Source organism: Pseudomonas sp. RC3H12, assembly GCF_018596375.1.
Lineage (GTDB): Bacteria > Pseudomonadota > Gammaproteobacteria > Pseudomonadales > Pseudomonadaceae > Aquipseudomonas.
The window spans coordinates 281885-339555 of record NZ_CP075595.1 but is presented as its reverse complement, the minus strand read 5'-3'; the positions used below and the strand labels follow the sequence as shown (position 1 = coordinate 339555).

Genomic DNA, 57671 nt, shown 5'->3' with positions numbered 1-57671 from the left:
TCAGCCAAATAGCTGATGGCACAAGTCCCTGCTGGCCGCCAGCAGGATCGGCAGGAAACGCTGCTCCAGTTCCCCGCGGCTGACGCGGCCGACATGGGTACTGACATTCAGCGCCGCCAGCACTTGACCCGACGCGTCATAGATCGGCACGGCAATCGAACGCAAGCCTTGCTCCAGTTCCTGATCCACCACGCACCAGCCCTGCTCACGCACCTGCTGGATACACGCGAACAACGAGGCCGGGTCATGCAGGGTACGGCTGGTACGGGCCTTGAGGTCGGCGCGTTCCAGGTATTCGTGCAGGCTGGCATCGTCCAGTGCCGCCAGCAGGATACGGCCCATCGAAGTGCAATAGGCCGGCAAACGCCCACCGACCGAGAGGTCCACCGAGATCAGCCGTTCGACCGTGGCGGAGCGCGCAATATAAAGGATGTCATCGCCTTCCAATGTGGCCATGTTGGCCGCTTCGTGGAGCTGGTCGCTGATGCGATCCAGGTAAGGCTGGGCCGACACCGCCAATGGTGTGGATGACAGGTAGGCATGACCAAGGGTCAACACTTTGGGCAACAGCGAATAGGTACGCCCGTCAGTGGTCGCGTAACCCAGCTTCATCAGGGTATGCAGGCAGCGCCGCACCGCGGCCCGCGGAATCTCCGTTCTATGGCTGATCTGGGCGATGGTCAGGTGGCGCTTGCGCTCCTGGAAGGCCTGGATCACCGCCAGGCCACGGGCCAGGGAAGTCATGAAGTCAGGGTCACCGGTGAATGCCTGGATACGCTTGGCAGCCGACGCCACGATCGGGGGTGCCAGGGTGGGGCTGGTACTGCGTGCGGGCTCGTTGGCTGACTGGCCGCTGGTTTCTTCGCTCATGGACATGCCTCAAAAAAATCGCTACCTCGTGCGATTATCGAACGAACGGCCGATAATCGCAATTGACCGCTGACACTTTTACTTATACCTTTCCCCTGCCACATGTGGCTTCTTTGGAGAGACTGGTCAGGTACCCACCGTAGAAGTCCCAGGCAACGGCCTCGCCCCTCAGCGAGGCCGTTTTCATTTCTGACAGTAGACGGCGAACTTGCTTGGCACATCGGCTTGAACCTTTTGAATGCCGGCACGACAAAGGTTTTATAGACTGCACAATAAACTTCAGGTCTATTGTCAGTTGCAGGTAAAGAACGATAGCCTTCAACCGGGCGATTGCTATAATTGCCGGTGTTGATTGCAAGCACCGTTTAACGGATCCAATCGACGCACTTTCGTTGCCTTGCGACTGCCAGCCCCTGTCTTTACAGTGGCTTGCCGTGCGCTGCACAGCAGCTTGCCAACTCATGCATTGCCTTTTCGGTGCAATGAATTGTTCGGCTTGCCGACATATCCGCATTCTGCGTGTGTATTTAAAGGCTGACGCCCCACTTCAACCTATTCAGGTATTACTGTGACGAAAGAAGAACTGCGCGCGGAACTCGAGCGCCAGGCTGAACGTTACAAGGATGTTTACGGTGGTGAAGTCACCACGTATGCCGCACAACCCGACCCGGAACGCAAACCCTGGCGTAAGCGTGCCAGCGTTCTCGACCAGGCGTTCGCCCAGGAAATCGAGAAGATCGAAAAGGAGCTGCGCAGCGACGACAATTGAAGCCGATCAGTGCCAATGCGCCATCACCCAGGAAGGGTTTGCGGCGAAGCATGCCGGCGAAAACCTATGATATGAAATGGAATCACACAAATTTCATACAGTCGTTTTAATTGCGCAAGACCAGTAAAAATTACCTCAAACAGCTGATTTTTCTGAATTTTATCGATTTTTAACGGCGTTTTTTTGCGATTACCCGGCACGTGGGTGCTCGTGCCATGCCGGCATTCTCCTGCCATCGGTCAGCGGCAGGTGCATCGATTGCCATGGTTTTCTGGCATAATCCGCCCCCCCTAAGACCGCCAGACAACCTTCATGATCGATTTATTCAGCGGACTGGATGCCTGGGTTATCGTGAGCTTGACGCTCGCTCTGACCTTCGTGCTCGCCTTCGAGTTCATCAATGGCTTTCATGACACCGCCAACGCGGTAGCCACCGTCATCTATACCAAGGCCATGCCACCGCACCTCGCCGTGTTCTTCTCTGGCGTGTTCAACTTCCTCGGCGTTCTGCTCGGTGGTGTCGGGGTGGCCTATGCCATCGTCCACCTGCTGCCGGTCGAACTGCTGATCAATGTGAACACCGGCCACGGCCTGGCCATGGTCTTCTCGTTGCTGGCCGCCGCCATCACCTGGAACCTGGGCACCTGGTACTTCGGCATTCCGGCCTCCAGCTCGCACACCCTGATCGGCTCGATCCTCGGCGTCGGCCTGGCCAACGCCCTGCTCAGCGACATTCCGCTGGGTGACGGCGTCAACTGGCAGAAGGCCATCGATATCGCCATGTCCCTGGTGCTCTCGCCAATGGCCGGCTTTGCTGTCGCAGCCCTGGTGCTGATTGGCCTGAAATGGTGGCGCCCGCTGTCGAAGATGCACAAGACCCCTGACCAGCGCCGCAAGCTCGACGACAAGAAGCACCCGCCGTTCTGGAACCGCCTGGTGCTGGTGATCTCGGCCATGGGCGTGAGCTTCGTGCACGGCTCCAACGATGGCCAGAAAGGCATCGGCCTGATCATGCTGGTACTGATCGGTATCGTGCCGGCCAAGTTCGTCCTCGACCTGAACAGCACCACCTACCAGATCGAGCGTACCCGTGATGCCACCTTGCACCTGAGCCAGTTCTACCAGCGCAACGCCGCCACCCTGGGCGAGTTCCTGGCACTGGGCAAGGCGCAGGCCAGTGACCTGCCGGAGCAGTTCAGCTGCAATCCGCAGCAGACCGAGCCGACCATCGCCGCGCTGCAATCGTCGCTCGCCGGTGTGACCGACTATCGCGCCCTGAGCGCCGAGAAGCGCGTCGAAGTGCGCCGCTACCTGCTGTGCCTGGACGACACGGCGAAGAAGGTCGGCAAGCTGCCAGGCCTGGAGCCTCGCGAAAAGGCTGACCTGGATAAACTGCGCAAGGACCTGACCGCCACCACCGAATACGCCCCGTTCTGGGTGATCGTCGCTGTCGCCCTGGCCTTGGGCCTGGGCACCATGGTCGGCTGGAAACGCGTGGTGCTGACCGTTGGCGAGAAGATCGGCAAGCAGGGCATGACCTATGCCCAGGGCATGTCGGCCCAGATCACCGCGGCCTGCGCCATCGGCATGGCCAACGTGTTCAGCCTGCCGGTGTCCACCACCCACGTGCTGTCGTCTGGTGTCGCCGGTACCATGGTCGCCAACAAGAGCGGCCTGCAGGGCGGCACCGTGAAGACCATCCTGCTGGCCTGGGTACTCACCCTGCCGGCGTCGATGGGCCTGGCGGCCGGCCTGTTCTGGCTGGCCACCAAGGCCATTAGCTGAGTGCTGATGCAGTACTGAAAAAGGCGCCCCTTGCAGGGCGCCTTTTTCGTGGGAGCGGCGGTACGCCGATGCGATTTGTCCCGCGATAGGCCCATTGAGGTTTAACGTTTCTTCCCACCCAACAGCGACCCCATCAACCCACGCACCAACTGGCGCCCCAGCTGATTGGCCGCCTGGCGCACCGCCGACTTGATCGCCTGCCCCGCCGCGCTCTGCAAGAACTCGCCGGCCTTGTCGGCGAAGCTGTCTTCCTCGGCCTTGGCCTGGGGTACTGGCTCCACAGGCTCACCCTTGCGCTGCGTGAGCATTTCATAGGCCGATTCACGATCGATCGGTTTGTCATAACGCCCCGCCAGCGGTGACGCCGCGATCAGCGCACTGCGCTCAGCCGCGCTCAAGGGTCCGATCCGCGACTGTGGCGGCGCGATCAACACCCGCTGAACCATGGCTGGCGTGCCCTTCTCCTCCAGGGTGCCAACCAAGGCTTCGCCGATACCGAGCTCAGTGAGCACCGCCAGGCTGTCGAACGCCGGGTTCGGCCGGAAACCATCAGCCACGGCACGCAATGATTTCTGCTCCTTGGCGGTGAAGGCGCGCAGGCCATGCTGGATACGCAACCCCAACTGAGCCAACACCGCATCCGGCAGATCTCCCGGCGACTGGGTGACGAAGTACACCCCCACGCCCTTGGAGCGGATCAGCCGCACCACCTGCTCCAGGCGGTCCTGCAACGCTTTGGGCGTACCATTGAACAGCAGATGCGCCTCATCGAAGAACAGCGCAAGCACGGGCTTGTCGGCATCGCCGCGCTCCGGCAATTGCTCGAACAGTTCAGCCAGCAACCACAACAGGAACGTCGCATAGACCTTGGGAGCGTCATGCACCAGACGGCTGGCATCGAGCAGGTGGATGCGGCCGCGCCCGTCGCCCTCCGGGCGCAGCAGATCTTCGAGCTGCAGCGCCGGTTCGCCGAACAATGCCTCGGCCCCTTGTTGCTCCAGGGTCGCCAGCCGGCGCAAGAGCGCCTGTGTGGAAGCGCTGGTCATCAACGCGCTGTCCTCGCCCAGCAATTGTGGGTTGTCCTTGAGGTGCGCTAGCAGGGCCTTGAGGTCCTTCAGGTCGAGCAGCAGCAAGCCCTCCCGGTCGGCCACCTTGAACGCCGCATACAAGGCAGCCTGCTGGCTGTCGGTGAGCTCCAGCAGGTTGCCCAGCAACAGCGGCCCCATTTCACTCATCGTGGTGCGCAGGGGGTGCCCCGATTGCCCCGCGACATCCCACAGGCTCACCGGGTAGCCCCGGGGCGTGTGATTCAGCCACGGCATGCCAGCGATCCGCTCGGCGACCTTGCCCTGCGGCGCGCCCGCCGTACCGAGGCCACACAGGTCGCCCTTGACATCCGCGGCGAATACCGCCACCCCGGCGTCACTGAACAGCTCGGCGAGGTGCTGCAGGGTCACCGTCTTGCCGGTGCCCGTGGCTCCGGCCACCAGGCCATGCCGGTTGGCCAGGCGCATGGCCTGGGATACCGGCTGACCATCCGGCCCCGCTCCTACAACCATTCGTAAGGAATCTGACATCTTCTTTCATCCCCTGCTCAAGTTCTGCCGCGTGACAGCCGATATTTCAAAATGATTCTTACCAGAAAGACAGTAACAACCCGAAAAGGACCCACGGGACTTGTTGCACTGTTTTCCAGCCGTGCTTTGTGCGAACGACCCGATAAAAACCTTAGCGGACACGATCACGTTATGAACAAAAGCCTTCGTTTCAGCCACAAGATTCTTCTGGCGGCATCACTGATCGTGATACTCGCCTTCAGCCTGTTCACCCTGTACAACGACTATCTCCAGCGTAACGCCATTCGCGAAGACCTGGAGAACTACCTGGCCGAGATGGGCGAGTCCACCTCCACCAACATCCGCAACCTATTCGAAGGGCGCATCAAACTGGTCGACAACGTCGCCCAGAACCTCGCCCAGTTCCCACAGAACACCGGCACCCTGCTGGGCCAGAGCGCGCTCACCTCAAGCTTCCTGACAATCTACCTGGGCCAGCCCGACGGCACCTTCACCGTGCGCCCCGACACCAAGATGCCTGACGGCTACGATCCGCGCGTGCGCCCGTGGTACAAGGACGGCCTGAACGCCAGCGGCCCGATCCTCACCGAGCCCTACATCGACATGGCCACCAACAAGATGGTCATCTCGATCATCAGCACCGCGTCGCGCTCGGTTGGCGTGGTCGGCGGCGACCTGGCCCTCGACGGCCTGGTGGAGATCATCAACTCGCTGAACTTCGGCGGCATGGGCTATGCCTTCCTGGTCAACGACCAGGGCAAGATCCTGGTGCACCCGGACAAGAACCTGGTGATGAAATCGCTGACAGACCTGTTCCCGCAGAACACCCCTCGCCTGTCCCGCGACCTGACCGAAGTCACCCTCAATGGCGAAACCCGCCTGCTGACCTTCACCCCGGTCAAAGGCCTGCCATCGGCCAACTGGTACATCGGCCTGTCGGTGGACAAGGACAAGGCATTTTCGATGCTCAGCACCTTCCGCACCTCGGCAGTGATTGCCACAGTGGTGGCGGTGGTGATCATCATCGCCCTGCTCGGGCTGTTGATCCGCGTGCTGATGCAGCCACTGCACACCATGACCCGCGCCATGTCGAACATCGCCGAAGGCGAAGGCGACCTGACCCGCCGCCTGGAAATTCACAACCACGACGAATTCGGCATTCTCGGCACCGCTTTCAACCGCTTCGTCGAACGCATCCACGGTTCGATCCGCGAGGTGTCATCGGCCACCGAGCAGGTCAACGAAGTGGCGCTGCGCGTGATCAGCGCCTCGAACTCGTCGATGGCCAACTCCGACGAGCAGTCCAATCGCACCAACAGCGTCGCCGCCGCCATCAACCAGCTCGGTGCCGCCGCCCAGGAGATCGCCGGCAATGCCGCCCAGGCCTCGCAGCATGCCAGCTCCGCGCGGCTGCTGGCCGAGGAAGGCCAGCAGGTGGTGCAGCGCAACATCGATGCGATGAACCGCCTTTCGGACCTGATCGTCACCTCCAGCGAGCATATCGAGACGCTCAACAACAAGACCGTGAACATCGGCCAGATCCTCGAGGTGATCACCAGCATTTCCCAGCAGACCAACCTGCTCGCCCTCAATGCCGCCATCGAGGCGGCACGCGCCGGTGAGGCCGGCCGGGGCTTCGCCGTGGTCGCCGACGAGGTACGCAATCTGGCGCACCGCACCCAGGAGTCGGCGCAACAGGTGCAGACCATGATCGAAGAGCTGCAGGTTGGCGCTCGCGAGTCGGTCGACACCATGGGCCAGAGCCAGCGTCACAGCCAGGACAGCATGGACATCGCCAACCAGGCCGGCGAGCGCCTGGGCAGCGTCACCCAGCGTATCGGCGAGATCGACGGCATGAACCAGTCGGTGGCCACCGCCACCGAAGAGCAGACCGCCGTGGTCGACTCGATCAACATGGATATCAACGAGATCAACATGCTCAACCAGGAAGGCGTCGAGAACCTGCAGGCCACCCTGCGCGCCTGTTCGGACCTGGAACAGCAGGCCGGTCGCCTCAAGCACTTGGTCGGCAGCTTCCGCATCTGACCCTGCGCCCGCTCCCACTTTTGCAGTGGGAGCGGGCCGCGCCAAACCTCGATCGAACAAACTATCCTTCAAGTAGGTCAACCCTAAGGCGCGTCATCGTCGGCCCAGTGCCGCCTGGTGACACACCCGAGGACGATCCCGGAGGGATGCTGATCGTGCACATCGCCGACATCACCATGTTCTACGCCCCGGCCAGCGGCGGGGTAAGAACCTATCTTGATGCCAAACACCACCGCCTCGACGCCATGTCCGGCGTTCGCCACAGCCTGTTGATTCCCGGCGCCAGCGCCAGCCAGACCAATGGCGTCTACCATGTTCCCGCGCCGCCCCTGCCCTTCGGCAACGGCTACCGTTTCCCGGTGCGCCTGGCCCCTTGGTGCAAGGAGCTGCGTCGTCTGCAACCCGACCTTATCGAAGTCGGCGACCCCTACCTCACCGCCTGGGCGGCCCTGGAAGCGCGGCGCAAGCTCGATGTCCCGGTGATCGGCTTCTATCACTCCGACCTGCCGCTGCTGGTGAGCAACCGCATGGGCAATTGGTTCACCCCCAATGTCGAGGCCTATGTCAGCAAGCTCTACGGACATTTCGACCGGGTACTCGCGCCCAGCCAGGTGATGGCCGACAAGCTGCGCAGGCTGGGGGTCGAGAATGTGCATGTGCAACGCTTGGGGGTGGACCTGATGCAATTTCACCCTGACAAGCGCGACCCCGGCCTGCGTCGCGAACTGGGCATCGCCGATACCAGTCGACTACTGGTGTTTGCCGGCCGTGGCTCGCGGGAAAAGAACCTGCCGGTACTGCTCGACTGCATGCAGGCACTCGGACAGCCCTATCACCTGCTTTTGGTGGGCTCGAACATGCCGATCGGGGTGCCAGACAATGTCAGCGTGATCGACCACTTCTGCCCCCCCGATGAAGTCGCTCGGCTACTGGCCAGCGCCGACCTGCTGGTGCATGCCGGCGACCAGGAAACCTTCGGCCTGGTCATTCTCGAGGCCATGGCCAGTGCCACGCCCGTGGTGGCCGTGCACGCTGGCGCCTTCGGCGAAATCGTCAACGAACAGTGCGGCCACCTGTGCCCACCTAACGACGGCCGCGCCATGGCCGCCGCCGTGCGCGAAGTCTTCGACCACGGCGTGCGCCAGCTTGGCAGCCAGGCGCGTCGCCACGTGGAACGCCATTACAGCTGGGACAACGTGGTCAGTGGCCTGCTCCAGCATTATCAGGCGGTGCTGGGCCACCCGCTACCGGTGCGCGCCCATGGCTGAGCCCGCCTCCACCCGACGCAGCCTGATGCTGGTGCTGCACGACGTGGCGCCGGAAACCTGGCCGGACTACCAGCCCTTCGTCCAGGCGATCGATGACTTGGGGGACGTGCCCATGACCTGGCTGGTGGTGCCGGATTTCCACCACCGCAATCCGCTCACGCATTCGCCCACCTTCTGTCGCCTGCTAGACCGACGCCTGGCCCGTGGCGACGAACTGGCCCTGCACGGCTACTACCATGCCGACGACGGTCCGGCGCCTCGCGGGCCGCGCGAATATTTCATGCGCCGGATCTACACCCACGAAGGTGAGTTCCACGGCCTGGAACAGGCCAGCGCACTTCAGCGCCTGCAAGCCGGGCTGGCGTTGTTCGGGCAACAAGGCTGGCCAGTGGCGGGGTTCGTCGCCCCCGCCTGGCTGATGAGCGAAGGCACGCGCCAGGCGCTGCGCCAGCTGCCGCTGCGCTACACCAGCACCCCAAGGCACCTGTACCGGTTGCCGGACTTCACCGCCTTTGATGCCCCGGGGCTGGTATGGAGTGCGCGCAGCGCCTGGAGACGAGGGTTGTCCAAGGTCGTCAGTGACTGGCAGTGCCGGCGCTGGCGCGAGGCCGACACTCTGCGCCTGGGCCTGCATCCGGTGGACATGCGCCACGCCAGCTCACGCAATTACTGGCTCGAGACCTTGCACCAATTGCTGGCGCAGGGACGTGAGCCACTGACCAAGTCGGCCTGGTTGGAGCGCCAGGCCGCGCCATGAGTCGCCTGGGCTGGCTAGGCCTGGCATTGCTGCTGGCAGTGTCAGTGCCCGCCCTGCTGGGCGGCCGCGATTTGCTCCCACGCCTGCAATCCTTCGCCCCCGGCCTGATGGCGCTGCTGCTGGGCATGATCTTGCTGTGCTGGACGCTCAATGCCCTGCGCCTGCGCCTGCTGCTCGGCGAACAGGGCGCCCGGGTGGGCCGGCTCCGCAGCCTGGGAGTAGTCATGGCCACCGAGTTCGCCATCTGTACCACTCCTGGCGGTACGGGAGGCCCACTGACGCTGATGACCCTTCTGAAACGCGAGCGTATCGCGCCTTCGCTTAGCGGCGCGGTGTTCGCCATGGACCAGTTGAGCGACCTGCTGTTCTTCTTCTGCGCCATGCTGGCGATAGCCGCGTACGCCCTGTTCCACAGGCTCGGCCACAGCCAAACGCAAATGTTGATGGGCAGCGCGTTGCTCTTGTGCACCGCGCTGGCGGGGATCGTCCTGCTGCTGCGTTATCGACGCGGGGTGATGCGCGGCAATGGCCGGCTGTTGCGGCGCCTGGGCATGTCAGCGGCACGGCGGCGACGCTGGGCACGCAAAGTGCTGCGTTTCATCCATGCCCTGGGCGATACCTGGCGCATGCCACGGTGCACACTGGCTGCGGTGTTCTGCCTGACCTGCGCGCACTGGTGCCTGCGCTATAGCGTGCTGTACCTGGTATTGCGCGGATTGGGCGTGGAGCTGGCATGGATTCCGAGCTTCCTGGTGCAGATGCTGTCGCTCAGCGCGGGGCAGTTCAGCCTGCTGCCGGGCGGCGCCGGCGCGGCGGAGCTGACTTCGGCGACCTTGCTGTCACCGCTGGTGGGCAGTTCGACGGCAGCCGCGGCCATTCTGATCTGGCGCGCGGTTACCTACTATTTCTATCTGTTGGCGGGGGGGCCGGTGTTTCTATATCTGCTGGCGCGGCCATTGCTGGATCGTCGGCGCCGACAGACGGGTTGAGCCGCCCCCAGAGTTCGACAGCACCAGGGAACTCAGTGCCGTCTTCGTCGCTCAGGGCCTCGGGATCGAAGCGGGCCAGGCAACCCTCGCCCAAGGTCGCTGGCGCCGAGGCGCCGGCCTTGTCACGTGGATCCGCCATGCACCGGCCCTCGACTCAGTTGAACACCACGGTCTTGTTGCCGTGCACCAGCACGCGGTCTTCCAGGTGATAGCGCAGGCCACGGGCCAGGACCATCTTCTCCACGTCGCGGCCGAAGCGGACCATGTCCTCGATGCTGTCGGCATGGCTGACCCGTACCACGTCCTGCTCGATGATGGGGCCGGCGTCGAGCTCCTCGGTCACGTAGTGGCAGGTCGCGCCGATCAGTTTCACCCCACGCAGCGCCGCCTGATGATAAGGCTTGGCGCCGACGAACGACGGCAGGAAGCTGTGGTGGATGTTGATGACCTTTTCCGCGTATGCCTGGCACAGCTGCGGCGGCAGGATCTGCATGTAGCGCGCCAGCACCACGGCATCGGCACCGCACTCCTCGACCAGGCGCGATACCTCGGCGAACGCCGGCTGCTTGTCCTTCGGATCGACCGGCACATGATGAAATGGAATGCCGTGCCATTCGACCATGCTGCGCAGGTCGTTGTGGTTGGAGATCACACACGGGATCTCGCAATCCAGCTCGTCGGTGTGCCAACGGTGCAGCAGGTCTGCCAGGCAGTGCGACTCGCGGCTGGCCATCAACACCACGCGCTTCTTCTGTGCCGAATCGGTGATCCGCCAGGTCATGGAGAACTCTTCGGCGATCGGCGCGAACGCCTCGCGGAAAGCTTCGATACCGAACGGCAGGGACTCGGCGCGAATCTCATGGCGCATGAAGAACCAACCGCTCTGCTCGTCGGAATGGTGGCTGGCTTCGTTGATCCAGCCATTGTAGAGGGCCAGGAAATTACTGACTTTCGCCACGATGCCGACACGGTCGGGGCAAGCAATCACCAGTCGATAGGTGCGCATGAGAGAGACTCCAGAACTTCGCAAAGGCGCGTATTCTAGCGGCCTGCCGGGGAAAACGCAGTAATCATCTTTACCAGAGCGCCTTGCCTGGGGGGCTCGATCACACAGGGCCATTCCCATTTTCCCTAAGGGGTGATCGGCATTGCCCAAGGCAATTTGTAAATTTTTCTTAACCTAATGACTGTGAAGTCATGCCCTACTATTAATTGAGTCTTCAATTTTAAATTGTTTACTTGAGAGTATCGTCTGTCTATTATTGCCCCACTGTCTCTCTCTGAACATGCACTAAGGAACACACCATGTCCCTGATCAACGAGTACCGCGCTACCGAAGAAGCTATCAAGGAACTTCAGGCCCGTCTGGCCAACCTGTCGCAAGACGGCAAACTGCAAAAAGAGCTGGAGTTCGAAAAGAAGCTGCGCGAGCTGATGGCCGAAAACGGTAAATCGCTGCGTGACGTGATCGCGCTGCTCGATCCGGAAAGCAAACTGAGCAAGGCGCCGCGTGGCGCAGTCAAGACCACCGGCACCAAACGTGCACGCAAGGTCAAGCAATACAAGAACCCGCACAACGGCGAGGTTATTGAAACCAAGGGTGGCAACCACAAGACCCTGAAAGAGTGGAAAGCCAAGTGGGGCGGCGACGTCGTCGAAAGCTGGGCCACCCTGCTGGACTGATACGCTTAAACGGGCGCATTGGTTTCAACATGAAAACGCCGGCAGTTGCCGGCGTTTTTGTTTATCTGCACATTTCAAAGCTGGTATTGCACTTTCAGTTGTCGGATATGGCCCTGCCAGGCTTCCAGTACCTGGCGCCCCGCCTCGCTGGCGTCTAGCAGGCTGCTTTGGCATGCCAGCTCGAAATCGGCCAGGGTGTTCGGCGCACCAAAGGCAGGGTCTGTAAGACGTTGCTGACAGAACGCATGCCAACGTGCGCGCTCTTGTTCATCAAGGGTGTCGGAAAAGTTTCGCGCCCGATAGCGGAACAACAATTCCGGCAGGCGCGGATCATCGAACATCCACTGCCCCTTGGCCAATTGCGCCGGATCGGTACACCGCACTTGCTCGCTCAGGCGTTTGTCGCGGTCACCGAGGAAACCGTCATACAACTGTTGCTCCGGGTCTTCACTGGGTGCAAAGCCCTCTTCCTGATAGATGATGCCCAGCTTGTCTCGCCAAACACTTTGCTGGTTGGCCAACTGCTGCGCGTGTGCCTGCAACACCGACAATTCAAGCCCCAACCGTTGTTGATCGGCCGGGCGCAGTACCGATAGCGGCGCCAGCACCGGGCACCGATTGATATGCACCAACTTCAGCGGTACCGGTAGTTCGCCCTCGGCCATATCTTCGTGCCGCGTGTACAAACGCTCACGCAATGCTTGCGCACTCTCCTCGAGCAGCGGCGAATTATCCTGTTGCAAGTCGCAGACTATCAGCGCGTTGCGATTACGCGGGTGCCAGGCCAATGGCAACACCACACCGATATAGTTGCGCTGCGCCGAGAAACGTCCGGATACATGTACCAGGGGCTGCAATAGGCGGATCTGCTCCATGACCTTGTGCTTGCTGCGCAACTGGAACAACCAGTCATACAACCTGGGCTGCCGGTCCCGAATCAACCGGGCCAGGGCAATGGTCGCCCGCACGTCGGAAAGCGCTTCGTGGGCATGGCCATGGTCGATGCCATTGGCCTTGCTCAACAGCTCCAGACGCAAGCTGGTGCGCCCATCCTGCTGCGGCCAGACGATGCCCTCGGGGCGCAGCGCATAGGCAGTACGCACCACATCGATCAAGTCCCAGCGGCTGTTGCCCCCCTGCCATTCACGGGCATAGGGGTCGAAGAAGTTGCGGTAGAGGCTGTAGCGGGTGACCTCATCGTCGAAGCGCAACGTGTTGTAGCCGGCGCCACACGTGCCAGGCCGGGCCAGTTGCGCATGGATGCGCGTCATGAATTCGGCCTCGCACAGCCCCTGGCTGGCCAGCTGCTGTGGAGTGATGCCGGTCACCAGGCAAGCCGCCGGGTGCGGCAGGATATCGTCGGAGGGCTGGCAATAGAGGCTGATCGGCGCCTCGATCTCGTTGAGATCGAGGTCGGTGCGCACGCCGGCCACCTGCAGGGGGCGGTCGCAGCGTGGATTGATGCCGGTGGTTTCGTAGTCGTGCCAGAAGATGCTGGAGCTCACGGGGTCTTCCTGTAACAAGGTCGACCAGAGTCTAACGGCACGCGCGAGGGCTGGGCCAGCCTTACGCAGAGGCGTTCATGGGCCGGAAGCTGAAGAAATCGCGCAGCGAGCGGACAAAGCCGTCGTATTCCTGCGGCGCTTGCAACAACATGAAACCGGCATCGAAATGCCCGGGCGTTTCATCTTCGCGGCACCACAGGCAACTGGCGGTCAGGTTGATGAACTGCAGGCCACCGCCGGCAAGGGGAACACGCAGTTGCAGCTCGAAGTCCGGCCCCACCAGCACCGGCAACTGGCTGATCAGCATCAGGCCGTCTTCGGAAGCATTGCCCAGATAGCCGATCTGCTGGTCGGTGCAGCGGTTGAAGACCTTGAGCACGCAAGGCAGTTGATGACGCTCTATATGTCGCTCGATAAACATGATCGCAGTGAAGTCCTGTACCTGGAGCCAGGAAGACAAGGTACTGGCGATGATCGTTACAACTCTCCAACAGATTAGCCCAGTCCGACGGACGGACTACATGAAATCATCGACACCTTGGGATTAACGCCAAGGTGTAGTGTTCACCGGGCTGGCCACCGCCGCTTCGCCGCCACGCAGGTGGCCGAGCTTCTCCAGCGTCTGCAGGCGCGCCTGCGCGCGGTAGGCGTATTCGTTGCGCGGGTACTGCTGGATCAGGTACTGGTAGGTCTGCGCCGCGTCGACGTAGAGCTTCTGGCGCTCCAGGCACTGGCCACGCAGCAGCGATACTTCCGGGTGGATGAACGGCCGGGCACGGCTGGTGCGGTCGACCTGCGACAGCTCCAGCATCACCTTTGCACAGTCACCACGGTCATAGGCGCGATAGGCATTGTTCAGGTGGTGGTCCATGGACCAGCGGGTGCAGCCGACGACACTGGCCGCCATGGTCAAAACGATCAGGGTGCGCATGGGAATTCTCCTTTGATGGCAGTGTATCGGCCTTTCACGGCAAATCTTCACAGCCTTTTGCAAGCATACCGCGACCGTTCAAACGCCACCCTCGCAACCGTACAGGTAGTGCAACGGAACAATGACTACAACGCAATTGAGGAGTAGCCTTTCGCTGCGCTTCACTATAGGAGTCTGTGCATGACCATCCGCCGTACCAAAATCGTCGCCACCCTTGGCCCCGCCAGCAACTCGCCGGAAGTGATCGAACAGCTGATCCTCGCCGGCCTTGACGTGGCACGCCTGAACTTCTCCCACGGCACCCCGGACGAGCACAAGGCCCGCGCCCGCCTGATCCGCGACATCGCCGCCAAGAACGGCCGTCACGTCGCGCTGCTGGGGGACCTGCAGGGTCCGAAGATCCGCATCGCCAAGTTCGCCAACAAGCGCATCGAACTGAAAGTCGGTGACAAGTTCACCTTTTCCACTGCCCACCCGCTCACCGAAGGCAATCAGGACATCGTCGGCATCGACTACCCCGACCTGGTCAAGGACTGCGGCGTCGGTGACGAACTGCTGCTCGACGACGGCCGCGTGGTCATGCGCGTCGAAACCGCCACCGCCGATGCCCTGCACTGCGTGGTGATCATCGGTGGCCCGCTGTCCGACCACAAAGGCATCAACCGCAAAGGTGGCGGCCTGACCGCGCCGGCCCTGACCGAAAAAGACAAGGCCGACATCAAGCTGGCTGCGGAAATGGACCTGGACTACCTGGCCGTGTCGTTCCCGCGTGACGCCAGCGACATGGAATACGCGCGCAAGCTGCGTGACGAAGCCGGCGGCAGCGCCTGGCTAGTGGCCAAGATCGAACGCGCCGAAGCGGTCGCCGACGACGAGACTCTCGACCAGTTGATCCTCGCTTCCGACGCAGTCATGGTTGCCCGTGGCGACCTGGGCGTGGAAATCGGCGATGCCGAGTTGATCGCCATCCAGAAGAAGATCATCCAGCACGCCCGCCGCAACAACAAAGCGGTGATCGTGGCGACCCAGATGATGGAGTCGATGATCCAGAACCCGATGCCGACCCGCGCCGAAGTGTCCGACGTGGCCAACGCCGTGCTCGACAACACCGATGCGGTGATGCTGTCGGCCGAAAGCGCCGCCGGTGCCTACCCGATCGAAGCCGTACAGGCCATGGCCCGTATCTGCTCGGGCGCCGAGAAGCACCCGACCAGCCAGAAGTCCAGCCACCGCCTGCACACCACCTTCGAGCGCTGCGACGAGTCCATCGCCCTGGCGGCGATGTACACCGCCAACCACTTCCCCGGCGTCAAGGCGATCATCGCCCTCACCGAAAGTGGCTACACCCCGCTGATCATGTCGCGCCTGCGTTCGCACGTGCCGATCTTCGCCCTGTCGCCGCACCGTGCTACCCAGGCCCGTGCCAACATGTTCCGCGGCGTCTACCCGATTGCCTTCGACCCGGCCTCGCTGCCGGCCGACAAGGTCAGCCAGGCGGCGGTCGACGAGCTGCTTAAGCGCGGCCTCGTAGAGCAAGGCGACTGGGTCATCCTGACCAAGGGTGACAGCTACCACACCATCGGTGGCACCAACGGCATGAAGATCCTGCATGTCGGTGATCCGCTGGTCGGCTGATCTGCCAGCAAAAGCCATCGCGGGGCGACCCGACTTGCCCCGCGATGCTTTCAGGCCTCAGGCGTGTTCGCTGAAAACATCCGCCAATACCTGATTCCGCGGTACCCCGGCAATGAACAGTCGACGGGCGAACCGCTCGACACTCCCCGGCGCCCCGCACAGCAATACCATCGTCTGGCGCGACGCCAGGCGCAAACCGGCCAACGCCTCATCCAACTGCTCGGCCAGAACCAACTCCACGCTCACCCCTTCCAGCGCCTGCAACGCCTCCGCCAGGTAGTGCCCGGCTGGCGTGCGCGCCACATGCAGCAGCCGAATCTCGCCCTGATGCCCCTGGCGCAGCGCCTCGCGCAGGATGCCCCACAAGGGTGCCAGCCCGGTGCCCGCCGCCAGCAGCCACAAGGGCCGCGCCTGCCAGTCAGGGTCGTAGTGCAGCGCCCCGCCGCGCAGCTCGCCCAGCCTCAATGCATCGCCTACGTGCAACTGCCGGGCCCTGTCGCAAAACACGCCGGGGCGACTGCAATCCAGGTGAAACTCCAGCGCCTCATCCTCTCCCGGCAGGCTCGCCAGCGAGTAGGGGCGGGCCACGTCGCCGCACCACAGCACCAGGTGCTGGCCAGCCTGGTAGCGCAGCGTCCGGCCTGGGCGCAGGCGCAGGCGCAGCACATCGCCGAACCAATCCAGTGCAACCACCGTGGCCGGCCGGCCATCCTGCAGCGGGTCGAACAGCGCCACCCGCAGGTCGCCGGCCACCGAGCACTGGCAGGCCAGGCGCCAGCCCTCGTCGCGCTGGGTCGCACTCAGGGCCGCGGGCCTGGCATCCACGGGCAGGCCATCGAGGCAGCGCACCAGGCAGGCGTGGCAACTGCCGGCGCGGCAGCTGTAGGGCACATTCAGGCCTGCCTCGTTGAGGGCATCCAGTAGATTGCTGCCGCTTGGCACTGCCCATTGGCGCTCGCCCACGCAAAGTTCGGGCATGGTCAGGTTTCTCATTCGATTCAAGGTTTTCTGGGGGCGCTGAAGCACGAAGCGCTCCCGAGGCCACAGCATCGCATGTCATCAGCAAAAAGGATGCCCCTTCCCTGCCGACCTTGGTCCAGACCACATGCAGGTGTTTCCGAAGACGGGGGCACGGTATACTGCCGCGCCTTTTTTGTGCCGGCCCGACCAGCCGGTGCCTTGCCAGGCGTTCCTGACATACAGGTGTGCACTGTCGGAATGCCTTTTCGAATGTTCCCGTCTTTAAGAGGAGCGCGCTGCATGACCGTGATCAAGCAAGACGACCTGATTCAGAGCGTCGCCGACGCCCTGCAATTCATCTCGTACTACCACCCCGTCGACTTCATCCAGGCGATGCACGAGGCCTACCTGCGTGAAGAGTCGCCTGCCGCGCGTGACTCGATCGCCCAGATCCTGATCAACTCGCGCATGTGCGCCACCGGCCACCGCCCGATCTGCCAGGACACCGGCATTGTCACCGTGTTCGTGCGCGTCGGCATGGACGTGCGCTGGGACGGCGCCACCCTGAGCGTCGACGACATGATCAACGAAGGTGTGCGCCGCGCCTACAACCTGCCCGAGAACGTCCTGCGCGCCTCGATCCTGGCCGACCCGGCCGGTGCCCGCAAGAACACCAAGGACAACACTCCGGCAGTGATCCACTACTCTATCGTCCCCGGCGACAAGGTCGAGGTGGATGTCGCGGCCAAGGGCGGCGGCTCGGAAAACAAGTCGAAGATGGCCATGCTCAACCCGTCCGACTCGATCGTCGACTGGGTGCTCAAGACCGTCCCGACCATGGGCGCTGGCTGGTGCCCGCCTGGCATGCTGGGCATCGGCATCGGCGGCACCGCCGAGAAAGCCGCGGTGATGGCCAAGGAAGTGTTGATGGAATCCATCGACATCCATGAGCTGAAAGCCCGTGGCCCGCAGAACCGCATCGAAGAGATCCGCCTGGAGCTGTTCGACAAGGTCAACCAGTTGGGCATCGGCGCCCAAGGCCTGGGCGGCCTGACCACCGTGCTCGACGTCAAGATCATGGACTACCCGACCCACGCCGCCTCCTTGCCGGTGTGCATGATCCCCAACTGCGCCGCTACCCGTCACGCCCACTTCGTGCTCGACGGCTCCGGCCCGGCCGAGCTGGAAGCGCCGTCGCTGGACGCCTACCCGGAAATCGTCTGGGAAGCCGGCCCAAGCGCCCGCCGCGTGAACCTCGACGCGATCACCCCGGAAGAGGTCGCCAGCTGGCAGCCGGGCGAGACCATCCTGCTCAACGGCAAGATGCTCACCGGCCGCGATGCCGCGCACAAGCGCATGGTCGAGATGCTCAACCGTGGCGAAGAGCTGCCGGTGGACCTCAAAGGCCGCTTCATCTACTACGTCGGCCCGGTCGATCCGGTCGGTGACGAAGTGGTAGGCCCTGCCGGCCCGACCACTGCCACGCGCATGGACAAGTTCACCCGGCAGATCCTCGAGCAGACCGGCCTGCTGGGCATGATCGGCAAGTCCGAACGTGGCCCGACTGCCATCGAAGCGATCAAGGACAACAAGGCCGTGTACCTGATGGCCGTCGGCGGCGCCGCCTATCTGGTGGCCCAGGCCATCCGCAAGTCGAAGGTCCTGGCCTTCGCCGAGCTGGGCATGGAAGCGATCTACGAGTTCGAAGTGAAGGACATGCCGGTCACGGTCGCGGTGGACAGCAAGGGTGAATCGGTACACATCACCGGCCCTGCGCTGTGGCAGAGCAAGATCGCCGAAAGCCTGGCGGTGGAAGTAAAGTAACGTCTACACCGCAGTAGGAAATAAGCCGCTCCCTTGAGGAGCGGTTTTTTTTGCTCGCAGGAAATTGATGCTGGCTCCTACAGCCAGCAATATGTACCGCTCTCAAAGCGTAATTTCCAACTCAAATGAGGCCTCATCTCCTGCAGAGGCAGACCTCATGAGCAATACCTTAAAAGCCAATCAATGGCTACGCCATTTCCAGCTGGATATCACCTCCAACTCCCGCCGCGTTTATGCCAATGGCCACCAACAAGTGGAGATCACCGTCACACTCGAACCTCGCAAAGGCCAGACGATCTCTCAGCAAAGCCTCGACTCACTGACCTTGGTCCAGATCGATGACGAAGGCAATCCTCGAGTGCTGGATCATCCGCACCTGTATGCGCACTCCGAGCGCGACGAACGATTTGTCTACCATAACGCTTCCGGCACCGCACCCAGTGCGCTGATGGCACACTCCCCCCAATCCATTCGCCGTCGCTTTTATGTGAGCTCGAAGCGTCCTGGTGGCACGCTCAGTCAAATTTATGCATTGATCTGGAAGGATGAAGATCATTATTTCGTGACGAATGCCGATCCCTTCAAATCCTCGGTCGTCATTGAGTCCATTGCGCCTGTGCCGCCCTCTAATGACCTCTTCAAATTGAGCAGCGAGCCGGCCCTCACGTACAAGCTCCCAAGTAGCAATCTGAACTACTGGGATGATGAGTTCGAAGAATCCGTCAGCTACTTCGGATTTGCCGATCCAAGGACCAGGATGGTCCAAAGCGAGGCGCTGGCCACACCTTCGTCTCAACCTGTCTATGAAATGAACAGCTGGGATCACGCATTGATCTCGTTCCAACTCACCAATGACTACAGCCAGTACCGTAAGGTGACGATGTATGAGGTGGGCCAGCCATTCACATTGCAATCTCCAGAGTCGGACCGAGCCCATCACCAGCGTCCTGCTCACATGCTCATCCATTTGTACGCCAAACGCTTCTATAACCGTCACTACGGCAGCTCGCAGACGAAGCGCAGTATCTGGAAGGTGATCGACCAGCATGGCAATGACTATGAAGTCGAATTCTTTGTCGCAGAAGCAGGCAAACATGTGTCCTTCAAGGTAAGTGCGAGCCAGGCCTGACCTTCCTGGAAACTCGGTGCCCGTGAAAGGGGCACCGACCTCTCCCTGCAACAGGAAACACCCAATGTCCTCGATACATACCCAAGCCAGCAATTTTCTGGACTTCATGAAAACCGGCGTGGACAACCGTACCGGCCAGTTCACCCTCGCGGTCTCCCTGCCGCTCCCACCCGCCAACCAACTGTGTGGACCGGCGCTCTCGGTCACCCTAGCCTTCAGCGTGCTGGGCTCAAGTGTCAACAAAGGCTATGGACTAGGCTGGACCCTCGGACTGTCCGAACTCGACCGGAACACCCTGAGGCTCGCCTCCGGCGAGCAGTACGCCATAGATCAAGATGCCTCCACGTTCGCAGCCGATACGCCGCTGACCTTCAGCGATCAAAAACTCCCGGCGCTGCGAGTCGCCCCACAACACAACGGTGATTTCCGGGTAGACAAGAAATCCGGAGAACGCGAAATCCTGCGTGAGCAGGAAGACAGTGGACGCTATCTGGTTGTGGAAATGCACTCCCCGGAGGGCCATCGCCTGTTCATCGACTGGGCGCCCTACGGCAATGACGGCCATTTCATTCTTCAGCAAATCAGTGATGAACAGCGCGCGCTGCTGAGCGTGGATCAGCTGGAGGAAGAAGTTCATCTCATCTTCAACCCGGATACCACGCAAGCGCTCATGTTGCGTCTGGTGTTGAGCAATGACCGACTCAGCGAAATCCACGTTCCCGGCATCCAGCGCCCTTTCGGCATCGAGTACGACGCCCTGGCCCTGGACAATGGAGCCCACCTGCTGCTGCCCACCACCCTGCACAGTCCGCTGGGCGCCCATGACATCGTCAAGTGGGCGACCGGGGCCGACGGCCATCAGTTGCCGGCCAACGCACCGTTTTCCCACCTGCCGCGGGTCGAGTCATGGATCCACAGCGCCGGCCCCCCCGACACCGAAAGGATGCACCACTACCGATGGGTCGGCACGGCCAATTTCCTTGGCTTCGGCAGCGCCCAGGCGTTTTCCTGGGAACATGGTCGAGACAACCTCTATCAGGTCGAAAGCGACTACCAATACGAAGTGGTCGAAACGGTCAGCGATGCACAAGGCACGATCCTGAATACCATCACTCGCACCTGGAACCGCTTTCATCTGCCCCTCCTGGAAAGCTCGCGACGAGGCGATTGCGAGATCAGCACGCATACCCGCTATGGTATCGATCCTGGCAAAACCTGGGAGGAGCAATCCAGTACCTGCCAGCTCCCCCATCAGGTCTCGACCACTTACACAGACCATGCCCGCCCAGGGGCCAGTCGCACCGAAACGACGGTTTATCAATACGACAACTACGGCAACATCACCCAGGTCGACTACCCAACCGGCATCAGTGAGATCAATTGCTACTATCCCGCCGAAGGGGGAGAAGGTTGCCCAGCTGATCCCTTGGGGATGGTGCGCTTCCTGCGCAAGAAAACTACCCGGCCAGCCAAGGCTGACGGCTCAGCTCCAATGTTGAGCAGCACGTACACCTATGCGCCACTTCCTTCACTGATCGTGGATGCCCCAGCGCATATCGTGGTCGAGCGTGAGCAGTTGCTGGACGAGCTGGACGGCCGCTTGCTGGAGGAGACCCGCCACATCTATTTCCATCAGCCTCACATCTGCTACGGGCGCATCCAGCGAAGCGTCACGACGCTCAACGGCAGGTCTACCGCTACCGAATACCACTATGGGCACGCAAAGGGAGCGTTGGTTTTACGGAGCACGATCATCGGCTTCGAGAATGACGACGTGAACCGCTCAACCCACAACAGCGCGCAGTCCCTGCTCACAGGCCAGACCATTTGGGAACGCAGCGAGAGCGGGGCGCTCACCCGCTACGAGTATGACCAGATTGGCCGTATCGTCCGAACACTCAACGCAACCGGTAGCCCGTACCAGACACAGCGTCTGGTGCGTTACCACCTGGGAGACGCACTAGCCGTGAACCTGCACGGTACCAGCGCCCTGCCAGCGATGATGGTCGAACAGGTGGAGATCACCGGCCGACGCCAGCGTCTGTGGCTCGACGGCGACGGACGTACCCGGCGTATCGAATTGGAAGACCTGGACAACGAACCCGGTCGCTTCCTTGAAATCATGCGCTGTGAATTCGATGCCCTGGGCCGGCAGATACGCCGGACGACCCAGGACTGGTTGTCCAAGGATTCGCCTGTTCCGCTGTCCCTGACCACCACCACCGTCTTCGACGACTGGGGCCAAGCCACCCTCACCATCGACGCCCAAGGCATACACACACATACGGTCCAGGACCCAATCACTCGTCGCTGCGAGCAATGGCAAGCTGCGGGCGGACTCTCCAGCCCTCGGAATGTGACCCTGAAAAACCTCGCGGGCAGCCCCATCGAAGAGCAGCGCTACGATTGCGAAAACAATCTGGCCCGTACATTGAAGTGGGTGCGCGATGGCCTGGACAGGGTAGTCGAAGAGCGGCTCAGCGTACCGAACATGTCCACAACCGTTACCCGCTACCGATACGACCACTATTCGCGGGTCATCGAAAAAATCTTGGAAGATGGCACTACCCTCGCGTGGCAATTCGCGCCCCACAGCGATGGACAGCATCCCGAATTGATTACCACCACTGCCCCTGCGCAGGAGGAACAACCATGAACGCCATTACCTTGGGGCGGCAGACTTTCGACGGCCTGGGCCGCCAGCGCTCGGTCGAAGTGGCCGGGCGCACCACCCACTACCACTATCGCCCGGGCCAGTTGCCTCCCCACGCCAATACGCTTGCCGATGGAAGGCGCGTGGACTTCGCCTACGAACCACAACTGCACGACGTGCTGCTGTCTTCCACTGCCGAGGGCGGTCACAGCGAACAACTGCATTATCACCCTCGCCTGGGTCAGCCCACCGAGGCCAGTGGTGCCCTGGGGACGCTGAAGTGGAGCTTCTCACCCGCCGGCTTGCCGCAGCAGGAGTCCTGGGACGTCGAGGGCGCCGAGTACAGTACCCTTTGGCATACATCGTTGGCCGGCAGGCCACTGGGTTTCGTGGACGCCAACGGCACCAAACAACAACGCCATTACGATGCATTCGGCAGGCTCGCGCAAATCATCGCAGGCAAGGTCAGTACGCGTATAACCTATGATGCCCTTTCGCGTGTGAACCAAGTCACCACTCAAGATCAAGACGCCCGCGTTCTGGTCAGGCAACTGACCTACGATGCCATGGGGCGAGAGGCCAGCAGCACCTTCACCCTGACCGAAAACGGTGCAACTCGGACCTTCACCCAAACCCTCGGCTACAACACACTCGATCAGCTCATCCGACGTACTGGCAATGACGGCCAGCAAGAGGCTGACGAACGCTTCGCCTACGATTCGCGAGGCCGCTTGGTGCGCTTTACCGCGAACACCAATGCCGCACCACGGGATCCGTTCGGCAACGCCATCGTCGAACAACGCTTTGTCTTCAATGAGCGCGACGGCTATCGACAAGTCACCAGCCGCTTCAACGACGGCAGCGAAGATGTTGCCCACTTCCACTACGCAGCCGATGACCCCTGCCAGATCGTGGCGATCGATCATAGCCACTCCAGCTGGCCAGCGCGGATCGAGCTGACCTACGACGCCCACGGACGCGTCATCGCCGACAGCCTGGGGCGCAAGCTCACGTGGGACGCCCACGAACGTCTGCAACGCGTCGAATATGAGGGCAGGACGTGCGAGTACCGCTACACCCCGAATGGCCAACTACGCGACCGAATTATCAATGGCACGCTCAACCGCAGCTTCTTCAGCGGCAAGCAACTGACCCATGAGCACCAGGGAAACACCACACTTGAGGTAATGGGCGACGGCAGCACTCTGTTCGCGGTGAGCGCGATCACCGAAGGTGTACGCCAGACAACTTTGCTAGGCTGCGACGGCCAAGGCTCGATACGCATCAAAGCCGGCGCCCAGGCGCACATGCTGCAATACACCCCACATGGCAGCGAACAAGGCAACGACCAGCAACAGCCGTTCGGGTATGCAGGAGAACGCCGTGAACCCCTGACCGGCTGGTACATCGCCGCAGGCTATCGGCCCTACGACCCATTGTTGATGTGTTTCCTCGCGCCCGACAGCGAAAGCCCGTTCGGTCATGGCGGTATCAATGCCTATACCTATTGTGGCGGCGACCCGGTCAACCGCATCGACCCAGATGGGCACAGCTGGCAGACCTGGGTCCTGGCCGGCATTGGCCTGGCGGTCGGAGCACTGGCTACGGTCGCCAGCTTTGGCGCCGCCGGCGCCGCGCTTGCCGCGGGCGGTATCCTCAGTGCCAGCGGTGCACTGGCAGTGGCGACGGCGACGCTCAACATCGTGTCCTTGGGCACGGGAGCGGCAGCGATGGCGATGCAGGCACAAGGCAAGAATGAGCAAGCCGCCAACGTGCTCGGCTGGATATCGTTGGGCACAGGGGTCGCCAGTCTTGCAACGGGGGGCTTGGCGCGGATGACTGGAAAAAGCGTCAGCACCCTCAAGCGCAGCAATGCACTGAGAAAGCCCGCAGCTCACGCCCCCAAGAACCCTCAGCATTCAATTGACGTCATGTTCAGAAGCCCAAGAACCAACCAAGCAGAGGTCGTCTGGTACGACGATGCATGGGGCAGAGGGATAAAAGCTTTTGAAACACATGGGGGCAAGAACGGTGTCTTGATGAATGCGGCCGGCCAATACGAAGACGCAGCACGCATCGCGCTGCGCGAAATAGCCCCGCGCCTGGCCCATACGCCAGCTGGCGAGCCCATCGTCCTGCTGGCCTGCTGGGGCGGGAAAAGCGGCGCGGCGCAACGAATCGCCGATGTGCTGCAACGCCCGGTTTATGGCACCGACAAGATCACTTACGTCCCAGGCGTAAGCCGTATGGACAGGCTGGACGTCGGCAATCTATGGTCGACCGTGCCCATGCAGAAGATCTCTAGATACCGTCGATTGCTAGGTGCCAAAGGTCCGTACGACTTCGACAGTACCCTGGAGCCGGCAACTGGACGAATGTACTTCCCATCATGAGGCCCCTACCTGTAGACACACCGTCAGGCAGATCATATCGGTAGCGCCTTGAGCCAGAACGACATGATCTTGTCGCTGCTTTCCTGCTCGTCCCGATCGCGCCAGGCATGACAGGTACGCAATGAAGGGTCCTGCAGGAAGCCGCGGTTACGCCAGAAACCGTGCAATGGTTTGTAATTGGCAGGCCGCAGCGGGTGTATGCCTGGGCGCTCGACGACGCAGAACGCGCAGTAATCGAATTCGGCCAACTTGTGTGCATACGATTCGCGCTCGATGAAAAAGCGCACGCCCAGGCCCTGACTGCGATAAGCAGGTAGCAACACCGAGCCACCGAAGTAGTACACCGACGTCGGATCACGTCCCTGGGCAAGGAACGATTGCTGGAAGAGAGGCGTCTCGTCTGTCAGCGGCAGGCCGGTGGAGGCACCTACTAATTGGCCACCGTCCAATGCCAGTACCATCAGGCTGCGACCAGAATCGGCGTAGGTGGCCAAGTGATTCGTCTCATGCTCCAGCGAACCTTCATAGAGGTAGGGATACTCGCGAAACACCGTCAGGCGCAAGCGCGCAAGCTCATCGATAAAAGGCGCAATCGCCGCGCCATGCAGCAAGCGTATTTCCATGGGGAAGCAGTCGTCTGGTCGCGGTGGATAACGCGCTCGGGCAAGCCGGCCTGAGGGGAAACCCTACCATCGGCATCGCAACCTGCCGTTGTCCCTGCGCGACAGGTGCTTCTCCAGGACCGCTACGACGGCCTGCTCACGACCTTACTGAATGCGCGTCCCAAGTACCTTGAGAAACGCCGCAAGCCACGCCGGATGCGCAGGCCAGGCCGGCGCCGTCACCAGGTTGCCGTCCACATGGGCCTGGTCCACCGCGATATCGATAAACCGTCCGCCCGCCAGCCGTACCTCGGGCGCACAGGCGGGATAAGCGCTGCACTCACGCCCTTCGAGCACACCTGCCGCCGCCAGCAACTGCGCCCCATGGCACACCGCTGCGATCGGCTTGCCGGCCAGGTCGAACGCCTTGACCAGCTCCAGCACCTTGTCGTTCAGGCGCAGGTACTCCGGCGCACGCCCACCGGGGATCAACAACGCGTCATAGCTCTCGGCCCGCACCTGAACGAAGTCGTAGTTCAACGCGAAGTTGTGCCCGGGCTTCTCACTGTAGGTCTGCTCGCCTTCAAAATCGTGAATCGCCGTGCGCACCGTCTGCCCGGCGATCTTCTCCGGGCACACGGCATGGACGGTATGGCCGACCATGGCCAGGGCCTGGAACGGCACCATCACTTCGTAGTCCTCCACATAGTCACCCACCAGCATGAGAATCTTCTTCGTCGTCATCGCATCCACTCCATCGGTTGTCTGGGAACAGTTCCAGCACGATAGTCTGCTTTGCGTGACGGCGATATACGTCGCTAGTCGCGGCGATCCAGCAGATTGGCCACCAGCCGGTCCAGCCAGCCCCACAGGCGCTGTTGCACCCGACGCCACAGTGGACGGGCATGCCAGCGCGCCAGGTCGACCTCCAGGCTCTGGGCGAAATCGCGCTCGAAGCTGGCGGCGACAGCAGCACTCAGCGGCGGATCGATGGCTTCGACGTTGGCCTCGAGGTTGAAGCGCAGGTTCCAGTGATCGAAATTGCACGAGCCAACGCTGACCCAGTCGTCCACCAGCACCATCTTCAGGTGCAGGAAGCATGGCTGGTATTCGAATATCCGCACCCCGGCACGCAGCAGCCTTGGGTAATAGCGGTGCCCGGCATAGCGCACCGCCGGGTGGTCGGTGCGCGGGCCGGTGAGCAGCAGGCGCACGTCGATGCCCTTCTGCGCGGCACGGCGCAGCGAGCGCCGCACGCTGAAGGTCGGCAGGAAGTACGGCGTGGCCAGCCAGATGCGCCGCTGGCCGCTGTTCAAGGCGCGCACCAGCGCATGCAGGATGTCCTTGTGCTGGCGGGCGTCGGCATAGGCCACCCGGCCCATGCCCTGGCCCTGCGCCGGCACCTGGGGCAGGCGCGGCAGGCCGAAGCCCTCAGGCGGGCGCCAGGCGGTGCGGCGCTGGTTGGCGTGCCACTGGCGGTCGAACAAGAGTTGCCAGTCGGTGACGATCGGCCCCTCCATGCGCACCATCACCTCGTGCCACTCGCTAGTGTCGGCATCCGGTGTCCAAAACTCGTCGGTGACCCCGGTACCACCGACCACCGACCAGCGTTCGTCCACCAGCAACAGCTTGCGATGATCGCGATAGAGGTTGCGCAAGCCCCGGCGCCAGCGCAGGCGGTTGTACCAGCGCAGCTGGACACCCGCCGCCAGCAGGCGCTCGCGCAACGACGCGGTAAAGGCCAGCGAACCGTAGTCGTCGAACAGGCAGCGCACCCGTACGCCCCGTCGCGCCGCCTGCTCCAGGGCATCGACCACAGCTTCGGCGCAGGCCCCGGCCTCGACCAGGTAAAGCTCCAGGTCGACTTGGTGCTCGGCACGCATGATCGCCAGGAGCATGCGCGGGAAGAACTCGGGGCCGTCGATCAGCAGTTCGAACTGGTTGCCATCCCGCCAGGGAAAGACCGGCCCCGGCATGTCAGCGGGCGGTGAAGATCAGCACCGCGCTCACCGGCACCGAGGGGTTGATCGACTTGAGCCCGGCCAGCTTGCGCAAGTTTTCCAGGCCCGGCAGCAGGCCGAATTCAGAGGCGCGCAGGATCAGCGGCTCCAGCGTCACCACCTGGAAACGCCGCTCGTCCAGGCGCGTGGCCAGCAACAGCGTGTTGTAGCTACGGGTCTGGCCGTGCAGGGTCACGCTCACCGGCAAGCGCAGCTCCAGCTGCGCGCCGTTGGCCAGGTCGTTGATCGGGCGCAGGTCGATCTGCGCCTGCACCGTGGCCTCGGGAAACTGCTCGAAGGCGAACAGGCCGTCGCGCATGCGCTCGTCACGCAGCGGGATGCCGCTGCTGATCGAGTCCATCTCGATGCTGACCTCGGCCGCGCCCTTGCGGTCGACCTTGCCATGCAGTACCAGGAAACGGTTGACCTCGGCAATATTGCCATTCTTGCCGGTGACAAAGGACAGGCGCGAGGATTCGCCATCCAGGTGCCAGTTGGCATGGGCGGGCAGGCACAGGGCGAACAGGAGGGCAGGCAGCAGGCGGGATGGCTTGAACATGTGAAATCCTGTGAATCAAGGCCGTCAACCTTACCCGCACGGTTTCACGGCAGCAAGCGGCAGCCTTCGCGGTTGCCCTGCCAGGCCGCCTGGGTGCGCCGACCAAGGCCCTCGGCGGTGACCAGGCGCCGGGGGCTGTCCTCTTCCAGCAGGCCCAAGGGCAGGTACTGGCGCACATAGTCCCGGCAATAGGCCTCAGCGAAACCCATCACGAACCGGCACGAACAGTACTCTTTAGCCGAGTAGGCCGAAAGGATACCCGGGAAGTCCGCCAACGCCTGGCGCTCGTGCCAGCCCCAGGTCGACAGGGCCAGTACGAGCAGAAGCACGACCCGCTTCATGCACCCTCCCCGGCGACGGCCGCCAGCACCCGCTTGAGCAGTTCGTTGTGGCTGAAGCTGCCATCGCGGTCATCGGCGTAGCGCACGATCACCAGCTTTTGCGTGGGCAGCACATAGAGCGCCTGGCCCCAGTGGCCGAGTGCGGCGAACGTGTTGCTCGGCGCATCCGGCCACGGCACCGGCTGGCCGGGCAATGACTGGTTGAGCCACCAGTGCCCGCCGGGGTTGGCTTCGCCCGGCACTGGCTGCGCGGCGCTGAACAAGGTGCGGTTGAACGTCACCCACTCGGCCGGCAGCAACTGTTGTTCGCGCCAGCGCCCGTCACGCTGCATCAACAGGCCGATGCGCGCCAGATCGCGCGCACTGAGATAGAGGTACGAGGAACCTACATAAGTGCCCGCGCCATCACGCTCCCAGACCGCACTGTAGATCCCAAGTGGGGTGAACAGGGCTTGCCAGGGATAGTCCGCATAGCGCTCAGGTGCGAGCATGCCGCGCAAGCTGGCGGCCAGCAGGTTGCTGTCACCGCTTGAGTAGACGAACTGCGTGCCGGGCGCACTGGCAGCGGGCCTGGATGCCGTGTAGGCGGCCATGTCGGTGCGGCCACGGGTGTAGAGCATGGCCACCACCGACGACTTCAATGGCGCATATTCGTAATCTTCCTGCCAGGCCAGGCCACTGGCCCAGTGCAGCAGGTCGGCCAGGCGCAGTCCGGCATGCCGCTGCAGGGCCGGGTAGTAGCGGGCAGCCGGGTCATCAAGCCTGAATCGCCCCTCGCCGTAAGCCACGCCCATGACCGTGGCCAGCACGCTCTTGCTCACCGACCAGGTCAGGTGGGGTGTGTCGACACGGGTCGGCTCGGCGTAGCGTTCATGGAGAATGCGCCCGTCGCGGATGATCAACAACGCATCGGTGCGAATGCCACCGCGCGCGGCATCGCGTGGCGCGAAGGCGTAGGTGTCTACGGCTTGCCAGTCGATGACGGCGTTGTCGACTGGCCACTGCGCTGAGGGCCAGTCTTCGGCCAAGGCCGGGGCTGCGGTCATGGCAAGGGCAAGTAGCACTGCCTTCATGGGGAGCTCTGCAAGGGGCTGCTTTGCAGCCCAGGTTCAAAAGTTCCCCCAGCGTCTCAGGCTTTCATGACAATCCAGCGGCCGCCCAGGCCTTGGCCAGGCGTTTGTCACGGGCCGCGCCGGCCAACGCCAGCAGGCCTTGGTCGCGTTGCCACAACTGTGCCCAGTGCCCCGGCCCTGCGGCCAACGCCTGGTCGATCTCGACCCGCAAGCCCTGGAACTGGGCAAACAGGCCACCCAGCAGCAGATGGCAGGCCACGCTGTCCGGGCATTGCCGACTGCCCTCGGCGCACCCGGCGAGCAGGCCGATCAGTTTCAGACGGAGTGGCTGCGGCCAGGCGCACTCCTGGGCAACGCCATGCAGCCAAGCCACCAGCGCCGCGAGCACATACAGGTCTTCGAGGGAGCGGAACGGCTTGACGTAGGCATCCCAGCCATCGCCGGCCAGCAACTCGCACGCGGCGTCCTTTAGCAGCAGGCGGCCATGCCCCACTTCGGGCATCAACGGCAGGGTCGGCAAGGCCTCGAGGCTGACACCGGGCTCACCCGGATAGACCACCGCCAATTGCAAGCGCGGCGCCTCGCCCGGTCCTTCGTGGCGCGCCGCCACCAACAGCCATTCAGCATCCAGCCCGGCAGTGACGAAGTCCTTGCTGCCGGTCAGGCGCAGGCCGTCCAGGCGGGTGTGCATGTCCGCCGGGCGCACGCTGCGCCGCTCGGTGGCACACAGCGCCCCCAAGCTGGACGGTGCGCTGGGCCACAGCACCCGCAGTGCCGCCTGGTAGCCGAGCAGGAAGGCCAGACCGGGCGTGGCCATGGCACGCCCGCCAAATACCGCCAGCTCGAACGGCGCCACCGCCCCCAGGCGCTCGAGCACCGCCCCATAGGTTTCGCCCAGGGTCGCCGCCAGCGGGTGGCGCAGGGGATCGTTGAGTCGTTGCAACCAGGCCATCGCAAACTCCTTTGAGGGGTGTCACGCAAGCATCACCAAAGATTCACGGGGGTGACACCGGGCGTACCTAGGCTGACTTTGCACAACAAAGCCGACCGGCCGCAACCCTTTGGCTGGCTTATGGAGACTCACGATGACCCGGATCGCTCGCTCTGGCGACACCAGCACTGAACGCCGTCTGCAAGCCGAACGCCTGGTCGGCGCCACGGCCCTGCAGGAAGCACAGGCCCTGCGTTTCAAGGTGTTCAGCGCCGAATTCAAGGCCAAGCTCAAGGGCGCCGAACACGGCCTGGACATGGACGACTACGACATCCACTGCCGCCACATCGGCGTGCGCGACCTGGCCACCGACCAGCTGGTCGCCACCACCCGCCTGCTCGACCACCAGGCCGCCAGCAGCCTGGGCCGCTTCTACAGCGAAGAGGAGTTCAGCCTGCACGGCCTGTTGCAGCTGCAGGGGCCGATCCTCGAGCTGGGCCGCACCTGCGTCGACCCGGCCTACCGCAACGGCGGCACCATCGCCGTGCTCTGGAGCGAACTGGCCGAAGTACTCAACGAGGGCCGCTACAGTTACCTGATGGGCTGTGCCAGCATCCCCATGCAGGACGGCGGCGTGCAGGCCCACGCCATCATGCAGCGCCTGCGTGAACGCTACCTGTGCACCGAGCACCTGCGCGCCGAACCGAAGAAGCCGCTGCCCAACCTGCCGCTGCCGAATAACGTCATCGCCGAAATGCCCCCGCTGCTCAAGGCCTACATGCGCCTGGGCGCGAAGATCTGCGGCGAGCCGTGCTGGGACGAGGACTTCCAGGTTGCCGACGTGTTCATCCTGCTCAAGCGCGACGACCTCTGCCCGCGCTATGCCCGTCACTTCAAGGCGGCGGTCTGATGCCGCGCCTGCGGGCCGCTGCCCGCCTGCTGCGGCTGTTCATGGTACTGACCCTGGGGCTGGCCATGGCCAGCGTCATCGCCCTGGGCGAGCGTCTGGGGCTGAACGCCTCGATAGAACAGCGCCAACGCTGGACACGGCTGTTCATGGGGCATCTGGTCGCCGCCCTGCCCTTCGACGTGCAGGTCAGGGGCGAGCTGCCGCAAAAACCGATGCTGTGGGTCTGCAACCATGTGTCGTGGACCGACATCCCGCTGCTCGGCATGCTCACCCCGCTGTCGTTCCTGTCCAAGGCCGAGGTACGCCACTGGCCGCTGGCCGGCTGGCTGGCCGAGAAGGCCGGGACCCTGTTCATTCGTCGCGGCGGCGGCGATGCACAACGCCTGCGTGAGCAGATCAGCGAACAATTGGGCGAGCAACGCCCCCTGTTGATCTTCCCCGAAGGCACCACCACGGACGGTCGCAGCCTGCGCACCTTCCATGGGCGCCTGCTGGCCGGGGCGATCGACCAGGTCACGCCGCTACAGCCTGTGGCAATCCAGTACCTGCGCGCGGGCCAGACCGATCCGATCGCGCCGTTCATTGGCGAGGACGACCTGGTTTCACATTTGATGCGGCTGTTCGGGCAGGACCGCGGACAAGTGCTGATCCACCTGTTGCCGCCAATCGCAAGTGCGGGCAAGGAACGCGCGGTACTGGCTTTCGAAGCGCAACAGGCGGTCCATCTGGCGCTATTCGGCGTAGAGAATGTCGAGGTGGCACCGAGGCGACAGGCTCGGGCAGCTTGAATCTGCGATTGCGGACTCAAGCCGATTGCTGTGCCCGGGCAAATGCCTGCAACTGCGGATAGAACTCGCGAAAGTCCGCCAACAACGGCTCGTACAACCGCTCCAGTTCCACCATCACCCCTGCCATCCCCTCAGGCCGCGACAGGCGCCGGGCAATCCCGGCAAACACCTGCTCCAGGGTGGCGAAATCGCCATACGCTCCCAGCCAGTCGTCGGCCGCCATCAACGGCGCGATGCGCGCCAACCGCCCCGGCAACTCCGGTTCGGCTAGCAATACCATGTAGAAATCATCGGTGAATTGCGTCAGCGGCTGCTCGGCATATGCCGCCCAATGCCGCGCCAGGCAGTGGTCGAAGAACACATCCAGGACGATCCCGGCGAACCGCCGCCGCTCACGCGGAAAACGCGCCAGCGCCGCCAGCACCAGTGGGTGGCTGTCGGTATAGCGGTCGATGTGTCGGTGCAGCCGAATCGAAGCCTCCAGCGCAGGCGGGAAGCGCCCCGCGAGCTCGCCCTTGACGAAATCGCCATACAGGCTGCCTAGCAGTTGTTGCGGCGCTGAGCCGCCCAGATGAAGGTGCGCGAGATAGTTCATGGCGGCAGTCTAGCACCGCTTCCCTCTATATCGTCACAAGACGATATAGCCAATGTTTATAGCCTTGTGAACTCTTCATATTTGTATATCGCGATACACCGATTTATATTTCGCCCCATCGCGATATACCGCTACACGCCACGAGTCCACCCATGCCCCTCGATCTCGACGAAATAATAAAAGCCCTGGCCCATCCGGTTCGGCGCGACATCCTCAACTGGCTGAAAGACCCGGCCGCGCAGTTCCCCGACCAGCATCACAGCACCGAGCACGGTGTGTGTGCCGGGCAGATCGACCAACGCTGCGGCCTGTCGCAGTCGACCGTGTCCGCCCACCTGGCCACCCTGCAGCGCGCCGGCCTGATCAGCAGCCAGAAGATCGGCCAATGGCATTTCTTCAAACGCAACGAGGCGACCATCAAGGCGTTCCTCGAGCACATGAGCCAAGAGCTCTGACCTGATCCAAGCGAGGCTTCGCACATGACTACGTTGTTCGACCCGATCACCCTGGGCGACCTGGAACTGCCCAACCGCATCATCATGGCCCCGCTGACCCGTTGCCGCGCCGACGAAGGCCGCGTGCCCAATGCGCTGATGGCCGAGTACTACGTGCAGCGCGCCAGCGCCGGACTGATCCTCAGCGAGGCGACCTCGGTCACGCCGATGGGCGTCGGCTATCCGGACACTCCCGGGATCTGGAACGACCAGCAGGTGCGCGGCTGGCACAACGTGACCAAGGCCATCCACGGCGCGGGCGGGCGCATCTTCCTGCAACTGTGGCACGTCGGGCGCATCTCCCACCCCTCGTACCTGAACGGCGAACTACCGGTGGCCCCCAGCGCGATCCAGCCCAAGGGCCATGTCAGCCTGGTACGCCCGCTCAGTGACTACCCGACCCCACGGGCCCTGGAAACCGAAGAGATCGCCGACATCGTCGAGGCTTACCGCAGCGGCGCCGAGAACGCAAAGGCCGCCGGCTTCGATGGCGTGGAGATCCACGGCGCCAATGGCTACCTGCTCGACCAGTTCCTGCAGAGCAGTACCAACCAGCGCAGCGACCGTTATGGCGGCTCGCTGGAGAACCGCGCACGGTTGCTGCTGGAAGTGACCGATGCCGCCATCGAGGTATGGGGCCCGGGCCGCGTGGGCGTGCACCTGGCGCCACGGGCCGATGCCCATGACATGGGCGACGCCAACCGTGCCGAAACATTCACCTATGTGGCCCGGGAGCTGGGCAAACGCGGCATCGCCTTCCTCTGCTCGCGGGAGAAAGAAGCTGACGACAGCATCGGTCCGCTGATCAAGGCAGCGTTCGGCGGCCCCTACATCGTCAACGAGCGCTTTGACAAGGCCGGCGCCAATGCTGCCCTGGCCAGCGGTAAAGCCGATGCGGTGGCGTTCGGCATCCCGTTCATCGCCAACCCCGACCTGCCAGCGCGCCTGGCCGCCGATGCACCGCTCAATGCACCGCATCCGGAGACGTTCTATGCCAAAGGGCCGGTAGGTTATATCGACTACCCGCGGCTGTAGGCACATTCAAAACCTGCAGGAGCGGGGCGAGCCCGCTCCTGCAAGTGCATGCCTGCGAGCGATCAGAAGTTGTAGCGCAACCCCAGGTTGACCCCGTACGGCTGCTCGATATGCTCGCCGTTGCTGTACTGGAACTCGCCATGCAGCTGCAGCACGTCCGAAACCTGCGCCACCAGGCCCACAGCCACCTCTCCACGGGTGCCGGAGAGGTCGTTGGTGAAGTGGTTGTCGTTGACCTTGACCTTGTTGCTGTTGATGAACTCGTGAGCCGCCGCGACTTTCAGGTAAGGCTGCAGGACACTGCCGTTGTCCAGCGCCAGGCTGCGCCCGACCTGCGCACCGACCTTGCCGAGCACCGAGTTGGCGCCATCGCTCTCGGCCCGCAGGCCGTTGTCCAGGGTGTAGCTGTCGCCATCGACCCACAGCGTGGACAGCTGGGTGAACGGCTCGACATACCAGCCATCATCCAGCTTGAAGTGCCGGCCAACCTCAACCGAGGCCCCGAGGCCGTCGTTGTGATACTCGCCTTTGGTCTTGCGACCATCGCTCATCACCACATCGTTGCGGTTACGGAAGCGGTTGTACTTGAGCACCGCGTCGATGTAGTAACCACTGTCGGCCATCCAGGTGCTGTAAGCGCCGACGTAGTAGCTCTTGACCTTGCCGGATGAACCGAGGCTGAAGTCCAGGTCGGACTCGCTGTAACCGCCCATGACCCCGAGCAGCCAGCGCCCGTCGTGGCCCGGCACCACGCCGTCGGCACCGAAACTCACGCCGTTCTGGTCTTGCTGATAGGCCATGGTGTTGCTGGCCGAGAGGTTGTAGCGGTTACCGTAGCTGCGCATCCAGATGCCCTGGCCATGCCCCAGGCGCAATTCACCCATGCGGCTGCGCAACGAGGACAGTTCGCCATACCAGACGGTGGGCGCGGCGCTGAACATCCCCAGCACTGCCCGGGCGCCCGGCGTCACGATGGGGTTGCCGCTGTCGTCAAACTTCTGCACCAGGTACCAGTTGTCCTCGCCCTCGCCTTTTTCCAGGGTGTAGGTGTAGGTACCGAAATCGATATCGTGCAGCAGACCGAAGGTCGCATCACCGCCACCGGTTTCTACGATACGGTGCGGAGCCTGCCCTTCGACCGGATCGGCGCCGGTACTGGCGATGCTCAACTGGTGGCTGCCCTCGGCGGCCCCGGTGACCTTCAGCAGATCGCCGGTACCACTGGCCAGGTCGATGTCCATCACGAAGATACCCGAGCCCTTGAGGTTGTCTACCGTCAGGGTCTTGAAGCCAGTCGTTGTGTCCCGGTCGGTGAAATCGACCGTACCACTATCGAGCGTCAGGTCACCGACCTCGCTATCCTTGGTCAAGATCCAGCGGCCACCGCTGTTCAGCTCCAGGCTCTGCACATTGACCAGATTCCCCCGCAGCGAGGCATTGTTCTGCAGCAGCAGGTTCGCGGTACTGCCGGCTTCCACCACTACGTCGCCGCTCAGTTGACTGTTGTCTGCGGTGAAGTCGGCGGTCATGTCATCGATGACCTCGAGGATATTGCCATTGCCACCGATAAGCTGGCTGCCATTGGCCACCAGAATATGTGCGGTGCCGGTGGAGTTACCGGTACCGGCCCTGACGATGATGGCACTCTCGGTGTCGCCCCTGACCGTCGATCCATCCAGGATCACCCGGGAGTCGCCACCGCCGTTGGCTGCCGACTCCTGGCGTACATCCAGACCATAGGTCTTGCCACTGATAAGGCTGCCATCCGTGGCTTGCAGACTGGAGCCGACGACGAAAGCACCGACGCGTTCCAACCCAGTGAGCGTGCTGCCTTCCAGTACAAGGCTGCTGCCTTGCACAAGGGAGGCACCACTGCCACCTGCAATCGTGCTGCCCTGGGCTCGGATACTGGAGGCTAGACGCGCCGAAACGCCGAACGAGGCTACCGACGCCCCACCCGTTACGGTTGCGCCATTGATCAGCGCCTGGGTGCCATCGCGCAGGTTGATGCCGGCTTGCGAGCCAGTGGCGGCTACCTTTCCACCGTTGACAGTGACAGTCGACCCCGTAGAGACCGTTATACCCTGTGTGCTGCCGGTGGCGGTGATCTCCAGGGTCGATCCGTTTCTCAACTCGTATATATCCGCGACCGGACCCGTGACCGTTTCGCTCTGATTGTCGAGTACCTTGGCCTCAACCAGGCCAGTGCCTGACATGACGGCTATCACACCCACCGCAATATTCAAGGGTATGCTAAAAACTCTCATATCGATCTCCCACTTAACATCGTCAACCGAACGGCTAGTTGTGGTAGCACCTCGGTGCAGTTGAAACGGCGAACAGTCTCGACAGAAAGTCGAAAATCTTCTGTAAGATTTTTCTGTTGGTGCGCCGGAAGAACACTGCTTTACGTCTCGCCATAGCGCATGGAATGTGGGATATGCTGGGGCTCAGCCGTAACTACGGCTTGAATACATGAACAGGCGAAAACTGCCGCTTTTCACCCACCTTCGGAACAACGGAATAGTTGGCGTAAACCGTCTTTCCTTCATCTGCGTCAACCCAACCCGGCTCGATAAGCACAAGCCAGTAGCTGGTGTCCTGATACACCACCGCCGTTGCATTCATGGACGGTTCCCCTTCAACCTGCCAGTGAATGTCGACCTGGTCGCCGCTCTTGACCTCGGGATAGCGCACGATGAACTTCGGTTCCTGGCCGCCAAAGGACATGTATCTGGGAGCCTGCATATCTAACAGCTGTTCCTGAATGTTCAGCTCCAGCACATCCGAGGTTTCCTCCTGATCATCGCGCAGGATCCTGTAGCTGATCGGCACCCTATGTCCGATCCCATGCATCACCACGCCAGCGGGTACCTCAAACACCAGATTCGCTGGCCCGACGACGTCCTTCCAGGGTGACTGGTAGTCAATGCCCGGCACTTCCAGCACGATCGCGACCTGGTCCCCGTCCATGCCGGCGTACTGGCGCACGGTGACCTTCACATGGCTGGCCCCGACGAAGTCGCGGTTGAAGTCCAACTGGTCTTTGTCATTGCCGAAAGCCTTTTCCACTTCGGGGCGCGGGAAAGCAACACGCCCTACCCGCAGATCACGATTCGCGGAACCGGAGAGGGCGCCGCCCACTGCAGTCAGCGTATGGAACAAGGTGACCCGCCCCCCGACGAGGACCTCGACCTCGTCCTTCCCGACCCGTTGCTCAAGGTCACCCACCTGTTGAACATCGAGGGTCCAGAAAAGATCATGAGGAACTCCAGCAGCGGACATGCCATTCCACTCCAGCTGGAGCTGATCACCCTTGGCCATGTGGGGGTAGGCCTTGATCCGTATCGTCGCGCCCTGCGGCGGAACATCCTCAGGATCGAGCGCACCCTCCGCTGCCTCATCCACCTCAGGAGCTTTAAGTTCGAGGGAGCCGATAATGGAGATCACCCGTGGAGCGGACCCGAGTCCACTTTCTTCAATGCGATAGACAAGGTGTGCATCCCCCTGTAAAACTGCTGCCGCATGGGCGTTCTCCAAAGAAAACTCAACGCCATCAGCCTTCAATTGGCCGTGCTTGATCACAGGCGCCAGACGGCTGCCATTGGCGGTCATGCCCACCCAGACCAGCGTCACCGCCTGCCCGGCTACCCAACGGTCGTCGGGGTCCAGATAAACAAGAACGTCGGCATCTCCAAGCAGGCTGAAGTCAAGATTGCCCGCCTCGTCTGCATCCGGCACTCGCGGCGCAGGCAGGGGCTGGACGACCTCGAGCACCAGGCTGTCATGAACCAGGGACAGGGCGGACTCATTACCTGCCCGGTCCAGTACCTGGTAGGTGAAAGAGATAGGAATTCCGCCAACCAATGTCTGCAACTGGGCCTGGGGCAATGCGATGGGGGTAGCCTCTCTTTCGCTGTCCACGGTGAACGGCCCCGCGCTGACTCGTTCAATGCCATCGGTCATAATGACCGTGATCGTGTCACCCCGCGCCTGATGCAAATAACCACTGATCGTGACCCAGAGCACACCCTGCTCGAAATCGGACTCAAGGATGACGCCCCTGTCCTCCAATGCCTTGGGGAACACCATCTTCCCCAAGGCCCCCTCCTCACCCCCAGGGGCCAGCCTGTCGATGCGAACAATCCGCTCTGGACCAAGCTCCCAGACCTCACTCCTGTAGGGGCGAACAGCGTAGCCCAGGCTGAACCGCCGTTCTTCCCCCTCCCCCACCGAACGCCAAAAGGACGCTGGCAGGGCGAGTACGAACTTATGATTCTCATCCTCCGCCTCAGACTGCTCGACAAAGTGATAAGCGCCCTCTTCGTTTTCGAGAATCTTTTCGTTCCAGACCAACGCTATGTGGTTATCAACCATAATTTCCGGCCACCACGGGACGATCACCTGCAGGGCATCGCCCAGCCTGTCGCCCGGTAACAGTTCGGGGACCTCATCGTAACCGTCATCCAGCAGCGCATCGACTTCGAGTGCTTTGAATTCAAGCGTGCCCTTTATCCCTTCATTGAAGGTGCTCATGCGTCATCCTCTGCCAGTCAAGGTGCCTACAGACAACCATGGAATGTGAAGAAACAGTGCCCTGGCGAATCGCCAGGACACTTTCACTTCAAGGCAACGGGCATGTTTCCTCTCTGGGGTTTTTTACCGTGACGACTACACGCTTGTGACCGGCCTTCACCGGCCCAAACTTATTCGTCGCCGTGTACTCGACGGTGGCCGAGCCAAAGCAGACAATAAACGCCCATCGACGTGCGATCTCGTAGGTGAGTTCACCCTTGTCTATGTGATGCTTTTCGATTCTGATGAATGGGAGGTCTTCTTCAGCAGCCGAGATCGGGCTTCCGGGAGTCGGATGCTGACTGTCGTCTGCCCTGAGATGGATCACGATGGTGTCGTTCTCCTTCACGTTGTCATAAAGCTCGATTCTCACCGGCAAAGGTCGTTGCGCCGTCTCGATATCGATTGCGCCGTGCCCATTGAGGGCGGTGAACTCGAGCTCCTTGAGCGGGGCGCCCTCTCCCGGCAGGTCTTCCCCGCGCAAGAGGGCAACAGGCTTGGATGACGAAAGTGCGGTGTTTTCCTCGCCGTCCGCACCGAACACCCGGGTCACGGTATAGGCCATCTGTACCGTGCCGCTGGGCTCGCTGGCCAGCACGGTCGGGGGAACTGGACGTTTGATGTCGGCCTTGGCGGCTTCTTCGTCAGCGCTCACGGGAGCAAGTGCGTGGGGGGGCTGTGCGCCCCAGATCAGTTGGAGTTTATCGTCCTCCTGCAACAGTTCACTACCGTCCACGGCGCGCCAGGGGATGGTCACTTGCGCACCTGCGGCGACATCCTCGGGTGTCAGGTCATCCGTCTTCCCGGAGTCATCGCCGACGATGGTGGCCAATTCCAGATTGCCATGCCCTGGCAGTCCCGGATCGGGATCGGGCCCACCCGGCAGTCGCAGGTCGACATTGACAGTCGCAGGGGACGTCGCGTCGCCGATTTTGAAGCCGTCGCGCCACAATTCATAGCTGACCGCCACGGCACCTGTCTGCGGCCCAGCGCTGGTCAGCGGATAGAGCAAATCCAGTTCCATCAATGGGTCCGGCGGTGCCGGCACCACGATGACTGCATGTTCATCCGAACGCTGCGTTCCCCAAAGTACGACGACCTTGTCTTCGATACGAGCCCCGGTGACTGTGGGAACCACCAGCTTGATGCCCGCACGGGCATCTTTGTCGAGGATCAGCGGATCGCCCGACTGGTCAAAGCCTGGCACTTCAGGTGCTGGCAAAACGACGGGAATATCCTGCAACAGTAACTGGAGGGTGTCATGAGGCACGGAAACAATCGAGAGATTCCCTGCCCGATCCTGCGACGTGTAGGTGAATGTGATCGGGGTATTGTCCTTGAGCTTTTGTAGCTCGGCCAGCGGCAACGCCACAGGCGTGGCGTCAGTACTGCTGGTGACGGAGAAGGGGCCAACCAACAATGTGGTGCCGCCGTCGTCCATGGTCACCATGATCTGGTCACCCTGCTCCTGCGCCAGATAGCCCCTGACATGAACCGTGAGCATGTCCGAGGCAAAGTCCGTTATCAGGATGCGTTTCCTGGCCTCGATCTCCGAAGCAAACGATAGCCTGGCGAGCGTACTCGGGTTGCCACCCGGCGCCATTTTGTCGATGCGGATGACCCGGTTGGGCCCTCTTTCGTATACACTTGAAAACTCTGGGCGGACCGAGTAACCCACCTGGAAGGTACGATCCTCCCCATCCGCAACGAAATCCCAATAGGAACTCGGCAGTTGCAGAGGATACTCGTGATACGGATCCGCCGCTTCCGCCGCCGAGATCGAATGCCAGGCCCCGTCCACACCTTCAAGTTCGTCGTCACCGTTCACATACAGCGCGATGACCATACCTGCCTTGACCTCATCCCAGTTGGGCACCCTCACTTTCAACGGTTTGTCATGATCCGCCCCCGGCAAGAGTTCAGCAGGATTGTCCACGCCGTCCTCAATCAGACCCTCGACAATCAGGTCCTTGAAGTCCAACACTCCACTCTGTGGAAACAACACTCTGGAGCGTTTACCCGCGGGCCGCAGCAATTGGCCGCTAAGTTGTTTGGGTACAGGCTTGTTCATGGCCATTTTCCTAATCGATTCTACAGGTACGCGGCCCTGCACCCTTGCGGATAGGGGCAACGAGTTCGTCACGACACAAGGCACTTGCCAACGAGTGATGGAAACAGGATCAAGGAAGGAAACGGCTGCCGTCGTCGTGCTGTAGATGTAACAAACTCCCGCCACTTCAACACCTGACAAAAATGCCAGGTACGGACGGGGCGGGGTCTGCCGAAGGGAATGCTGCAGGCGCGGGAAACAGGCAAGATCAAAGGCAATGGCACCCGATCGAAGTACCAGGTGCCACATTCATGCTCGGCTCAAGGGCGGGCATTGATCTGCTGTTGCAAGTTCTGGATCTGGCTCTGCAGGGTGTTGATATTGCGGGTCGTCTGCCCGCGGAAGGCATCGAACTCCTGCACCGAGGCACCGCCTGCAGAGGCTGTCGGGCGATTGTCCACCTGGCTCTTGAGCACCAGCATATCTTGCTCCAGGCTCTCGATGGCGGCACTCGGGTTGCCCTGTTTCTTCAGCGCCGCCACCTCGTTGCTCAGGCTCTTGAGTTGGCCATCGAGCTTACCGCCATCCACCTGCCCCGACTTGAGCGCAGCCAGCTCGGCATTGACGGCCTTGAGTTGCGCCTGCAACTGGCTTTGCAGTTCGGTGACCGCCTTCTGCTGTTCACGGGTATCGGCCAGCACCTGTTCAAGGCGCTTGCCCAGGTCTCCAGCCTGCCCGGCGACGCCCAACTGCTGCTTGCCCTGCTCGGCCAGGGAAGCCTGCAACTGGCGAATCTGCAACTTCAATGCCTCGCTGCCGGTGTTGCTGCTGGACTCACTGGCATCGACCTTGCCGCTGATCACCTGCAGGCGGCCGGCGGCCTCTTCACTGATACGGGCAAAGCTTTCCTGGGTCGCGACCAGCTGTTGCTCCATCAGAGTGATCTGCTGGAAGCTCCACCAGCCAAGCCCGGCCAGGGCGATGAACGAAGCGCCCAGCAATGTCCATAGCGGGCCATTGCTACGCGGCCGCACCACCTTCTGGCGGCTACGGGCCACATGGGCAGGCAGCAGTTCATCGTCATCAGGGGTGCCGGCACGCAGGGTGGGCACATCATTGAAGTCATCGTGGGCGTCGTTACGCATGGGTGCATTCAACCGCGGTAGTAGCAAAGAGGCATGAGTATAAACCGCCAGGGCGGCGCACTGATGACCATCATCCCGCGCACAGGTTCAGCGTTGCCCGGGTTGCGCCTGCCACCAACTGCAGAATTCATCCAGCGCCGCCCACACATCGGTGCCGGGCCGGTAGTCCAGATACTGGCGCGCGCGGCTGATATCGAGGGTGAAATCCGTGCTCATCACCTGCACCGCGGTGCGGCTCAGGGTCGGCTGCGGGCGCCCGGGCCAGAGCAGGCAGACGCCTTCGTTGAGCGCCGCCAGGCTGTAGGCCAGGCCGGGTGAGCGATAGCGGGTGACCTGGGGCAGTTGCATGCGGCGCATCACGTAGTTGACCACATCCCATAGCGGCAGCGGCTGGCCGTTGCTGATGTTGTAGGCCTGGCCCAAGGCCTGGTCCTCGACGAACAGTGCGCTGAGCAGTGCCTCGTTGAGGTTGTGCACACTGGTGAAATCGACCTTGTTCAGGCCATTGCCGATGATCGCCACGCGCCCCTTGGCCTGCATGCGCATCAGCCGTGGGAAGATGCTCGCGTCGCCGGCACCGGTGACGAAGCGCGGGCGCAGCGCCAGCACCTCCAAACCGAACTCCTGGGCGCCGAACACCTTCTGCTCGGCCAGGTGCTTGGTCAGCGCGTAATGGTCATGGAAGCGACGCGGTACCTGGTCCTCGCGGATATCCAGGCGCGAACGGCCAGTGAAGTAGATCGATGGCGACGACAGGTGCACCAGGCGCCGTACATGCTCCTTGATGCACCCCTCGACCACGTTCTCGGTCAATACCACGTTGCCCTGGTGGAAATCCTGGTAGCGGCCCCAGGTCCCCACGGCACCGGCACAGTGCACCACCGCGTCCACGCCCTGGCACAGGCGCCGGGCCAGTTCGGCGTCGCCCAGGTCGCCTGGGATGAACTGCGCCCCACGCTTGACCAGGTGCTCCACACCCTCCGCCCGCCGGCCGTTGACCCGCACCTCCAGGCCCTGCTCCAGGGCGAAACGCGCAAAGCGCCCGCCGATGAAGCCGCTCGCGCCGGTGACCAGAATTCGCATGTAAGACTCCGTCTTGCCCTATTTCGGATGCAGCTGACGCTTGAAGTGCCTACAAGGGCACCAACCAGTCCTGAGCCGAATCGCGCAGGTGCTCGGTCAACTGGGCGAGCAACTGCCCGCCGTTGCGCCAATGATGCCAGTACAGCGGCACATCGATGGGGGTATCGCCACAGATTTCCACCAGCTCGCCACGTGCCAGCTGCTTGGCCACCTGCCGCTCCGGCACCAGACCCCAACCGAGGCCGGCCTCGGTCATGCGCATGAAACCTTCGGACGAGGGGCACAAGTGATGCAGGAAGCCCTCCTGCACACCCAACGAAGCCAGGTAGCGATGCTGCAGGAAATCGTCCGGCCCGAACACGACCGCCGGGGCACGGGCCAAGCGCTCGACCGCGAACCCCTGGGGAAAGTAACGCGCCACGAACGCGGGACTGGCCAGCGCCCGATAGCGCATCGAGCCCAACGGCAGGCTGCGCGCCCCGGCCACCGGCCGTTCGCTGCCACATAGGCAGGCCGCCACTTCGCCGGCGCGCATGCGCTTGAGACCGACCTCCTGATCCTCGACCACCAGGTCGAGCAGCACCTGCTGCTCGGCGCAGAACGGGCCTACCGCCCCCGCCCACCAGGTCGCCAGGCTGTCGGCATTGAGGGCGATACGCAGGCGCTCGGGCATGCCTTCCTCGTCCAGTGCCGGCACCTGGCGTTGCAGGTCGCGCTCGAGCAGGCGCACCTGCTGCACATGGTTGAGCAACTGGCGCCCGACTTCCGTCGGGCTCGGTGGCGTGGCACGCACCAGCACTGGCTGGCCAACCCGTGCTTCAAGCAGCTTGATGCGTTGCGAGATGGCCGATTGCGACAACCCCAGTACCTGGGCCGCACGCTCGAAACCACCTTGCTCGATCACCGCGGCGAGGGCAGCGAGCAATTTGTAGTCAAACATCGATTTCTCTAATGACTGATCAGCTCTATTTGTTTTTCTTATACCGCCACAACCGCCAGAATGGCCACATCTTTCTTGGCAACCCGCGCCGATCGTGCATCGGCGCCAGTGGAGTGTTCCCGCTATGTGGCAAAGCTATCTCAACGGCATGCTGGTGGCCTTCGGCCTGATCATGGCCATCGGCGCTCAGAACGCCTTCGTCCTGGCACAAAGTCTGCGCCGTGAACACCACCTGCCCGTAGCCGCATTGTGCATCGTCTGCGATGCGCTGCTGGTCGCCGCCGGGGTATTCGGCCTAGCCACGGTGCTGGCGCACAACCCCACCTTGCTGGCCGTGGCCCGCTGGGGCGGAGCGCTGTTCCTGATCTGGTACGGCGCCAAGGCCCTGCGCAGCGCCTGCTCTAAACAGAGCCTGCAGCATCAGGAAGGCCAGGGCATGCGTTCGCGCCGCGCAGTGTTGCTCAGCGCCCTGGCGGTGACCCTGCTCAATCCGCACGTCTACCTCGATACCGTGTTGCTGATCGGCTCCCTCGGCGCTCAGCAGACCGTGCCCGGCGCCTACGTGGCCGGCGCAGCCAGCGCCTCGCTGGTATGGTTCTCGACCCTGGCGATCGGCGCCGCCTGGCTGGCGCCATGGCTGGCACGCCCGGCAACCTGGCGCATGCTGGACCTGATGGTGGCGGTAATGATGTTCGCGGTGGCGGCGCAGTTGATCTTCACCTGACGCTGCAGAAAAACCGGGTATCCCACGCTGACCGCGACAATCACGCAGCCCACCTGTCGGGCCCAGCCAACCGCTCTGGAACCTCTATTCCCTATAGATGTTGCGTGGTTAAGCGCCGAGGCCGGTGCTATGATCCAGCCCTTGCGTCGCAAAGAGTACAAACTCGCCGACGCTCACCGGGCCGCCCGTGATCGGCCTTGCGCATACCGCAAACAGACCTGAATCAGGAGATCCACCATGGCTTTTGAATTGCCGCCGCTGCCGTACGCCCACGATGCCCTGCAGCCGCACATCTCCAAGGAAACCCTGGAGTATCACCACGACAAGCACCACAACACCTATGTCGTGAACCTGAACAACCTGGTCCCAGGCACCGAATTCGAAGGCAAGACCCTGGAAGAGATCGTCAAGAGCTCTTCGGGCGGTATCTTCAACAACGCAGCCCAAGTCTGGAACCACACCTTCTACTGGAACTGCCTGTCGCCAAACGGCGGTGGCCAACCGACCGGTGCCCTGGCTGACGCCATCACCGCTGCCTTCGGTTCCTTCGACAAGTTCAAGGAAGAGTTCACCAAGACGTCGGTCGGCACCTTCGGTTCCGGCTGGGGCTGGCTGGTGAAAAAGGCCGACGGTTCCCTGGCCCTGGCCAGCACCATCGGCGCCGGCTGCCCGCTGACCAGCGGCGACACCCCGCTGCTGACCTGCGACGTCTGGGAACACGCCTACTACATCGACTACCGCAACCTGCGTCCGAAGTACGTCGAGGCGTTCTGGAACCTGGTCAACTGGGAGTTCGTTGCCGAGCAGTTCGAAGGCAAGACCTTCAAGGCCTGATTGCTCGCCTTGAATTCAAAAGACCCGGCCCGGCGCCGGGTTTTTTATTGCCTGGGGAAATGCGTTCGCCTCCTGCAAGGGCAGAGCTGACAGAATTGCTTGCAACCCATCTTCGCGCTCTTGCTCAGCCCGCATAGCGCGCTAACATCAACCTTCTGGAAAGTTGACGCAGCGCACTCAAGTCGCATGACCGCTCGACCGATACAGAGTCAAGGGCAATTCCGTCGACGGACAGGTTGCCTGACGGGGTATGGGGTCGATAGTCTCTCGCCATGGTTGATGGCAAAATAATGGCATGCGCATGGATTAAGGAAACCCCATTGAAGCTGGAATTCCGAAACAGCTTATCGGTCAAGTTGCTGAGGGTCGTACTGCTCTCGGCATTGGCTGTCGGCGTCGTACTCAGCTGTGCGCAGATCGTCTATGACGCCTACAAGACCCGCCAGTCCGTGAACAACGACGCCCAGCGCATCCTCGACATGTTCCGCGACCCCTCGACGCAGGCGGTGTACAGCCTCGACCGGGAAATGGGCATGCAGGTGATGGAAGGCCTGTTTCAGGACGGCTCGGTGCGCATGGCCTCCATCGGCCACCCCAACGAAACCATGCTCGCGGAAAAATCCCGGCCACTGCAGGACATGTCCATGCGCTGGCTGACCGACCTGATCCTCGGCCAGGAGCGCACCTACACCACGCAGTTGGTCGGCCGCGGCCCCTACAGTGAATATTACGGCGACCTGAGCATCACCCTCGACACCTGCGCCTATGGCGAGGGTTTCCTGGTCAACGCGGTGATCATCTTCATCTCCGGCGTGCTGCGCGCCCTGGCCATGGGCCTGGTGCTGTACCTGGTGTACCACTGGCTGTTGACCAAGCCGCTGTCGAAGATCATCGAGCACCTGACGCAAATCAACCCCGACCGCCCCAGCCAGCACCAGATCCCCCTGCTCAAGGGGCACGAGCGCAACGAGCTGGGCATCTGGGTAAACACCGCCAACCAGTTGCTGGCCTCGATCGAACGCAACACCCACCTGCGCCACGAGGCCGAGAACAGCCTGCAGCGCATGGCCCAGTACGACTTTCTCACCGGCCTGCCCAATCGCCAGCAACTGCAGCAGCAACTGGACAAGATCCTCGTCGACGGTGGTCGCCTGCAACGCCGCGTCGCCGTGCTGTGCGTGGGCCTGGACGACTTCAAGGGCATCAACGAGCAGTTCAGCTACCAGGTCGGCGACCAACTGCTGCTGGCCCTGGCCGACCGCCTGCGCGCCCACAGCGGCCGCCTCGGTGCCCTGGCCCGGTTGGGCGGCGACCAGTTCGCCCTGGTCCAGGCCAATATAGAGCAGCCCTACGAAGCCGCCGAGTTGGCCCAGAGCATCCTCGACGACCTCGAGGCGCCCTTCGACCTCGACCACCAGCAGATCCGCCTGCGCGCCACCATCGGCATCACCCTGTTCCCCGAGGACGGCGACAGCACCGAGAAGCTGTTGCAAAAGGCCGAGCAGACCATGACCCTGGCCAAGGCCCGCTCGCGCAATCGCTACCAGTTCTACATCGCCAGCGTCGACAGCGAGATGCGCCGCCGTCGCGAACTGGAAAAAGACCTGCGCGAAGCCCTGCCGCGCAACCAACTGTACCTGGTGTACCAACCGCAGATCAGCTATCGCGACCACCGCGTGGTCGGCGTCGAAGCGTTGCTACGCTGGCAGCACCCGGAGCTGGGCATGGTCCCGCCCGACCAGTTCATCCCCCTGGCCGAGCAGAACGGCAGCATCATCAGCATCGGCGAGTGGGTGCTCGACCAGGCCTGCCGGCAGTTGCGCGAATGGCACGACCAGGGCTTCAGCGAGCTGCGCATGGCGGTCAACCTGTCCACCGTGCAGTTGCACCACAACGAGCTGCCGCGGGTAGTCAACAACCTGCTGCAGGCCTATCGCCTGCCACCGCGCAGCCTGGAGCTGGAAGTTACCGAGACCGGCCTGATGGAAGACATCAGCACCGCCGCCCAGCACTTGCTGAGCCTGCGCCGCTCCGGGGCCTTGATTGCCATCGACGACTTCGGCACCGGTTACTCCTCGCTCAGCTACCTGAAGTCGCTGCCGCTGGACAAGATCAAGATCGACAAGAGCTTCGTCCAGGACCTGCTCGACGACGATGACGACGCCACCATCGTTCGCGCCATCATCCAGCTGGGCAAGAGCCTGGGCATGCAGGTGATCGCCGAAGGCGTGGAAACCGCCGAACAGGAGACCTACATCATCGCCCAGGGCTGCCATGAGGGTCAGGGCTACCACTACAGCAAACCGCTTTCCGCGCGTGAACTGACCAACTTCCTCAAGCAGGCGCAACGCAACCAGGTTTCCGCGTTGTAACCACCGCCAACCTGGGTGAAGCCGCGCAAACGGGCGTTTGCATGAAATGCGCGCCCGCCCCTTTACAGCAAATGCAAATCTTTCGCATGATGTTGCGGTTTCGCGTGCCACGGCGCACGGTCCACCCATGGTCCAACCACACGACGCAGGAAACCAACAATGATCCGAATGCCTCTGGCCTCCGCCAGTCTGCTGGCCATCGCCATCGCCCTCGCCGGTTGCGGCGAAGGCAAGGACGACAAGGCCGCCGCACCGCAAGCCCAGGCACCTGCCGCCGCCAGCACCACCGCAAGCGCACCCGGGGCTGTCGATGAAGCCGCCGCCAAGGCCGTGGTCAAGCACTACGCCGAAATGGTCCATGCCGTGTACAGCGACTCGCTGAGCACCGCCAAGCAGCTGCAGACCGCCGTCGACGCCTTCCTCGCCAAGCCCGACGACCAGACGCTCAAAGCCGCCCGGGACGCCTGGGTCGCCTCGCGCGTACCGTACCTGCAGAGCGAAGTATTCCGCTTCGGCAACACCATCATCGATGACTGGGAAGGCCAGGTGAACGCCTGGCCCCTGGATGAAGGCCTGATCGACTACGTCGACAAGAGCTACGAGCACGCCCTGGGCAACCCCGCTGCCAACGCCAACATCATCGCCAACACCGAGATCCAGGTGGGCGAAGACAAGATCGACGTCAAGGACATCACTCCCGAGAAGCTGGCCAGCCTGAACGAGCTGGGCGGCTCCGAAGCCAACGTTGCCACCGGCTACCACGCCATCGAATTCCTGCTCTGGGGCCAGGACCTCAACGGCACCGGCCCAGGCGCGGGCAACCGCCCGGCCTCCGACTACCTCGAAGGCAAAGGTGCCACCGGCGGGCACAACGACCGTCGTCGTGCCTACCTGAAGGCGGCCACCGACCTGCTGGTCAAGGACCTCGAGGAAATGGTCGGCAACTGGGCGCCGAACGTCGCCGACAACTACCGCGCCAGCCTGGAAAAAGAGCCGGCCAACGATGGCCTGCGCAAGATGCTGTTCGGCATGGGCAGCCTGTCGCTGGGCGAACTGGCGGGCGAGCGCATGAAGGTCTCGCTGGAGGCCAACTCGCCGGAAGACGAACACGACTGCTTTAGCGATAACACGCACTACTCGCACTTCTACGACGCCAAGGGCATCCGCAACGTCTACCTGGGTGAGTACACCCGTGTCGACGGCAGCAAGCTGAGCGGCCCGAGCCTGTCGTCGCTGGTGGCCAAGGCCGACCCGGCCACCGACGCCACCCTCAAGGCCGACCTGGAAGCCACCGAAGCCAAGATCCAGGTGATCGTCGACCACGCGCTCAAGGGCGAGCACTACGACCAGCTGATCGCCGCCGACAACGCCGCCGGCAACCAGATCGTGCGTGACGCCATCGCCTCCCTGGTCAAGCAGACCGGCGCGATCGAGCAGGCCGCGGGCAAGCTGGGCATCGACAACCTGAACCCGGACACCGCCGATCACGAATTCTGATCAGCGTCGCGGTTCAGCAGAGGCGGCCTTCGGGCCGCCTTTTTCATTTCCGTGCCATGCGCCTTCGGGAGCGGGATGGGTGGGCGCGGACATTTCCAGGTAAAGCCAATTTCATCTGGCAATTGCAAATTGCTCTTATTCAATCACCCCCGGCCTGATAAGCTTGCACGCCGGTTTTTCGCCCATGCCCAGGATCCTCGATGTCCTTGCTCCGCCTAAGCCCCCTGCTGCTGGCCTTCGCCCTCTCCGCCTGTGACGACGCCCCGCGTTTCACCCAGGCCGAGCCCGGCGAGGCGCTCTCCGGCGGCAAGGCGACGGTGCAGCGCAGCGATCGCAACGCCTACTCGCTGCCCTCGGCCAACCTCACGCCCGAGCGGCGCCTGGACTTCGCCGTGGGCAACAGCTTCTTCCGCAACCCCTGGGTGATCGCTCCCTCCACCACCACCGCCCGCGATGGCCTCGGCCCGTTGTTCAACACCAACGCCTGCCAGAACTGCCACGTGCGCGATGGTCGCGGCCATCCGCCGGAGCCAGACGACAGCAACGCGGTGTCGATGCTGGTGCGCCTGTCGATCCCCGACCAGCCGTACTACGCCCAGGTGATCGAGCGCCTGGGCGTGGTCCCAGAGCCCGTCTACGGTACCCAGTTGCAGGACATGGCCATCCCCGGCGTGGCCCCGGAAGGCAAGGTCCGCGTAACCTACGACAACCACAGCGTCGCCTTCGCGGACGGCCACCAGGTCGAGCTGCGCCGCCCGACCCTGCAGATCACCCAGCTCGGCTACGGCCCGCTGCACCCGGACACCCGCTTCTCCGCCCGGGTCGCCCCGCCGATGATCGGCCTCGGCCTGCTCGAGGCCATCCCCGAAGCCGACCTGCTGGCCATTGAGGACCCGGACGACCACAACCGCGACGGCATCCGTGGCCGCGCCAACCGAGTGTGGGACGATGCCCAGGGCAAGACCGTGATCGGCCGCTTCGGTTGGAAGGCAGGGCAGCCCAACATCAACCAGCAGAACGTGCACGCCTTCGCCGGCGACATGGGCCTGACCACCACCCTGTTGCCCAAGGACGACTGCACCGCAGCGCAGGTCGACTGCCTGGCCGCGCCCAACGGCGATGGCCAGGGCGGCGAAAAGGAGGTCAGTGACAATATCCTGCGCCTGGTCACCTTCTACACCCGCAACCTTGCCGTGCCGGCCCGGCGCAACGTCGATGCGCCGCAGGTACTGGCCGGCAAGAACCTGTTCTACCAGGCCGGTTGCCAGGGCTGCCACACCCCGCAGTTCACCACCGCAACCAATGCGGCCGAGCCGGAACTGGCCAACCAGGTGATCCGCCCCTACAGCGACCTGCTGCTGCACGACATGGGCCCGGGCCTGAGTGACGAGCGCACCGAATTTGCCGCCAACGGCCAGGACTGGCGCACCCCACCGCTGTGGGGCATCGGCCTGAGCGAAACCGTCAGCGGCCACAGCCAGTTCCTGCATGACGGCCGCGCCCGCAACCTGCTCGAGGCCGTGCTCTGGCACGGCGGCGAAGCCCAGGCGGCGCGCGATCATGTACTGACCTTCAATGCCGAGCAGCGCGCCGCGCTGCTGGCCTTCCTGAATTCACTTTAAACGCACAAGGAGCCGGGCATGTTCCGACCCAAACTGTTGTTCACCAGCCTCGCCGCACTCGCCTTGGGCGCCTGCTCGCCACAAGACCCACAGGCAGTGACCTCCGCGGCCATCGCCAAGCAGGTGATCCTGCCGACCTACAGCCGCTGGGTCGAGGCCGACCGGCAACTGGCCGCCAGTGCCCTGGCCTACTGTGAGGGCAAGCAGGACCTCGAGACCGCCCGCGCCGACTTCCTCACCGCGCAAAAAGCCTGGGCCGAGTTGCAACCATTGCTGGTCGGCCCGCTGGCCGAAGGCAACCGTGCCTGGCAGGTGCAGTTCTGGCCAGACAAGAAGAACCTGGTTGGCCGCCAGGTCGAGCAACTGGTCAACGGCGAGCAGGCGGTCACCGTCGAGTCGCTGGGCAAGGCCAGCGTCGTGGTCCGTGGCCTGTCCGCCTACGAATACATCCTGTTCGACAGCAAGCCGGACATCGCCAGCGCCGAACAGAAGGCCCGCTACTGCCCGCTGCTGGTCGCCATCGGCGAACACCAGAAGGCCTTGGCCGAAGAGATCATCAAAGGCTGGAACAGCACCGACGGCATGCTGTCGCAGATGACCAAGTTCCCCAACCAGCGCTACGCCGACTCCCACGAGGCGATCGCCGACGTGCTGCGTGCCCAGGTCACCGCCCTCGACAGCCTGAAGAAGAAACTCGGCGCGCCGATGGGCCGGCAGAGCAAGGGCATTGCCCAACCACTGCAAGCCGAGGCCTGGCGCAGCCACTCCTCGATCAAGAGCCTGGAAGCCTCGCTCAAGGCCGCCCAGACCGTCTGGGTCGGGGTCGACAATCAAGGCCTGCGCGGCCTGTTGGGCAAGGACCAAGCGGCACTGGCACAGAAGATCGACGACGCCTATGCTGCTGCGCTCAAGCTGCTGGCCGACAACCAGAAGACCCTCGGCGAACTGCTGGCCGACGACGCTGGCAAGCAGACCCTCAACCAGATCTACGATGCCCTCAACGTCGTCCACCGCCTGCACGAAGGCGAGCTGGCCAAGGCGCTGAATATCCAGCTGGGCTTCAACGCCAACGACGGTGACTGATCATGCTGCGACGCCAGGCCCTGAAACTCGGTAGCGTTCTGCTCAGCGCCCTGACCCTGGGTGGCTGGAGCCTGTTCCGCGGCAAAGGCAGCGAACCCTTGCTGCTGTCAGCCCGCGACGACGGCGACGGCAAGCACTACGCCGTCGGCTTTCGCCTGGACGGCACCCAGGTGTTCTGCACCCAGGTGGCTCAGCGTTGCCATGCAATCGTCGACCACCCGACACTGCCGATCGCGCTGTTCGTCGCGCGCCGGCCCGGTACCGAGAGCTATCTGATCGACCTGCGTGACGGGCGCCTGCTGCAGACCCTCGCCTCACAGCCCAACCGGCACTTCTACGGCCACGCAGTGATCCACAAGGGTGGCGAGTGGCTGTATGCGACCGAGAACGACACCAGCGACCCGGGCCGGGGCGTATTGGGCGTCTACCGCTTCGAGGGCGAGCGCCTGGTGCACAGTGGCGAACTCTCCACCCACGGCATCGGCCCCCATGAAGTGGCCTGGCTGCCCGATGGCGAGACCCTGGTGGTGGCCAACGGTGGCATCCGCACCGAGGCCGAAAGCCGGGTAGAGATGAATCTCGACGCCATGGAGCCGAGCCTGGTGCTGATGCAGCGTGACGGTACGCTGCTGAGCAAGGAGACCCTGGCCCAGCAGATGAACAGCGTGCGTCACCTGGCAGTTGGCGACGATGGCACCATCGCCGCCTGCCAGCAGTTCATGGGGGGCTCGGAAGAAACCGCCGAACTGCTGGCGATCAAGCGCCCGGGCGAGCCGTTCAAGGCCTTCCCGGTGCCGGAGCGCCAGCTGCAATCGATGGCCCAGTACACCGCCAGCGTCGCCATCCACAGCGACCTGCGCCTGGTGGCGCTGACCGCGCCGCGGGCCAACCGCCTGTTCATCTGGGACCTGGACAGCGGCGCAGTGAAGCTCGACGCGCCGATGCCCGATTGCGCCGGGGTGGGGGCGGTGAAGGACGGCTTCGTCGTCACCTCCGGGCAGGGCCGCTGCCGCTTCTATGACTGCCGCAAGGCGCAGTTGATCGGGCAACCGATGGACCTGCCGTCCGGGTTCTGGGACAACCACCTGCATCTGGTCTGATTTTTCTGCCAGGACCTACTGGCCTCATCGCAGGACAAGCCCGCTCCTACAGCTGATACACAGAGTCTGTGGGAGCGAGCTGGCCCCGGCACAAGCCAACTCCCTCCCCCCTTTTCCAGAAAACCGACAATACTTGCCCCATCGCCCGTGGAGCGGATCGCCCGTGGTCGTGCCCGATAAATAAAAACCTACCTCCAGGGAACCGGACCATGTTGCGCCGCCGCATGCTGATCATGTTGGCCGTCGTCCTGCTGATCGTGTTGATCCTGGGGGGCATCAAGGCCTTTTCCATCTACCAGCAAGTGCAGATGTTCTCGCAGCCCAGGCCCCCGGTCAGCGTGGCCGCGGCCCAGGCCGAGCTGCGCCAGTGGCAGGAGCGCCTGCCGGCGGTCGGCAGCCTCAAGGCCTACCAGGGCGTGGAATTGAGCCTGGAAGTGGCCGGCACGGTGAAGTCGCTGCATTTCGAGTCGGGGCAACAGGTCAAGGCGGGCCAGTTGCTGCTGCAACTGGACAGCGACCAGGAAACCGCCCTGCTCGGCACCGCCCAGGCCGACCTGGGGCTGGCCAAGGTCGACTTCGGCCGGGGCAGCCAACTGGTCGGCGATTCGGCGATCTCCCGCGGCGAGTACGACCGCCTGACCAGCCAGTACCGGCGCAACCAGGCCGTGGTCGACCAGCTGAAGGCATCGCTGGCGAAAAAGAGCATCAGCGCCCCGTTCAGCGGCACCATCGGCATCCGCCAGGTGGACGTCGGCGCCTACCTGCCCAGCGGCACGGTCATCGCCACCTTGCAGGACCTGTCCAGCCTCTATGTCGACTTCAATGTGCCTGAGCAAGCGCTGCCTCGTCTGAGCCTGGGCCAGCGGGTGCTGGCCCAGGTGGCGGCCTATCCGCAGCAGACCTTCCCCGCCAGCCTCAGCGCGATCAACCCCAAGGTCGAGGAAAGCACGCGCAACCTGCTGGTCCGCGCCACCTTGGCCAACCCCGAAGGCAAGCTGCTGCCGGGCATGTTCGCCAGCCTGCAACTGCTGCTGCCCGACCCGCAACCGCAGGTCGTGGTGCCGGAAAACGCCATCACCTATACCCTCTATGGCAACTCGGTGTATCGCGTCAGCCCGAAAAAAGGCGAGGACGGCCAACCGCTGCGCGATGCCAACGATCAGCCGCAACTGATCGCCGAACAACTCACCGTACAGACCGGCGAACGCCGCGATGGTTGGGTCGTGGTGCTCAAGGGCCTGCAGGCCGGCGACCAGGTCGTCACCGCCGGCCAGCTCAAGCTGAGCCCAGGCGCGGCGATCCGAATCAGCACCGATACGCCCCTGAAACCCACCGCGCCCGGCGCGCAGTGAACGGGAGGCGGCCATGGCGTTCACCGACCCGTTCATCCGCCGCCCGGTGCTGGCCTGCGTGGTCAGCCTGCTGATCCTGCTGCTGGGCCTGCAGGCCTGGAGCAAGCTGCAGATCCGCCAGTACCCACAGATGGAAAACGCCCTGATCACGGTGACCACCGCCTACCCCGGGGCCAACGCCGAGACCATCCAGGGCTACATCACCCAGCCGCTGCAGCAGAGCCTGGCCAGCGCCGACGGCATCGACTACATGACCTCGGTGAGCCGGCAGAACTTCTCGATCATTTCGGTCTACGCGCGGATCGGCGCCGACACCGACCGCCTGTTCACCCAGTTGCTGGCCAAGGCCAACGAGGTGCGCAACAAGCTGCCCCAGGACTCCGAGGATCCGGTACTGAGCAAGGAGGCCGCCGACGCCTCGGCACTGATGTACATCAGCTTCTACAGCAAGGAAATGAGCAACCCACAGATCACCGACTACCTGTCACGGGTCATCCAGCCCAAGCTGGCCACGTTGCCGGGCATGGCCGAGGCCGAGATCCTCGGCAACCAGGTGTTCGCCATGCGCATCTGGATCGACCCGGTGAAGCTGGCCGGCTTCGGCCTGTCGGCGGTAGACGTGACCAACGCCGTGCGCCGCTACAACTTCCTCTCTGCGGCCGGCGAAGTGAAGGGCGAGTACGTGGTCACCAGCATCAACGCCACCACCGAGCTCAAGTCGGCCGAAGCCTTCGCCGCACTGCCGGTGAAGACCAGCGGCGACAGCCGGGTGCTGCTGGGCGACGTGGCCCGGGTGGAAATGGGTGCGGAGAACTACGACACGGTCAGCTCGTTCGACGGCACGCCATCGGTGTACATCGGCATCAAGGCCACGCCGGCAGCCAACCCGCTGGAGGTGATCAAGGAGGTGCGACGGATCATGCCGCAGCTCGAGGAAGCACTGCCCTCCGGCCTCAAAGTGTCTATCGCCTACGACGCCACCCTGTTCATACAGGCCTCTATCGACGAGGTGATCAAGACCCTCGGCGAAGCGGTACTGATCGTCATCGTCGTGGTGTTCCTGTTCCTCGGCGCCCTGCGTTCGGTGGTGATCCCGGTGGTGACCATCCCGCTGTCGATGATCGGCGTGCTGTTTTTCATGCAGATGATGGGCTACTCGCTGAACCTGCTGACCCTGCTGGCGATGGTACTGGCCATCGGCCTGGTGGTGGATGACGCCATCGTCGTGGTGGAAAACATCCACCGTCATATCGAGGAAGGCAAGACGCCTTTCGAAGCGGCCCTGGAGGGTGCCCGCGAGATCGCCCTGCCGGTAGTGTCGATGACCATCACCCTCGCCGCGGTGTACGCCCCCATTGGTTTTCTTACCGGGCTGACCGGCGCCCTGTTCAAGGAGTTCGCCCTGACCCTGGCCGGTGCCGTGGTCATCTCCGGCATCGTCGCGCTCACCCTCTCCCCGATGATGTGCGCCTTGCTGCTGCGCCACGAACAGAACCCCAGCGGCCTGGCCCACCGCCTGGACCTGATCTTCGACGCGCTCAAGGTGCGCTACCAGCGCCTGCTGCACGGCACGCTGAACAGCCGCCCGGTGGTGCTGGTGTTCGCCGTGCTCATCCTGTGCCTGATCCCGGTGCTGCTGATGTTCACCCGCAACGAGTTGGCCCCGGAGGAGGACCAGGGGGTGATCTTCATGATGAGCAGTTCGCCGCAGACCGCGAACCTGGACTACCTCAACGCCTATACCGACCAGTTCACGCCGATCTTCAAAGGTTTCCCCGAGTACTACTCGTCATTCCAGATCAATGGTTTCAACGGCGTGCAGAGCGGTATCGGCGGCTTCCTGCTCAAGCCCTGGAACGAACGCGAGCGTACGCAGATGCAGCTGTTGCCGTTGGTACAGGCCGAACTCGAACAGATCGGCGGCCTGCAGATCTTCGGTTTCAACCTGCCGTCGCTGCCCGGCACCGGCGAGGGCCTGCCGTTCCAGCTGGTGATCAACACCGCCGGTGACTACCCGGCGCTGCTGGAGGTGGCGCAACGGGTCAAAGAACGCGCCCAGGCCTCGGGCAAGTTCGCCTTCCTCGACATCGACCTGGCCTTCGACAAACCCGAGGTAGTGATCGACATCGACCGCGCCAAGGCGGCGCAGATGGGCGTGTCGATGGACACCCTGGGCAGCACCCTGGCGACCTTGCTGGGCGAGGCCGAGATCAACCGCTTCACGCTGGAGGGCCGCAGCTACAAGGTCATCGCCCAGGTCGAACGGCCCTACCGCGCCAACCCCGGCTGGCTGAACAGCTACTACGTGAAGAACGAGCAAGGCCAGCTGTTGCCATTATCGACCTTGATCACCCTGAGCGACCGGGCCCGACCGCGACAGCTCAACCAGTTCCAGCAGCTGAACTCGGCGATCATCCAGGGCGTTCCGCTGGTGAGCATGGGTGAAGCACTGGATACCGTGCGCGCCATCGCCCGCGAGGAGGCGCCGGAAGGTTTTTCGCTGGACTATGCCGGAACAGCGCGGCAGTTCGTCCAGGAGGGCAGCGCGTTATGGGTGACCTTCGGCCTGGCGCTGGCGATCATCTTCCTGGTGCTGGCGGCGCAGTTCGAGAGTTTCCGCGATCCGCTGGTGATTCTGGTGACAGTGCCGTTGTCCATCTGCGGGGCGCTCTTGCCGCTGTTCCTTGGGATCTCGAGCATGAACATCTATACCCAGGTAGGGTTGGTGACACTGATCGGGTTGATTACCAAGCATGGGATTCTCATTGTCGAGTTTGCCAATCAGCTACGGGACGAGCGGGGGCTTGGGGTACGCGAGGCGATCGAAGAAGCCGCCGCGATTCGCTTGCGGCCGGTGCTGATGACCACGGCGGCCATGGTGTTCGGCATGGTGCCCTTGATATTGGCAACCGGGGCCGGGGCGGTCAGCCGGTTTGATATCGGGATGGTGATTGCTACCGGGATGTCGGTGGGGACTTTGTTTACGTTGTTTGTTTTGCCTTGTATTTATAGTGTTTTGGCGCATAAAGGTGTTGCTGGGGCTTGAGGGTGATTGTTTTTGGTTTTGTGTGCGTATTCGTAGACGATATCGACATTTAGTCACCTTTCCGCCCTTACGGCGGCCGACTTTTGTCTTGGTGTATGGACCGGACACATGGTGGACACGTGTACGGAGACATGGTTGACACTTTT

46 protein-coding genes and 1 pseudogene are annotated in these 57671 nt (G+C 62.9%); 26 read left to right on the top strand and 21 right to left on the bottom strand.

Annotation, left to right across the window (positions count from 1 at the left end; genetic code table 11):
• Nucleotides 1–870: a pca regulon transcriptional regulator PcaR gene (pcaR, locus tag KHO27_RS01560; RefSeq protein ID WP_102682779.1), complete on the bottom strand. Its 870-nt coding sequence runs from the start codon at nucleotides 868–870 to the stop codon at nucleotides 1–3.
• A 568-nt stretch (nucleotides 871–1438) separates the two neighbouring features.
• Here pcaR and KHO27_RS01555 point away from each other — a divergent pair.
• Both KHO27_RS01555 and KHO27_RS01550 read left to right on the top strand, forming a co-directional pair.
• Entirely contained in the window at nucleotides 1439–1639 is a 201-nt protein-coding gene (locus KHO27_RS01555) for a hypothetical protein (RefSeq protein WP_023629966.1), read from the top strand.
• 312 nt (nucleotides 1640–1951) lie between these two features.
• Nucleotides 1952–3424 carry an inorganic phosphate transporter gene (locus tag KHO27_RS01550; RefSeq protein ID WP_023629967.1) on the top strand — a complete coding sequence of 491 codons (1473 nt, stop codon included), beginning with the start codon at nucleotides 1952–1954 and terminating at the stop codon, nucleotides 3422–3424.
• A 101-nt stretch (nucleotides 3425–3525) separates the two neighbouring features.
• On the opposite strand, the gene KHO27_RS01545 is transcribed toward KHO27_RS01550, so the two are convergent.
• Nucleotides 3526–5001 carry a helicase HerA-like domain-containing protein gene (locus KHO27_RS01545; RefSeq protein WP_110697632.1) on the bottom strand — a complete coding sequence of 492 codons (1476 nt, stop codon included), beginning with the start codon at nucleotides 4999–5001 and terminating at the stop codon, nucleotides 3526–3528.
• A 51-nt stretch (nucleotides 5002–5052) separates the two neighbouring features.
• Here KHO27_RS01545 and KHO27_RS26465 point away from each other — a divergent pair.
• The 5 genes and pseudogenes from KHO27_RS26465 to gpgF form a co-directional block, all read left to right on the top strand.
• A pseudogene (locus KHO27_RS26465) lies at nucleotides 5053–6189 on the top strand (HAMP domain-containing protein); the annotation flags it as partial.
• Between the two features lie 93 nt (nucleotides 6190–6282).
• Nucleotides 6283–7047, top strand: a complete 765-nt coding sequence (locus KHO27_RS26460) for a methyl-accepting chemotaxis protein (protein WP_371041571.1) — start codon at nucleotides 6283–6285, stop codon at nucleotides 7045–7047.
• A 146-nt stretch (nucleotides 7048–7193) separates the two neighbouring features.
• Complete coding sequence (gene gpgS, locus KHO27_RS01535) at nucleotides 7194–8315, top strand: N-acetylglucosaminyl phosphatidylglycerol synthase (protein ID WP_110697627.1); 1122 nt, start codon at nucleotides 7194–7196, stop codon at nucleotides 8313–8315.
• Nucleotides 8308–9072: an N-acetylglucosaminyl phosphatidylglycerol deacetylase gene (gene gpgD / locus KHO27_RS01530; RefSeq protein ID WP_139669416.1), complete on the top strand. Its 765-nt coding sequence runs from the start codon at nucleotides 8308–8310 to the stop codon at nucleotides 9070–9072. The genes gpgS and gpgD overlap by 8 nt, the downstream gene beginning before the upstream one ends.
• A complete protein-coding gene (gpgF, locus tag KHO27_RS01525) occupies nucleotides 9069–10061 on the top strand; it encodes a glucosaminyl phosphatidylglycerol flippase (protein WP_110697623.1) in 993 nt (330 codons plus the stop codon). The genes gpgD and gpgF overlap by 4 nt, the downstream gene beginning before the upstream one ends.
• Before the next feature lie 154 nt (nucleotides 10062–10215).
• Here the strand turns inward: gpgF and purU are convergent, their stop codons facing one another.
• Nucleotides 10216–11067 (bottom strand): formyltetrahydrofolate deformylase, encoded by an 852-nt coding sequence (gene purU, locus KHO27_RS01520; RefSeq protein ID WP_046856933.1) that lies wholly within the window; start codon nucleotides 11065–11067, stop codon nucleotides 10216–10218.
• Nucleotides 11068–11366: 299 nt separating this feature from the next.
• Between purU and mvaT the strand changes: the two genes are divergently transcribed.
• Nucleotides 11367–11744 (top strand): histone-like nucleoid-structuring protein MvaT, encoded by a 378-nt coding sequence (gene mvaT / locus KHO27_RS01515; protein ID WP_028690229.1) that lies wholly within the window; start codon nucleotides 11367–11369, stop codon nucleotides 11742–11744.
• A gap of 74 nt (nucleotides 11745–11818) precedes the next feature.
• Here mvaT and sbcB read toward each other — a convergent pair whose 3' ends face one another.
• From sbcB to KHO27_RS01500, 3 genes are all read right to left on the bottom strand, one after another.
• Nucleotides 11819–13249 (bottom strand): exodeoxyribonuclease I, encoded by a 1431-nt coding sequence (gene sbcB / locus KHO27_RS01510; RefSeq protein WP_214501066.1) that lies wholly within the window; start codon nucleotides 13247–13249, stop codon nucleotides 11819–11821.
• Between the two features lie 61 nt (nucleotides 13250–13310).
• Nucleotides 13311–13670, bottom strand: coding sequence for a PilZ domain-containing protein (locus KHO27_RS01505; protein WP_046856935.1), 360 nt, complete (start codon nucleotides 13668–13670; stop codon nucleotides 13311–13313).
• A gap of 123 nt (nucleotides 13671–13793) precedes the next feature.
• The gene (locus KHO27_RS01500) at nucleotides 13794–14180 is read right to left on the bottom strand and encodes a tetratricopeptide repeat protein (protein ID WP_214501065.1); all 387 of its coding nucleotides are present in this window, start codon (nucleotides 14178–14180) and stop codon (nucleotides 13794–13796) included.
• A gap of 180 nt (nucleotides 14181–14360) precedes the next feature.
• Here KHO27_RS01500 and pyk point away from each other — a divergent pair, with 180 nt between their 5' ends.
• Complete coding sequence (gene pyk, locus KHO27_RS01495; protein WP_050703896.1) at nucleotides 14361–15815, top strand: pyruvate kinase; 1455 nt, start codon at nucleotides 14361–14363, stop codon at nucleotides 15813–15815.
• A 57-nt stretch (nucleotides 15816–15872) separates the two neighbouring features.
• On the opposite strand, the gene KHO27_RS01490 is transcribed toward pyk, so the two are convergent.
• Nucleotides 15873–16793: an iron-sulfur-binding ferredoxin reductase gene (locus KHO27_RS01490; protein ID WP_214501064.1), complete on the bottom strand. Its 921-nt coding sequence runs from the start codon at nucleotides 16791–16793 to the stop codon at nucleotides 15873–15875.
• A gap of 282 nt (nucleotides 16794–17075) precedes the next feature.
• On the opposite strand from KHO27_RS01490, the gene KHO27_RS01485 reads away from it, so the two are divergent.
• The 4 genes from KHO27_RS01485 to KHO27_RS01470 all read left to right on the top strand — a co-directional run bounded on the left by KHO27_RS01485 (nucleotide 17076) and on the right by KHO27_RS01470 (nucleotide 24774).
• Nucleotides 17076–18599 (top strand): fumarate hydratase, encoded by a 1524-nt coding sequence (locus tag KHO27_RS01485; RefSeq protein WP_102682788.1) that lies wholly within the window; start codon nucleotides 17076–17078, stop codon nucleotides 18597–18599.
• Nucleotides 18600–18756: 157 nt separating this feature from the next.
• The gene (locus tag KHO27_RS01480) at nucleotides 18757–19728 is read left to right on the top strand and encodes a hypothetical protein (RefSeq protein ID WP_214501063.1); all 972 of its coding nucleotides are present in this window, start codon (nucleotides 18757–18759) and stop codon (nucleotides 19726–19728) included.
• Nucleotides 19729–19792: 64 nt separating this feature from the next.
• Entirely contained in the window at nucleotides 19793–22384 is a 2592-nt protein-coding gene (locus tag KHO27_RS01475) for an RHS repeat domain-containing protein (protein ID WP_214501062.1), read from the top strand.
• Nucleotides 22381–24774, top strand: a complete 2394-nt coding sequence (locus KHO27_RS01470) for an RHS repeat-associated core domain-containing protein (protein WP_214501061.1) — start codon at nucleotides 22381–22383, stop codon at nucleotides 24772–24774. Before KHO27_RS01475 ends, KHO27_RS01470 begins: the two co-directional genes overlap by 4 nt.
• Nucleotides 24775–24806: 32 nt before the next feature.
• On the opposite strand, the gene KHO27_RS01465 is transcribed toward KHO27_RS01470, so the two are convergent.
• The 7 genes from KHO27_RS01465 to KHO27_RS01435 all read right to left on the bottom strand — a co-directional run bounded on the left by KHO27_RS01465 (nucleotide 24807) and on the right by KHO27_RS01435 (nucleotide 30301).
• The gene (locus KHO27_RS01465; RefSeq protein WP_214501060.1) at nucleotides 24807–25397 is read right to left on the bottom strand and encodes a GNAT family acetyltransferase; all 591 of its coding nucleotides are present in this window, start codon (nucleotides 25395–25397) and stop codon (nucleotides 24807–24809) included.
• 144 nt (nucleotides 25398–25541) lie between these two features.
• Nucleotides 25542–26120 (bottom strand): DJ-1/PfpI family protein, encoded by a 579-nt coding sequence (locus KHO27_RS01460; RefSeq protein ID WP_110697602.1) that lies wholly within the window; start codon nucleotides 26118–26120, stop codon nucleotides 25542–25544.
• Nucleotides 26121–26194: 74 nt separating this feature from the next.
• On the bottom strand, nucleotides 26195–27352 hold the full coding sequence (locus tag KHO27_RS01455) for a phospholipase D-like domain-containing protein (protein WP_214501059.1): 1158 nt from the start codon (nucleotides 27350–27352) through the stop codon (nucleotides 26195–26197).
• Between the two features lies 1 nt (nucleotide 27353).
• A complete protein-coding gene (locus tag KHO27_RS01450) occupies nucleotides 27354–27935 on the bottom strand; it encodes a YceI family protein (protein ID WP_110697598.1) in 582 nt (193 codons plus the stop codon).
• Nucleotides 27936–27979: 44 nt separating this feature from the next.
• Entirely contained in the window at nucleotides 27980–28276 is a 297-nt protein-coding gene (locus KHO27_RS01445; RefSeq protein WP_214501058.1) for an amidase, read from the bottom strand.
• The gene (locus KHO27_RS01440) at nucleotides 28273–29349 is read right to left on the bottom strand and encodes a serine hydrolase domain-containing protein (protein ID WP_214501057.1); all 1077 of its coding nucleotides are present in this window, start codon (nucleotides 29347–29349) and stop codon (nucleotides 28273–28275) included. Before KHO27_RS01440 ends, KHO27_RS01445 begins: the two co-directional genes overlap by 4 nt.
• Nucleotides 29350–29413: 64 nt before the next feature.
• Nucleotides 29414–30301: an acyl-CoA dehydrogenase middle domain-containing protein gene (locus KHO27_RS01435; RefSeq protein WP_214501056.1), complete on the bottom strand. Its 888-nt coding sequence runs from the start codon at nucleotides 30299–30301 to the stop codon at nucleotides 29414–29416.
• A gap of 133 nt (nucleotides 30302–30434) precedes the next feature.
• Between KHO27_RS01435 and olsB the strand changes: the two genes are divergently transcribed.
• Together olsB and KHO27_RS01425 are read left to right on the top strand one after the other, a co-directional pair.
• Nucleotides 30435–31190, top strand: a complete 756-nt coding sequence (gene olsB / locus KHO27_RS01430; protein ID WP_110697590.1) for an L-ornithine N(alpha)-acyltransferase — start codon at nucleotides 30435–30437, stop codon at nucleotides 31188–31190.
• Nucleotides 31190–31978 (top strand): lysophospholipid acyltransferase family protein, encoded by a 789-nt coding sequence (locus KHO27_RS01425; protein ID WP_214501055.1) that lies wholly within the window; start codon nucleotides 31190–31192, stop codon nucleotides 31976–31978. Before olsB ends, KHO27_RS01425 begins: the two co-directional genes overlap by 1 nt.
• 16 nt (nucleotides 31979–31994) lie before the next feature.
• Here KHO27_RS01425 and KHO27_RS01420 read toward each other — a convergent pair whose 3' ends face one another.
• Entirely contained in the window at nucleotides 31995–32573 is a 579-nt protein-coding gene (locus KHO27_RS01420; protein ID WP_110697586.1) for an acyl carrier protein phosphodiesterase, read from the bottom strand.
• Nucleotides 32574–32725: 152 nt separating this feature from the next.
• Between KHO27_RS01420 and KHO27_RS01415 the strand changes: the two genes are divergently transcribed.
• Complete coding sequence (locus tag KHO27_RS01415) at nucleotides 32726–33028, top strand: ArsR/SmtB family transcription factor (protein ID WP_110697584.1); 303 nt, start codon at nucleotides 32726–32728, stop codon at nucleotides 33026–33028.
• Between the two features lie 24 nt (nucleotides 33029–33052).
• On the top strand, nucleotides 33053–34102 hold the full coding sequence (locus KHO27_RS01410; RefSeq protein WP_214501054.1) for an alkene reductase: 1050 nt from the start codon (nucleotides 33053–33055) through the stop codon (nucleotides 34100–34102).
• Between the two features lie 62 nt (nucleotides 34103–34164).
• Here KHO27_RS01410 and KHO27_RS01405 read toward each other — a convergent pair whose 3' ends face one another.
• The 6 genes from KHO27_RS01405 to KHO27_RS01380 all read right to left on the bottom strand — a co-directional run bounded on the left by KHO27_RS01405 (nucleotide 34165) and on the right by KHO27_RS01380 (nucleotide 43895).
• A complete protein-coding gene (locus tag KHO27_RS01405; RefSeq protein WP_214501053.1) occupies nucleotides 34165–36234 on the bottom strand; it encodes an autotransporter outer membrane beta-barrel domain-containing protein in 2070 nt (689 codons plus the stop codon).
• Nucleotides 36235–36562: 328 nt separating this feature from the next.
• Nucleotides 36563–38638: a hypothetical protein gene (locus tag KHO27_RS01400; RefSeq protein ID WP_214501052.1), complete on the bottom strand. Its 2076-nt coding sequence runs from the start codon at nucleotides 38636–38638 to the stop codon at nucleotides 36563–36565.
• Between the two features lie 88 nt (nucleotides 38639–38726).
• Nucleotides 38727–40748 (bottom strand): hypothetical protein, encoded by a 2022-nt coding sequence (locus KHO27_RS01395; RefSeq protein ID WP_214501051.1) that lies wholly within the window; start codon nucleotides 40746–40748, stop codon nucleotides 38727–38729.
• A 299-nt stretch (nucleotides 40749–41047) separates the two neighbouring features.
• Entirely contained in the window at nucleotides 41048–41872 is an 825-nt protein-coding gene (locus KHO27_RS01390) for an ATPase (protein WP_214501050.1), read from the bottom strand.
• Between the two features lie 87 nt (nucleotides 41873–41959).
• Complete coding sequence (locus KHO27_RS01385; RefSeq protein WP_214501049.1) at nucleotides 41960–42955, bottom strand: NAD-dependent epimerase/dehydratase family protein; 996 nt, start codon at nucleotides 42953–42955, stop codon at nucleotides 41960–41962.
• A 49-nt stretch (nucleotides 42956–43004) separates the two neighbouring features.
• A complete protein-coding gene (locus KHO27_RS01380; RefSeq protein WP_110697570.1) occupies nucleotides 43005–43895 on the bottom strand; it encodes a LysR family transcriptional regulator ArgP in 891 nt (296 codons plus the stop codon).
• A 124-nt stretch (nucleotides 43896–44019) separates the two neighbouring features.
• Between KHO27_RS01380 and KHO27_RS01375 the strand changes: the two genes are divergently transcribed.
• The 9 genes from KHO27_RS01375 (at nucleotide 44020) to KHO27_RS01335 (ending at nucleotide 57525) form a co-directional block, all read left to right on the top strand.
• Nucleotides 44020–44619, top strand: coding sequence for a LysE/ArgO family amino acid transporter (locus KHO27_RS01375; protein WP_110697568.1), 600 nt, complete (start codon nucleotides 44020–44022; stop codon nucleotides 44617–44619).
• A 237-nt stretch (nucleotides 44620–44856) separates the two neighbouring features.
• A complete protein-coding gene (locus KHO27_RS01370; RefSeq protein ID WP_110697566.1) occupies nucleotides 44857–45453 on the top strand; it encodes a superoxide dismutase in 597 nt (198 codons plus the stop codon).
• 320 nt (nucleotides 45454–45773) lie between these two features.
• Nucleotides 45774–47825 (top strand): putative bifunctional diguanylate cyclase/phosphodiesterase, encoded by a 2052-nt coding sequence (locus tag KHO27_RS01365; protein ID WP_102682811.1) that lies wholly within the window; start codon nucleotides 45774–45776, stop codon nucleotides 47823–47825.
• Nucleotides 47826–47984: 159 nt separating this feature from the next.
• The gene (locus tag KHO27_RS01360) at nucleotides 47985–49322 is read left to right on the top strand and encodes an imelysin family protein (RefSeq protein WP_111531722.1); all 1338 of its coding nucleotides are present in this window, start codon (nucleotides 47985–47987) and stop codon (nucleotides 49320–49322) included.
• Nucleotides 49323–49522: 200 nt separating this feature from the next.
• Entirely contained in the window at nucleotides 49523–50944 is a 1422-nt protein-coding gene (locus KHO27_RS01355; protein WP_214501048.1) for a di-heme oxidoreductase family protein, read from the top strand.
• Nucleotides 50945–50962: 18 nt separating this feature from the next.
• Nucleotides 50963–52027: an imelysin family protein gene (locus KHO27_RS01350; RefSeq protein WP_214501047.1), complete on the top strand. Its 1065-nt coding sequence runs from the start codon at nucleotides 50963–50965 to the stop codon at nucleotides 52025–52027.
• Nucleotides 52028–52029: 2 nt separating this feature from the next.
• A complete protein-coding gene (locus KHO27_RS01345) occupies nucleotides 52030–53127 on the top strand; it encodes a DUF1513 domain-containing protein (RefSeq protein ID WP_110697556.1) in 1098 nt (365 codons plus the stop codon).
• A gap of 209 nt (nucleotides 53128–53336) precedes the next feature.
• Entirely contained in the window at nucleotides 53337–54479 is a 1143-nt protein-coding gene (locus KHO27_RS01340; RefSeq protein ID WP_110697554.1) for an efflux RND transporter periplasmic adaptor subunit, read from the top strand.
• A 13-nt stretch (nucleotides 54480–54492) separates the two neighbouring features.
• A complete protein-coding gene (locus KHO27_RS01335; RefSeq protein ID WP_214501046.1) occupies nucleotides 54493–57525 on the top strand; it encodes a multidrug efflux RND transporter permease subunit in 3033 nt (1010 codons plus the stop codon).
• Nucleotides 57526–57671 lie beyond the last annotated feature (146 nt).

Excerpts from the sequence above, each read along its gene's own strand:
- pcaR (WP_102682779.1), bottom strand. The coding sequence starts at position 870 with ATGAGCGAAGAAACCAGCGGCCAGTCAGCCAACGAGCCCGCACGCAGT.
- KHO27_RS01550 (WP_023629967.1), top strand. The coding sequence starts at position 1,952 with ATGATCGATTTATTCAGCGGACTGGATGCCTGGGTTATCGTGAGCTTG.
- KHO27_RS01545 (WP_110697632.1), bottom strand. The coding sequence starts at position 5,001 with ATGTCAGATTCCTTACGAATGGTTGTAGGAGCGGGGCCGGATGGTCAG.
- KHO27_RS26460 (WP_371041571.1), top strand. The coding sequence starts at position 6,283 with ATGGCCAACTCCGACGAGCAGTCCAATCGCACCAACAGCGTCGCCGCC.
- gpgS (WP_110697627.1), top strand. The coding sequence starts at position 7,194 with ATGCTGATCGTGCACATCGCCGACATCACCATGTTCTACGCCCCGGCC.
- gpgD (WP_139669416.1), top strand. The coding sequence starts at position 8,308 with ATGGCTGAGCCCGCCTCCACCCGACGCAGCCTGATGCTGGTGCTGCAC.
- gpgF (WP_110697623.1), top strand. The coding sequence starts at position 9,069 with ATGAGTCGCCTGGGCTGGCTAGGCCTGGCATTGCTGCTGGCAGTGTCA.
- purU (WP_046856933.1), bottom strand. The coding sequence starts at position 11,067 with ATGCGCACCTATCGACTGGTGATTGCTTGCCCCGACCGTGTCGGCATC.
- mvaT (WP_028690229.1), top strand. The coding sequence starts at position 11,367 with ATGTCCCTGATCAACGAGTACCGCGCTACCGAAGAAGCTATCAAGGAA.
- KHO27_RS01505 (WP_046856935.1), bottom strand. The coding sequence starts at position 13,670 with ATGTTTATCGAGCGACATATAGAGCGTCATCAACTGCCTTGCGTGCTC.
- KHO27_RS01500 (WP_214501065.1), bottom strand. The coding sequence starts at position 14,180 with ATGCGCACCCTGATCGTTTTGACCATGGCGGCCAGTGTCGTCGGCTGC.
- pyk (WP_050703896.1), top strand. The coding sequence starts at position 14,361 with ATGACCATCCGCCGTACCAAAATCGTCGCCACCCTTGGCCCCGCCAGC.
- KHO27_RS01490 (WP_214501064.1), bottom strand. The coding sequence starts at position 16,793 with ATGCCCGAACTTTGCGTGGGCGAGCGCCAATGGGCAGTGCCAAGCGGC.
- KHO27_RS01485 (WP_102682788.1), top strand. The coding sequence starts at position 17,076 with ATGACCGTGATCAAGCAAGACGACCTGATTCAGAGCGTCGCCGACGCC.
- KHO27_RS01480 (WP_214501063.1), top strand. The coding sequence starts at position 18,757 with ATGAGCAATACCTTAAAAGCCAATCAATGGCTACGCCATTTCCAGCTG.
- KHO27_RS01475 (WP_214501062.1), top strand. The coding sequence starts at position 19,793 with ATGTCCTCGATACATACCCAAGCCAGCAATTTTCTGGACTTCATGAAA.
- KHO27_RS01470 (WP_214501061.1), top strand. The coding sequence starts at position 22,381 with ATGAACGCCATTACCTTGGGGCGGCAGACTTTCGACGGCCTGGGCCGC.
- KHO27_RS01465 (WP_214501060.1), bottom strand. The coding sequence starts at position 25,397 with ATGGAAATACGCTTGCTGCATGGCGCGGCGATTGCGCCTTTTATCGAT.
- KHO27_RS01460 (WP_110697602.1), bottom strand. The coding sequence starts at position 26,120 with ATGACGACGAAGAAGATTCTCATGCTGGTGGGTGACTATGTGGAGGAC.
- KHO27_RS01455 (WP_214501059.1), bottom strand. The coding sequence starts at position 27,352 with ATGCCGGGGCCGGTCTTTCCCTGGCGGGATGGCAACCAGTTCGAACTG.
- KHO27_RS01450 (WP_110697598.1), bottom strand. The coding sequence starts at position 27,935 with ATGTTCAAGCCATCCCGCCTGCTGCCTGCCCTCCTGTTCGCCCTGTGC.
- KHO27_RS01445 (WP_214501058.1), bottom strand. The coding sequence starts at position 28,276 with ATGAAGCGGGTCGTGCTTCTGCTCGTACTGGCCCTGTCGACCTGGGGC.
- KHO27_RS01440 (WP_214501057.1), bottom strand. The coding sequence starts at position 29,349 with ATGAAGGCAGTGCTACTTGCCCTTGCCATGACCGCAGCCCCGGCCTTG.
- KHO27_RS01435 (WP_214501056.1), bottom strand. The coding sequence starts at position 30,301 with ATGGCCTGGTTGCAACGACTCAACGATCCCCTGCGCCACCCGCTGGCG.
- olsB (WP_110697590.1), top strand. The coding sequence starts at position 30,435 with ATGACCCGGATCGCTCGCTCTGGCGACACCAGCACTGAACGCCGTCTG.
- KHO27_RS01425 (WP_214501055.1), top strand. The coding sequence starts at position 31,190 with ATGCCGCGCCTGCGGGCCGCTGCCCGCCTGCTGCGGCTGTTCATGGTA.
- KHO27_RS01420 (WP_110697586.1), bottom strand. The coding sequence starts at position 32,573 with ATGAACTATCTCGCGCACCTTCATCTGGGCGGCTCAGCGCCGCAACAA.
- KHO27_RS01415 (WP_110697584.1), top strand. The coding sequence starts at position 32,726 with ATGCCCCTCGATCTCGACGAAATAATAAAAGCCCTGGCCCATCCGGTT.
- KHO27_RS01410 (WP_214501054.1), top strand. The coding sequence starts at position 33,053 with ATGACTACGTTGTTCGACCCGATCACCCTGGGCGACCTGGAACTGCCC.
- KHO27_RS01400 (WP_214501052.1), bottom strand. The coding sequence starts at position 38,638 with ATGAGCACCTTCAATGAAGGGATAAAGGGCACGCTTGAATTCAAAGCA.
- KHO27_RS01395 (WP_214501051.1), bottom strand. The coding sequence starts at position 40,748 with ATGAACAAGCCTGTACCCAAACAACTTAGCGGCCAATTGCTGCGGCCC.
- KHO27_RS01390 (WP_214501050.1), bottom strand. The coding sequence starts at position 41,872 with ATGCGTAACGACGCCCACGATGACTTCAATGATGTGCCCACCCTGCGT.
- KHO27_RS01385 (WP_214501049.1), bottom strand. The coding sequence starts at position 42,955 with ATGCGAATTCTGGTCACCGGCGCGAGCGGCTTCATCGGCGGGCGCTTT.
- KHO27_RS01380 (WP_110697570.1), bottom strand. The coding sequence starts at position 43,895 with ATGTTTGACTACAAATTGCTCGCTGCCCTCGCCGCGGTGATCGAGCAA.
- KHO27_RS01375 (WP_110697568.1), top strand. The coding sequence starts at position 44,020 with ATGTGGCAAAGCTATCTCAACGGCATGCTGGTGGCCTTCGGCCTGATC.
- KHO27_RS01370 (WP_110697566.1), top strand. The coding sequence starts at position 44,857 with ATGGCTTTTGAATTGCCGCCGCTGCCGTACGCCCACGATGCCCTGCAG.
- KHO27_RS01360 (WP_111531722.1), top strand. The coding sequence starts at position 47,985 with ATGATCCGAATGCCTCTGGCCTCCGCCAGTCTGCTGGCCATCGCCATC.
- KHO27_RS01355 (WP_214501048.1), top strand. The coding sequence starts at position 49,523 with ATGTCCTTGCTCCGCCTAAGCCCCCTGCTGCTGGCCTTCGCCCTCTCC.
- KHO27_RS01350 (WP_214501047.1), top strand. The coding sequence starts at position 50,963 with ATGTTCCGACCCAAACTGTTGTTCACCAGCCTCGCCGCACTCGCCTTG.
- KHO27_RS01345 (WP_110697556.1), top strand. The coding sequence starts at position 52,030 with ATGCTGCGACGCCAGGCCCTGAAACTCGGTAGCGTTCTGCTCAGCGCC.
- KHO27_RS01340 (WP_110697554.1), top strand. The coding sequence starts at position 53,337 with ATGTTGCGCCGCCGCATGCTGATCATGTTGGCCGTCGTCCTGCTGATC.
- KHO27_RS01335 (WP_214501046.1), top strand. The coding sequence starts at position 54,493 with ATGGCGTTCACCGACCCGTTCATCCGCCGCCCGGTGCTGGCCTGCGTG.